At 61.9% G+C, this 56709-nt stretch carries 50 protein-coding genes, 5 tRNA genes and 2 pseudogenes (1 of these 57 only partly in view); 36 read left to right on the top strand and 21 right to left on the bottom strand.

Annotated elements, in window-relative coordinates; genetic code table 11:
* From cobO to DU490_RS04655, 3 genes are all read left to right on the top strand, one after another.
* Positions 1-558: the 3' portion of a cob(I)yrinic acid a,c-diamide adenosyltransferase gene (cobO, locus tag DU490_RS04665; protein WP_114573169.1), read on the top strand. It extends 54 nt beyond the left edge of the window; the window shows 558 of its 612 coding nt (coding positions 55-612); its start codon lies beyond the left edge, outside the window; it ends in the stop codon at positions 556-558.
* A gap of 207 nt (positions 559-765) precedes the next feature.
* Entirely contained in the window at positions 766-2232 is a 1467-nt protein-coding gene (locus DU490_RS04660; protein WP_114573168.1) for a cobyric acid synthase, read from the top strand.
* 384 nt (positions 2233-2616) lie between these two features.
* The gene (locus DU490_RS04655; RefSeq protein ID WP_114573167.1) at positions 2617-4038 is read left to right on the top strand and encodes a xanthine/uracil/vitamin C permease; all 1422 of its coding nucleotides are present in this window, start codon (positions 2617-2619) and stop codon (positions 4036-4038) included.
* Between the two features lie 69 nt (positions 4039-4107).
* On the opposite strand, the gene DU490_RS04650 is transcribed toward DU490_RS04655, so the two are convergent.
* Positions 4108-4875, bottom strand: a complete 768-nt coding sequence (locus tag DU490_RS04650; RefSeq protein ID WP_114573166.1) for a glycerophosphoryl diester phosphodiesterase — start codon at positions 4873-4875, stop codon at positions 4108-4110.
* Between the two features lie 138 nt (positions 4876-5013).
* Here DU490_RS04650 and DU490_RS04645 point away from each other — a divergent pair, with 138 nt between their 5' ends.
* Together DU490_RS04645 and DU490_RS04640 are read left to right on the top strand one after the other, a co-directional pair.
* Positions 5014-5574 carry a hypothetical protein gene (locus tag DU490_RS04645; protein WP_114573260.1) on the top strand — a complete coding sequence of 187 codons (561 nt, stop codon included), beginning with the start codon at positions 5014-5016 and terminating at the stop codon, positions 5572-5574.
* 119 nt (positions 5575-5693) lie between these two features.
* Positions 5694-6671 carry an NADPH:quinone reductase gene (locus tag DU490_RS04640; RefSeq protein ID WP_114573165.1) on the top strand — a complete coding sequence of 326 codons (978 nt, stop codon included), beginning with the start codon at positions 5694-5696 and terminating at the stop codon, positions 6669-6671.
* Between the two features lie 78 nt (positions 6672-6749).
* On the opposite strand, the gene DU490_RS04635 is transcribed toward DU490_RS04640, so the two are convergent.
* The gene (locus DU490_RS04635) at positions 6750-7676 is read right to left on the bottom strand and encodes a MurR/RpiR family transcriptional regulator (protein ID WP_114573164.1); all 927 of its coding nucleotides are present in this window, start codon (positions 7674-7676) and stop codon (positions 6750-6752) included.
* A gap of 293 nt (positions 7677-7969) precedes the next feature.
* On the opposite strand from DU490_RS04635, the gene DU490_RS04630 reads away from it, so the two are divergent.
* The 4 genes from DU490_RS04630 (at position 7970) to DU490_RS04615 (ending at position 13857) form a co-directional block, all read left to right on the top strand.
* The gene (locus tag DU490_RS04630) at positions 7970-8764 is read left to right on the top strand and encodes an enoyl-CoA hydratase/isomerase family protein (protein ID WP_114573163.1); all 795 of its coding nucleotides are present in this window, start codon (positions 7970-7972) and stop codon (positions 8762-8764) included.
* A 21-nt stretch (positions 8765-8785) separates the two neighbouring features.
* Positions 8786-10978, top strand: a complete 2193-nt coding sequence (locus DU490_RS04625) for an acetate--CoA ligase family protein (protein ID WP_114573162.1) — start codon at positions 8786-8788, stop codon at positions 10976-10978.
* Positions 10975-11793, top strand: coding sequence for an enoyl-CoA hydratase-related protein (locus DU490_RS04620; protein ID WP_114573161.1), 819 nt, complete (start codon positions 10975-10977; stop codon positions 11791-11793). Before DU490_RS04625 ends, DU490_RS04620 begins: the two co-directional genes overlap by 4 nt.
* A 138-nt stretch (positions 11794-11931) precedes the next feature.
* Entirely contained in the window at positions 11932-13857 is a 1926-nt protein-coding gene (locus DU490_RS04615) for an SLC13 family permease (RefSeq protein ID WP_114573160.1), read from the top strand.
* Positions 13858-13918: 61 nt separating this feature from the next.
* Here the strand turns inward: DU490_RS04615 and DU490_RS04610 are convergent, their stop codons facing one another.
* The 4 genes from DU490_RS04610 to betI all read right to left on the bottom strand — a co-directional run bounded on the left by DU490_RS04610 (position 13919) and on the right by betI (position 20654).
* A complete protein-coding gene (locus DU490_RS04610; RefSeq protein ID WP_114573159.1) occupies positions 13919-16366 on the bottom strand; it encodes an acyl-CoA dehydrogenase in 2448 nt (815 codons plus the stop codon).
* Positions 16367-16635: 269 nt separating this feature from the next.
* Complete coding sequence (betA, locus tag DU490_RS04605; RefSeq protein WP_114573158.1) at positions 16636-18327, bottom strand: choline dehydrogenase; 1692 nt, start codon at positions 18325-18327, stop codon at positions 16636-16638.
* A gap of 240 nt (positions 18328-18567) precedes the next feature.
* Positions 18568-20037: a betaine-aldehyde dehydrogenase gene (gene betB / locus DU490_RS04600; protein WP_114573157.1), complete on the bottom strand. Its 1470-nt coding sequence runs from the start codon at positions 20035-20037 to the stop codon at positions 18568-18570.
* Between the two features lie 11 nt (positions 20038-20048).
* Positions 20049-20654 (bottom strand): transcriptional regulator BetI, encoded by a 606-nt coding sequence (betI, locus tag DU490_RS04595; protein ID WP_181869963.1) that lies wholly within the window; start codon positions 20652-20654, stop codon positions 20049-20051.
* A 379-nt stretch (positions 20655-21033) separates the two neighbouring features.
* On the opposite strand from betI, the gene DU490_RS04590 reads away from it, so the two are divergent.
* The 4 genes from DU490_RS04590 (at position 21034) to DU490_RS04575 (ending at position 21560) form a co-directional block, all read left to right on the top strand.
* A tRNA-Met gene (locus tag DU490_RS04590) sits at positions 21034-21110 on the top strand.
* A 132-nt stretch (positions 21111-21242) separates the two neighbouring features.
* Positions 21243-21318: transfer RNA gene (locus DU490_RS04585), tRNA-Asn, on the top strand.
* A 28-nt stretch (positions 21319-21346) separates the two neighbouring features.
* Positions 21347-21422 (top strand) — tRNA-Asn (locus DU490_RS04580).
* Between the two features lie 62 nt (positions 21423-21484).
* Positions 21485-21560, top strand: a tRNA-Asn gene (locus DU490_RS04575).
* Between the two features lie 184 nt (positions 21561-21744).
* On the opposite strand, the gene DU490_RS04570 is transcribed toward DU490_RS04575, so the two are convergent.
* From DU490_RS04570 to DU490_RS04560, 3 genes are all read right to left on the bottom strand, one after another.
* Entirely contained in the window at positions 21745-22701 is a 957-nt protein-coding gene (locus tag DU490_RS04570; RefSeq protein WP_114573156.1) for a sulfurtransferase, read from the bottom strand.
* 178 nt (positions 22702-22879) lie between these two features.
* Positions 22880-23449 (bottom strand): carboxymuconolactone decarboxylase family protein, encoded by a 570-nt coding sequence (locus tag DU490_RS04565; protein ID WP_114573155.1) that lies wholly within the window; start codon positions 23447-23449, stop codon positions 22880-22882.
* A gap of 83 nt (positions 23450-23532) precedes the next feature.
* Complete coding sequence (locus tag DU490_RS04560; RefSeq protein ID WP_114573154.1) at positions 23533-24120, bottom strand: TetR/AcrR family transcriptional regulator; 588 nt, start codon at positions 24118-24120, stop codon at positions 23533-23535.
* Positions 24121-24339: 219 nt separating this feature from the next.
* On the opposite strand from DU490_RS04560, the gene DU490_RS04555 reads away from it, so the two are divergent.
* From DU490_RS04555 to DU490_RS04530, 6 genes are all read left to right on the top strand, one after another.
* Positions 24340-25068, top strand: coding sequence for a hypothetical protein (locus DU490_RS04555; RefSeq protein WP_114573153.1), 729 nt, complete (start codon positions 24340-24342; stop codon positions 25066-25068).
* Positions 25069-25260: 192 nt separating this feature from the next.
* Entirely contained in the window at positions 25261-27642 is a 2382-nt protein-coding gene (locus tag DU490_RS04550; RefSeq protein WP_181869962.1) for an amylase, read from the top strand.
* Positions 27643-27708: 66 nt separating this feature from the next.
* Entirely contained in the window at positions 27709-28020 is a 312-nt protein-coding gene (locus tag DU490_RS17135; protein ID WP_181869961.1) for a hypothetical protein, read from the top strand.
* An 89-nt stretch (positions 28021-28109) separates the two neighbouring features.
* Entirely contained in the window at positions 28110-28682 is a 573-nt protein-coding gene (locus tag DU490_RS04540; RefSeq protein WP_114573151.1) for a DinB family protein, read from the top strand.
* A gap of 107 nt (positions 28683-28789) precedes the next feature.
* On the top strand, positions 28790-28981 hold the full coding sequence (locus DU490_RS04535) for a hypothetical protein (RefSeq protein WP_181869960.1): 192 nt from the start codon (positions 28790-28792) through the stop codon (positions 28979-28981).
* Between the two features lie 446 nt (positions 28982-29427).
* Positions 29428-30036, top strand: coding sequence for a hypothetical protein (locus DU490_RS04530; protein WP_147270445.1), 609 nt, complete (start codon positions 29428-29430; stop codon positions 30034-30036).
* Between the two features lie 97 nt (positions 30037-30133).
* Here DU490_RS04530 and DU490_RS04525 read toward each other — a convergent pair whose 3' ends face one another.
* Both DU490_RS04525 and DU490_RS04520 read right to left on the bottom strand, forming a co-directional pair.
* Complete coding sequence (locus DU490_RS04525; protein ID WP_258801274.1) at positions 30134-30367, bottom strand: zf-HC2 domain-containing protein; 234 nt, start codon at positions 30365-30367, stop codon at positions 30134-30136.
* A complete protein-coding gene (locus DU490_RS04520; protein ID WP_181869959.1) occupies positions 30364-30954 on the bottom strand; it encodes a sigma-70 family RNA polymerase sigma factor in 591 nt (196 codons plus the stop codon). Before DU490_RS04520 ends, DU490_RS04525 begins: the two co-directional genes overlap by 4 nt.
* 268 nt (positions 30955-31222) lie before the next feature.
* Here DU490_RS04520 and DU490_RS04515 point away from each other — a divergent pair, with 268 nt between their 5' ends.
* The 6 genes from DU490_RS04515 (at position 31223) to DU490_RS04485 (ending at position 35366) form a co-directional block, all read left to right on the top strand.
* Positions 31223-31537 (top strand): EthD family reductase, encoded by a 315-nt coding sequence (locus DU490_RS04515; protein ID WP_181869958.1) that lies wholly within the window; start codon positions 31223-31225, stop codon positions 31535-31537.
* 42 nt (positions 31538-31579) lie between these two features.
* Positions 31580-32620 carry a DUF3179 domain-containing protein gene (locus DU490_RS04510; RefSeq protein ID WP_114573148.1) on the top strand — a complete coding sequence of 347 codons (1041 nt, stop codon included), beginning with the start codon at positions 31580-31582 and terminating at the stop codon, positions 32618-32620.
* Positions 32617-33174 (top strand): hypothetical protein, encoded by a 558-nt coding sequence (locus tag DU490_RS04505; RefSeq protein WP_114573147.1) that lies wholly within the window; start codon positions 32617-32619, stop codon positions 33172-33174. The genes DU490_RS04510 and DU490_RS04505 overlap by 4 nt, the downstream gene beginning before the upstream one ends.
* A gap of 76 nt (positions 33175-33250) precedes the next feature.
* Positions 33251-33715: a DUF302 domain-containing protein gene (locus DU490_RS04500; RefSeq protein ID WP_114573146.1), complete on the top strand. Its 465-nt coding sequence runs from the start codon at positions 33251-33253 to the stop codon at positions 33713-33715.
* 239 nt (positions 33716-33954) lie between these two features.
* A complete protein-coding gene (locus DU490_RS04495) occupies positions 33955-34368 on the top strand; it encodes a hypothetical protein (protein ID WP_114573145.1) in 414 nt (137 codons plus the stop codon).
* Positions 34369-34745: 377 nt separating this feature from the next.
* Positions 34746-35366, top strand: a complete 621-nt coding sequence (locus tag DU490_RS04485; RefSeq protein ID WP_114573143.1) for a class I SAM-dependent methyltransferase — start codon at positions 34746-34748, stop codon at positions 35364-35366.
* Here the strand turns inward: DU490_RS04485 and merR are convergent.
* The gene (gene merR / locus DU490_RS04480; RefSeq protein WP_114573142.1) at positions 35335-35766 is read right to left on the bottom strand and encodes an Hg(II)-responsive transcriptional regulator; all 432 of its coding nucleotides are present in this window, start codon (positions 35764-35766) and stop codon (positions 35335-35337) included. The genes DU490_RS04485 and merR overlap by 32 nt on opposite strands.
* A 171-nt stretch (positions 35767-35937) precedes the next feature.
* Between merR and merF the strand changes: the two are divergent.
* Both merF and merA read left to right on the top strand, forming a co-directional pair.
* Positions 35938-36123, top strand: a pseudogene (merF, locus tag DU490_RS04475) (mercury resistance system transport protein MerF); the annotation flags it as partial.
* Between the two features lie 76 nt (positions 36124-36199).
* Positions 36200-37609 carry a mercury(II) reductase gene (gene merA, locus DU490_RS04470; RefSeq protein WP_114573140.1) on the top strand — a complete coding sequence of 470 codons (1410 nt, stop codon included), beginning with the start codon at positions 36200-36202 and terminating at the stop codon, positions 37607-37609.
* 173 nt (positions 37610-37782) lie between these two features.
* On the opposite strand, the gene DU490_RS04465 is transcribed toward merA, so the two are convergent.
* Positions 37783-39837: a carboxy terminal-processing peptidase gene (locus DU490_RS04465; protein ID WP_114573139.1), complete on the bottom strand. Its 2055-nt coding sequence runs from the start codon at positions 39835-39837 to the stop codon at positions 37783-37785.
* A 129-nt stretch (positions 39838-39966) separates the two neighbouring features.
* Here DU490_RS04465 and DU490_RS04460 point away from each other — a divergent pair, with 129 nt between their 5' ends.
* On the top strand, positions 39967-41286 hold the full coding sequence (locus DU490_RS04460) for a M18 family aminopeptidase (protein ID WP_114573138.1): 1320 nt from the start codon (positions 39967-39969) through the stop codon (positions 41284-41286).
* A 75-nt stretch (positions 41287-41361) separates the two neighbouring features.
* On the opposite strand, the gene DU490_RS04455 is transcribed toward DU490_RS04460, so the two are convergent.
* The 8 genes from DU490_RS04455 to DU490_RS04420 form a co-directional block, all read right to left on the bottom strand.
* Positions 41362-41438, bottom strand: a tRNA-Met gene (locus DU490_RS04455).
* 53 nt (positions 41439-41491) lie between these two features.
* Positions 41492-42583 carry a redox-regulated ATPase YchF gene (gene ychF / locus DU490_RS04450; RefSeq protein WP_114573137.1) on the bottom strand — a complete coding sequence of 364 codons (1092 nt, stop codon included), beginning with the start codon at positions 42581-42583 and terminating at the stop codon, positions 41492-41494.
* Between the two features lie 39 nt (positions 42584-42622).
* Positions 42623-43207 carry an aminoacyl-tRNA hydrolase gene (pth, locus tag DU490_RS04445; protein ID WP_114573136.1) on the bottom strand — a complete coding sequence of 195 codons (585 nt, stop codon included), beginning with the start codon at positions 43205-43207 and terminating at the stop codon, positions 42623-42625.
* A gap of 83 nt (positions 43208-43290) precedes the next feature.
* Positions 43291-43935 (bottom strand): 50S ribosomal protein L25/general stress protein Ctc, encoded by a 645-nt coding sequence (locus DU490_RS04440; protein ID WP_114573135.1) that lies wholly within the window; start codon positions 43933-43935, stop codon positions 43291-43293.
* 119 nt (positions 43936-44054) lie between these two features.
* On the bottom strand, positions 44055-44996 hold the full coding sequence (locus tag DU490_RS04435) for a ribose-phosphate pyrophosphokinase (RefSeq protein WP_181869957.1): 942 nt from the start codon (positions 44994-44996) through the stop codon (positions 44055-44057).
* 100 nt (positions 44997-45096) lie between these two features.
* Positions 45097-45948, bottom strand: a complete 852-nt coding sequence (gene ispE, locus DU490_RS04430; protein WP_114573133.1) for a 4-(cytidine 5'-diphospho)-2-C-methyl-D-erythritol kinase — start codon at positions 45946-45948, stop codon at positions 45097-45099.
* A 3-nt stretch (positions 45949-45951) separates the two neighbouring features.
* Positions 45952-46572 (bottom strand): lipoprotein insertase outer membrane protein LolB, encoded by a 621-nt coding sequence (lolB, locus tag DU490_RS04425; RefSeq protein ID WP_258801312.1) that lies wholly within the window; start codon positions 46570-46572, stop codon positions 45952-45954.
* 53 nt (positions 46573-46625) lie between these two features.
* Positions 46626-48380, bottom strand: coding sequence for a tetratricopeptide repeat protein (locus DU490_RS04420; RefSeq protein WP_114573256.1), 1755 nt, complete (start codon positions 48378-48380; stop codon positions 46626-46628).
* Positions 48381-48616: 236 nt separating this feature from the next.
* On the opposite strand from DU490_RS04420, the gene hemA reads away from it, so the two are divergent.
* The 8 genes and pseudogenes from hemA to DU490_RS04380 all read left to right on the top strand — a co-directional run.
* Positions 48617-49882, top strand: coding sequence for a glutamyl-tRNA reductase (hemA, locus tag DU490_RS04415; protein WP_114573131.1), 1266 nt, complete (start codon positions 48617-48619; stop codon positions 49880-49882).
* Between the two features lie 11 nt (positions 49883-49893).
* Entirely contained in the window at positions 49894-50982 is a 1089-nt protein-coding gene (gene prfA, locus DU490_RS04410) for a peptide chain release factor 1 (protein WP_114573130.1), read from the top strand.
* A complete protein-coding gene (gene prmC / locus DU490_RS04405; protein ID WP_114573129.1) occupies positions 50982-51821 on the top strand; it encodes a peptide chain release factor N(5)-glutamine methyltransferase in 840 nt (279 codons plus the stop codon). The genes prfA and prmC overlap by 1 nt, the downstream gene beginning before the upstream one ends.
* Positions 51822-51935: 114 nt before the next feature.
* Entirely contained in the window at positions 51936-52436 is a 501-nt protein-coding gene (locus tag DU490_RS04400; protein ID WP_114573128.1) for an Lrp/AsnC ligand binding domain-containing protein, read from the top strand.
* 5 nt (positions 52437-52441) lie between these two features.
* On the top strand, positions 52442-53191 hold the full coding sequence (locus tag DU490_RS04395; RefSeq protein WP_114573255.1) for a molybdopterin-synthase adenylyltransferase MoeB: 750 nt from the start codon (positions 52442-52444) through the stop codon (positions 53189-53191).
* Positions 53192-53201: 10 nt separating this feature from the next.
* Positions 53202-54122 (top strand): LysR family transcriptional regulator, encoded by a 921-nt coding sequence (locus DU490_RS04390; RefSeq protein WP_114573127.1) that lies wholly within the window; start codon positions 53202-53204, stop codon positions 54120-54122.
* Between the two features lie 286 nt (positions 54123-54408).
* A pseudogene (locus tag DU490_RS04385) lies at positions 54409-55743 on the top strand (FAD-binding oxidoreductase).
* 35 nt (positions 55744-55778) lie between these two features.
* Positions 55779-56709 (top strand): glutamine synthetase family protein (locus DU490_RS04380; protein WP_147270444.1); only part of this gene is annotated, 931 nt, incomplete at its 3' end.

Here is a 56709-nt window from a genome sequence, read left to right as displayed (position 1 = left end):
CAGAAGATCATGCACGAGCGCATCGCCAGTGCCCAGAAGGAGCAGGGGCTGCTGCTGGTGCTCACCGGCCCGGGAAAGGGCAAGAGCAGCTCCGGTTTCGGCATGCTGGCACGCGCGCTTGGACACGATATGAAGGTGGGCGTGGTGCAATTCATCAAGGGGCGGCGAGAAACCGGCGAGGAGGCCTTCTTTCGCCGCCAGCCCGGCGTCGAGTACCACGTGATGGGCGAAGGCTTTACCTGGGATACCCAGGACCGCGAGCGCGATATTCAGGCTGCAGAAGCTGCCTGGGGGGTGGCCCGCGGCATGCTCACCGATACCAGCTTCGATCTGGTGCTGCTCGATGAGCTCAATATCGCCCTGCGCTACGAATACCTCGATCTCGATCGCGTGCTCGATGATCTGCAGGCTCGGCCGGAAATGCAGCACGCCGTGGTCACCGGCCGCTACGCCCCCGAGCAGCTCATCGAACTGGCTGATACCGTGACGGAAATGAAAGTGGTCAAGCACGCCTTCAAGGAGCAGGGGATCAAGGCGCAGAAAGGCATAGAGCTGTAGCAAATCCTGATTGAGAGCCGATTTCCAACCGCTGCCTTCGATGGGCGACTGGGCAGGTCGTAGCGAAGGTCATTTGCCAGGGATGGCAAATGTAGCGCCCAAGGATGGGTTCACAGCGTCTTCGCGAAGTGCCTGCCCTGGCGCACTCCGGATCGTGATGGTCACGTCGCCACCGCAAGCGATGGAGTCCTGAATAGAGAGCAACCCATGGCGACATTGATGATCCAGGGCACCACCTCGGACGCTGGCAAGAGCACGGTGGTTGCGGGGCTTTGTCGGATGCTGGCGCGGCGCGGGGTCTCGGTGGCGCCGTTCAAGCCTCAGAACATGGCACTCAACAGCGCGGTGACGGTGGATGGCGGTGAAATCGGCCGCTCTACGGCGCTTCAAGCGCTGGCGGCAGGCGTCGAGCCCCACAGCGACATGAACCCGGTGCTGCTGAAGCCCGAGAGCGAGCGCGGTGCCCAGGTGATCCTGCGCGGGCGGGTGCACGGCCACATGGACGCGCTGGATTATCACGCCTACAAGCGTACAGCACGCGAAAGCGTGCTGGCGGCCTGGCGGTCTCTCTCATCTCGATACGACGTGATCATTGCCGAGGGGGCGGGCAGCCCGGCGGAGATCAACCTGCGGGCCAACGATATCGCCAACATGGGCTTCGCCGAGATGGTGGATTGCCCCGTGCTGCTGGTGGGCGACATCGACCGCGGTGGGGTATTCGCCCAACTGGTGGGCACCCTGGAGCTGCTCAGCGAGGGCGAACGTGCACGCACCAAGGGCTTTATCGTCAACCGCTTTCGTGGCGATATCGCCCTGCTCGAGCCGGGCCTCGAGTGGCTTTCCGAACGCACCGACAAGCCGGTCCTGGGCACACTGCCCTACCTGCAGGGGCTCTTGCTCGACGCCGAGGACAGCATCGGCCGCAGCGGCCGAGTTGGGCAGGGGACCACGCTCAAGGTGGTGGTGCCGGCGCTGCCGCGCATCAGCAACCACAACGACTTCGACCCGCTGCGCTTGCACCCCGGCGTCGAGCTCAGCTTTATTGGGCCGAATCAGGTGGGGCCAGGCCAGGCAACCCCGCCGGCTGACCTGATTATCCTGCCCGGCAGCAAGAGCACCCGTAGCGACCTCGCCTGGCTGCGTGCCCAAGGCTGGGAGGCGGCGATCAAGCGTCATCTGCGCTACGGAGGCAGGCTGCTCGGCATCTGCGGCGGCTTTCAGATGCTGGGCCGCGCGGTGCACGACCCTGGCGGTCTGGAGGGGTCTGCCGGGTCGACGCCAGGGCTAGGCCTGCTCGACGTCGAGACGCGCATGGTCACGGGCAAGCAGTTGCGTAACGTGAGTGGGCGCTTGCTTGGCGAGGATGTGCCGATAAGCGGCTACGAGATCCATAACGGCGTGAGCGAGGGTCCTGCCTTGCAGCGGGCCTTGTGCGAGCTGGAGGGGATACCCGACGGTGCCGTCAGCGCGGATGGCCAGGTCATGGGTACCTATCTGCACGGCCTGTTCGACCGCCCCGAAGCGTGCGCGGCACTGCTGGCTCGCTGCGGGTTAGATTCCCAGGGTTCTGCGGTGGATTACCAGGCCCATCGCCAGAGCGAACTGGACCGGCTGGCGGACTGCCTGGAAACGCACCTGGACATGACCCCCATCGACCGTCTGCTTGGGCTCTGAATCGATCGCCGGCAGTATCGTTCTTTAGTTCTACACATACCCCGACCACTTTTGTTGGTGCCGCGTTGCCATTGCTTCGCAAGAGGTTTATTGACGCTGGTCCCACAGCTTTACGTTGACGTTAACTTCCTCAATTTGGTTGCGATCTTGTCGACAACAGCGCTCATATTTCCGGGTAGTTGCCTGCATTTTTGCCTCTGCTATTGAGTTTCTGCGTTCGCTTTTTGCAATGTTGTCGACAAGTTTCACCTATGAGCTGCTTGTCCACATGTCAGATGGTCGAATGTTGCGCCGCGTCAGACACGCGTACAACCGAGTTCGACCAAGAATAAAAACAACCGACTAAGAGGAACGCTCAAAAAACAGAACCGCTGAGGTGTCGACGTGCTGCTCAAACGCGAATATGGCCAGGAACATCCCTATTGGCCACTGGGACCCTTCAAGGTCCGACTTCCCTTCATCCACTTCAAGTGGGCGATTCCCGAAACCATCCAGGCCATGGTGATGTTCGTCATCTCCCTGGGCATGATTCCGCTGCTGGAGCAGTACCTGGGCGTGCCTTACGAGGTCGGCTTGGCCTTCGTGGTGGTATGCGGCATCGGCTTCATCCTGCCGCCTTTATTGGGGGTGCCGTTCATCGCCGGTTGGATCACCCCGGCAATACCCGTGGTGCTGCTGTTCATCGGCCAATTCGAGCCGGGGCCCGAGGCCCTTCGCGCCATGATCGCGCTGCAGTTGATGGTCACGGCCATCTTCCTGTTCATGGCGGTTACGCGCCTGGGTAGCAAGTTGGTCAACAACGTGCCGGCTTCGATCAAGGCGGGCATCTTGCTGGGAGCCGGTATCGCGGCCATCAGCGGCGAGATCGTCGAGGGCGGACGTCTTTACAATACGCCGATCTCGCTAGGCATCGGTGGGCTGATCACTCTCTACGTTCTGTTCTCACTCTCCTTCCGTGACCTGGCCGAGAAATACCGTTGGGCACGAAATATCGTTGCCTTCGGGATGGTGCCGGGCATGCTCATCACCATGGCCATCGGCTGGGGTGTCGGAGAGTACTCCTTGCCAACGGTGGAGTGGGGCATTGCCGTGCCTGATTTTGCCGGCATTTGGGCCTACCTGCCGTTCTCCATCGGCGCGCCGGGCATCGAACTGATGGTGGCGGCGATTCCCACAGCGATCATTGCCTACATCATCGCCTTCGGCGACATCGTGGTCGGCCAGACGCTGCTCAAACGTGTCGATCACCTGCGTCCTGACGAGAAGATCGAGGTCAATATCGACCGGGTACACCTGATTACCGGCATCCGCAATCTCATGCACTCGCTGCTGGCCCCCTATCCGGGTCTGGCCGGCCCGCTCTTCACCGGCGGCATGGCCACCGTGACCGAGCGCTACCGCTATGGGCGCAAGGCCATGGATACCATCTACTCCGGTACCGGTGTGTTCTGGATCGTTGGCTTCTTCGCCCTGTTCCTGCTGCCGTTGGTGACCTTCTTCCGCCCGGTGCTGCCCATCGCGCTATCGATCACCCTGTTGATCACCGGCTACCTGTGTATCGCCGTGGCGGTTGAGCAGATCAAGAACGCCACCGCCATGGGCGTGGCGGGCATCATGGGCGTGGTGCTGGCGACCCACGGCGCGGCCTGGGGGTTGGGTATCGGTCTGATCCTCTATTTCCTGATCGAACACCGGGCCCGTGGGGCGCGTGAAGCGGAAGAGCAGGAGCCGATTTCCGTTGAGGACGATATGGTGGTTGAGCGGGACGATGAAGACCCCATGCAGCCCGAGCCGACAATGCGCTGATTGTTACGGTGGCATGACCAGGCGGGCCGACATCCGGAATGTCGGCCCGCTTGGGCTATGGCTCTGGGTTCAATCCGGGGTAGGCGGTGGTGCAATGCCAGCGAAGCAGGCCGGGTCATCGCTGATGGCGCTGTCTACCCCCCAGAGCCAGTGGCGGGAGAAGGCGGCCGGATCGTTGGGGGTATAGCATAGCAGCCGGTAACCGGCCTCCTTGATCTCCCTGGCGCGACGGGCAGTGAGCCGTGTCCAGTCGGTATGCACGCTGAAGGCATCCAGGGCCTCGCAGCGAGGTTGCCACTTCTGGGGGATGCTCTCTGTGAGCACGCCGATCGGCAGACGTGATGCGTCGGCCAGCGACCTGGCGTAGTGCAGCGAGGCCATGTCGAAGGAGGAGAGAATGATGCGTTCAGGGGGGAGCGCCTCGAGCAGGCGTGGCACCACACTATCCGCCAGCTCGGTGCCACTGCGGTTGCGCCCGACCTTGAGTTCCAGATTGACACCCATATCCAGATTCACCAACAGGTCCAGCATGTCCGCAAGCGTGGCCATGCGCTCGCCGCGAAAACTGTCGCTGAACCAGGAGCCAACGTCGAGCTCGCGCGCCTTGGTCACACTGAGTCGGGAGAGCTGGCCATGGCCGTCCGAGCAACGCTTGAGGGTTGGGTCGTGCCAGATCACCGGGGTACCGTCACCCAGCAGTTGGACGTCAAGCTCTACCCAGTGGCAGCCGATGTCGAAGGCGGCACGCACGGCGCTCAAGGTGTTTTCGGGGGCGTGGGCGGAAAGTCCCCGGTGGGCGATCAGGCGGGGCAGGGCGATGTCGGGATGTGGCGGCATTCAGTGACTCCGTGAGCGGCCTGAACAGTCTATTGGTTACAGGTAACAGAATAGCGACTCTCGAGACCCATGGCACGGGCGGAGACGAGCCGGATTATGCTAGGCTTGCGGGCTTTGATCGATGCAGCGAGGCATGGCATGAAGGTGATGACCCCCGAGCGTGACGAGCAGCGCGATGCCTGGCTGGCCAGGCTTTGTGCCGACATCTATGGTCGAGAGGCGGGGCTGACGCCCCTGGTCACTTTCTCGGGTGCGCGACAGGTGCTTTTTGCTCAAGAAGCCGCTCGCTTGTGGGGGCTGGTGGACGATCAGGAACGCCCCGGTGCACTGGCACTGCTGGTGCTCGATGAATCGGGTGCCAGCATGGTTCTGGAGCTGAGCGCTTCGCCCAGCGGCGATCGTGAGAGTGAGCGACGGCTGATTCGTGAACTCGCTCTCAAGGCGCCGCTGCGCGTGGAAGCCGGTGACCAGGATGCCGAAGCTTTCTACCGGCGCTGTGGTATCTCACGCTGGTTCGCTGCTCCCGGTGGGCACCGCATCGGCCTGGCCCAGGGGCATCCGGCACAGACCATCGGCGATATGGAACCTGCGCTGGATTTCGACGAGGCGGCAATCCTGCGTCGATTCAAGCATGATCCACGTTTCTTCGAACAGGAGAAGGGCCTCTTCGTCGCTGCCCTGGCGGCATTTCCCGGCTGATAATGACTCGAGTGCGGGCAGTACGGTAGCCGCGATCCTTGACCGCTAACCCATTCGGCGTTTGGATGGGGCTCTATCCTGAGTACACTACCCATCAACCGAACAAGGAATATGGCGCCATGGCCAAGCGTATCCAGTTTGCTCGTACCGGAGGACCAGAGGTTCTTGAACTGCTGGAGGTAACCCCCGCCGAGCCGCGACTCGGCGAAGTTCGCATCCAGAACCATGCCATTGGCCTCAACTTCATCGATATCTACTTTCGTACCGGACTGTACCCAGCACCGTCGCTACCGTCCGGCCTGGGTACAGAAGGCGCTGGTGTGGTGGATGCGGTGGGCGACGGCGTGACGCATCTCAAACCGGGTGACCGGGTAGCCTATGCTCAGGGTCCTTTGGGGTCCTATGCAGACTATCATGTGCTGCCCGCCGCCAAGGTGGTGGTATTGCCTGACGGCGTTGATGTGGAAACCGCTGCCGCCTGCATGCTCAAGGGGCTGACCGTGCAGTACCTGCTGCGCCAGACCTGCCCCCTCAAGGGCGGCGAGACGATCCTGTGGCACGCCGCGGCCGGTGGCGTCGGCTCGATTGCCTGCCAGTGGGCGAAGGTGCTGGGAGTGAAGTTGATTGGAACAGTGAGTTCGCCCGAAAAAGCCGCCCTCGCTGAGAAGAACGGAGCATGGGCGACCATCGACTATACCAAGGAGGATGTGGTCGAGCGGGTACGCGAGCTGACCAATGGCGAGATGGTAGATGTGGTCTACGACTCGGTAGGCAAGGACACCTGGAACATTTCGCTCGATTGCCTCAAGCCTCGTTCGCTGATGGTCAGCTTCGGCAACGCTTCCGGTGCGGTCGAGGGTGTCAATATCGGCATCCTCAACCAGAAGGGCTCGCTCTTTGTGACCCGCCCCAGCCTCAATGGCTATGCCGATACCCGGGAACGGCTGGAAATGATGGCCAATGAGCTGTTCGACATGCTGAAGGGCGGCCAGTTGACGATAGATATCGGTCAGAAATACTCACTGGCCGATGCGGGCAAGGCCCAGGAGGACCTGGCAAGCCGCAGGACCACCGGCTCCACTATCCTGCTGCCCTGATCGGTACCGCCCACAACCCTTTTTGATTCGCCTTGCGCCGCCGGTTCCTGTTCCAGGGCCGGCGGCGTCTTGCGTGCGCTACTCATTGCTGACATAGGCACCCATCTCACGCATTCGCGACTCGAAGCTCGCCACGTTATCGACCAGGCCATCGGGGCCGTAGGCCACGCACTCGGCGAGCAGCACCTCGATCAGGGTGATGGCGGAAAGGATCGAAGGGAAGAAGTGTGGGGTGGCATTGGCGACGGTGAAGGTGATGGCGGCGCCAGGCACCAGTGGGGAGCGCAATGTGTCGGTCACCACGAGCGGGTGAACGCCATTCTGGCGAGCAATATCCAGTGCGCGCATCGTTTCGCTGCAATAGGGTTCGAAGCCGAAGGTGACCACCACGTCTTGCTCGCCGAAGGGTGCCAGTTCCGTCAACAATCCGCCTTCCTGCCCGCGTATCAACTGAATGTTGGGCATGGCGATACGGCCAACGTAGGCGAAATGGTAGGCGCAGGCGAAGGTGTCGCGAAACCCCACCACGGCAATCTTCTCGGCGCTAAGCAGCATCTTTGCCGCATCGCGGACTCGGGCCTGGGTATCGGCGGTGAAGAGCCGGCCGATATTGTCGAAGGCCGCGTCACCGACATCGAGAAAGACCTGGTCATCGGTTTGGCTGGCCAGGTTACGCAGATTGCTGGCCCGCCCGGAAAGCTCTACCGGCCCCGCCTGCACTGCCGACTGGAAGACCTCACGAAACTGCTCATAGCTGTCGAACCCCAACCGCTTGGCCAGACGCACCAGTGTCGAGGCCGTTACACGTGCCGCCGTCGCCGACTTGCGAATCGATTGGAAGGCAATTTCCACTGGATGCTCCAGCACATAGCCGGCGGCCAGCTTCAGCTGCGGGCTGAGCTCCGGATAGGCGGCGGCCAGTTGCTGATTCACGGTATCCAGACCCGATGGAAGGCTGGTCTCGACACTCTGCATTTCGGCGTTCTGCGGTTCCTGTTCCAGCATGTCGGTCTCCTGCAGGGGGCGTGTTACCCAGTGACATGATGCGGGCGGCCGGTAGCCGTGCCCCGCATTGTAACGCATGGGCTTCGTCAATAAGTGAAACATTTGTTTCTCATTCTGTTGTTTTTCAACACGTTCGTGTTGACGGCGCTTCGTGGCTTGGTTAGGATGCGCATAATACATCTGTGTCAGTATTTATTTGATAACGGCACGTTTGTTTCCGCTCGCAGCCACAGTGTCGGGCGTTGTGCAGCCATTCACAGTCATTGTTCGATCACGAGAGTGCCCGGTAGCCCATGATTCAACACAGTCCTGAAACCCTGAATATCGCCCAGGTGGGCGGCGTGATGGAGATACGCTTCAATCGTCCCCATCGCCTCAATGCGGTAGTGGAAGCCCTGTATACCGACCTGCTGGCGACGCTGGCCAGCGTCGAGGCGGATGACGACATTCGTGCCGTGATCTTGACCGGTGAGGGTCGTGCCTTCTGCGTCGGTGCCGATATGAAGGAGCATGGAGGCGCCAAGCGCACGCTGTTCCAGCGCCGCCAATACCTCCAACTCGGCAATGATGTCTGCGAAGCGATCTATCGCCTGCGCAAGCCCGTGATCGCCGCAGTCAACGGCTACGCCCTGGGTGCCGGCGCCGAGATGGCGGTTTCTTGCGACTTCATTGTCATGGCCGACGAAGCACAGATCGGTTTCCCGGAGACCAGCATCGGCACCTGCGTCGGCGGCGGTGTTTCCAAGATACTGCCCCAGTTGGTGGGGTTGAACATGGCGCGCCAGCTGCTCTTCACAGGTCGGCGTATCGATGGTGAGGAGGCCGCGAGGGTCGGGTTGGCCACTTCTAGCTGGCCAAAGGACTCACTGCTCCATGAAGCGCACCGCCTGGCAGGTGACTTGGCGAAGCAGGCGCCGGTCTCCATGGCCATGCTCAAGCGCCTGGTGAATCAGGGCGGACACACCGATCTGGAAGGGCAGTTGCAGCAGGAGTTGGATGCCGTGTTCACCTGCTCCACCACAGAGGATTGGCAGGAGGGCGTTGACGCCTTCGCTGAGAAACGCACCCCGAACTTCAAGGGCCTGTGACAGGCCAAGGTATACGAGAACATGAATCCCATCGAAGGACATCTGGCGACCCGTAGCCCGCTGCACGACATTCTGGCACCAACCGGTATCGCTGTAGTCGGCGCCTCCAGCGATCCTACCAAGCGTGGCTACAAGGCCATGGTCGGCCTGGTCAAGGATGGCTACAGAGGCGATATCTACCCGGTCAACCCCAAGGCTGACATGATCCTGGGAGTCAAGGCCTGGCCGTCTGTCACGGCTATTCCGGGCAACCCACAGCTCGCGTTGATCTGCACCCCGGCGGCTACCGTACCGGCACTGATCGCCGAATGTGGCCGCCGGGGTATCAACGGAGCAATCATCCTGGCCAGCGGCTTCGCTGAAGTCGGTGAGGACGGGGCCGCGCTCGAGCGCGAGATGATGGAGAAAGCCGTGGCACACGGGGTGCGGATTATCGGACCCAATACGTCGGGCGTCTTCAACCTGCACCATAGAATCAACCTGCTGGCACTCGACAACGTCAAGCCCGGCGGTGTGGGGATCATCTCTCAGTCCGGCAACATGCTGTTGTCGCTGGCGCTGGAGGCACAACACAATGGCCAGGTGGGTTTCAGCACCTACGTGGGCCCGGGCAACCAGAGCGACATCGGTTTCAACGACTACCTTCGCTACCTGGGCGAAGATGAAAATACGCGGGTCGCGGCCCTCTATGTGGAAGGCTTCCGTAACGGCCGCAAGTTTCTGGAAGTGGCCCGCGAGGTCACCGCCATGAAGCCGGTGGTCGTCTACAAGTCCGGCTCCACCGAACAGGGCCAGAAGGCCGCCAGTTCCCATACCGGGGCGCTGGCTGGTAGCTATGCCATGACCGTGGACCTGCTGAAGCAGTCCGGCGTCAGCGTGGTCCAGCACTCCGACGAGATCCTGCCGGTGGCCGAGGGGCTTGGCTTGTTGCAGAAGGCCCGTGGTAAACGCGTGGCGGTGATCTCGGACGGCGGCGGCCAGGCGACCATCGCTTCCGACCGCCTGGCCGAGGCGGGTCTCGAGCTTGCCGAGCTCTCCGATACTACGCGCCAGCGACTGCGTGACATCCTTATCCCTCAGGCTTCCACCGTGAATCCGGTGGACGTGGCCGGTTCGACCGACGCCAACCCCTCGCTGCTGGCTACCTGCATGGAGATCGTCGCCGCCGATGACAACGTCGACAGCGTCTTTCTGGTGGGCATGTTCGGCGGCTACAGCATTCGCTTTGCCGAATCACTGCTGGGCGACGAGATGCGCGGCGCCGAGGCGATGGTGGACCTCTCCAGGGCCACCACCAAGCCGCTGGTTGTCTACAGCCTCTATACACCGATCAAGCCGCCGGCGCTGCGTCGCCTGCATGAAGCGGGGCTGCCCATCTACGCCTCCATCGAGCATGCGGTGCGGGTGCTTTCGGCGCTGGGTGAGCGTGGCCAGTACCTGGCCCAGGCCGAGCGTCAGAGCCGCGAGCGCAGCGTCGAGCCGCTGCCCGAACTCACTGCCATGTTCCAGCAGGCCCAGGCCCAGGGCCGCGACCTCTTCGAGTACGAGGCCAAGCAGCTGTTGCGTGACCACGGTATCGAGGTGCCACTGGAATTGGTGGTCAGGAGCGAGGCTGAATTAGCCGAGGCGGCCAAGCAGTTCGGGGACACGCCGCTGGCCATGAAGGTGGTCTCCAAGGACATTCTACACAAGTCCGACGCCGGCGGTGTCAGGCTGAACGTTTCCGGTGAGGCGGCCCTGTGCGAAGCTCGCGAGGCGATCCTTGCCTCCTGCCGTGCCTATGACGCCACTGCCGAGATCGAGGGGGTTCTGGTGGCGCCCATGGCCAGGAAGGGCGTGGAGGTGATCCTCGGGGTGATCCGCGACCCGATCTTCGGCCCGGTGCTGATGTTCGGTCTGGGTGGCATTTTCGTGGAGATCCTCGAGGATGTGGCCTTTCGGGCCATCCCGCTGTCGCGGCACGACGCCGAGGCAATGGTCGAGCAGATCAAGGCCAAGAAGATTCTCGGTGGCGTGCGCGGGGAGCAGGCGGTGGACAAGGCCGCACTGGTCGATCTGCTGCTCAAGGTGTCGCGGATCGTCGAGGCCTACCCGGCGCTCTCCGAGCTGGACCTGAACCCGGTCATCGTCAATGCCGACGGCTATGCAGTGGTAGACGCCCGGGTTATCGTTGACCGCACTGCCGAGCCCACTGACAAGGAAGCCGACGCATGAGCCGCCCAACGACTCAACCTACTGTGCCTGATCTGATTGACGCTCGCCTGAGCCTGGAAGGGCGTGTGGCGACCTTGACCATGGATCGCCACGACGTGCGCAATGCCTTGACCGGTACCGCCCTGGTAGACGATATCGTCGCCACAGCGGAGTGGGTCAACCAGTGTGATGATGTTTCGGTTCTGGTGATCACCGGTGCCGGTTCGGCCTTCTCCGCCGGTGGTAACGTCAAGGACATGGCCAACCGCGGCGGCGACTTCGCCGGCGACGTGGCCGTGGTGGCTGATCGGTACCGGCGCGGTATTCAGCGCATCCCGCTGGCGCTGCAGGGTGTGGAGGTGCCGGTCATCGCCGCGGTCAACGGGCCGGCCATCGGAGCCGGCTTCGACCTGGCCAATATGGCGGATATCCGTATCGCTTCGACCCGTGCGAAATTTGGCGAGACCTTCCTCAACCTGGGGATCATCCCCGGTGATGGCGGAGCCTGGTTCATGCAGCGCCTGATTGGCTACCAGCGCGCCTTCGAGTTGACCCTCTCCGGCCGTGTGATCGATGCCGATGAAGCGAAGGAGTACGGCATCGTGCTGGAAGTCACCGAGCCGGAGGCCTTGATGGAACGTGTCGCAGAACTTGCTGGCCGGATGGCAGCCCAGCCACCCAAGGCGACCCGACTGACCAAGCGTTTGATGAAGATGGGTAGTCGCATGGATCTCAAGGATTTTCTCGATGTCTGCGCGGTGTTCCAGGGAATGTGCCACAACGAACCGGAGCATCTCGAGGCGGTGAATGCCATGCTGGAGAAGATGACAAAATAGCCGCTGACAGGCAGAAAACCCGGCGTATGCCGGGTTTTTTTGTCTCGAAGGCGAACGGGATCCTGCGGAAAACGCTGGATTTTTTCCCTCACTGCTGTTGTGCTGGAACGCATTGCAATCACAGGGAGGTGGCCGGCTATGGCCGACCATACGCTGGTCTTCTTCGTTCTCGGCCTGACCCTTGCAGCCTTCGTGTGGGGGCGCTTCCGCTATGATCTGGTGGCGTTGACAGCCCTGTTGGGGTCGGTCCTGCTGGGCCTGGTGCCGGGTGATGAGGCGTTTGTGGGCTTTGGCCATCCGGCGGTGATCACCGTTGCCGCGGTTTTGGTGCTGAGCCGCGGCTTCGAGCGTTCCGGGGTCGTGGACGTGATCGCCGAGCAGGTGCTCAAGGTGGGCGAGCGGCTCTTCCTGCAGCTCGCCGCCCTGACCGGCACCGTGGTGGTGCTCTCCGGCTTCATGAACAACGTCGGCGCCCTGGCGCTGCTGCTGCCGGTGGCCATGCGCCTGGCGCGAGAGCACGACACCTCGCCGTCGCTGCTGTTGATGCCGCTGGCCTTCGGCTCACTGCTGGGCGGCTTGACCACTCTTATCGGGACGCCACCCAATATCATCATCGCCAGTTACCGGGGCTCGGTCACTGGCGACGCCTTCGGCATGTTCTCCTTTTCTCCTGTCGGGGTATCGGTCGCCATGGCCGGCCTGGCCTTCATTTTGCTGTTGGGGTGGCGGCTGGTGCCACAGCGGGCCGGCAAGGCCTCCACCGAGGCGATGTTCGATACCGCCCATTACCTGGTCGAAGTGAGGGTGGAGGAAGAGTCAAAGGCAGTGGGCTGGACGCTGCGTGACCTGCACGATGCCCTGGAGGAGACAATCCCGGTGCTGTCAGTGGTGCGCGACGACAAGCGTCGGGCTGGCCATGCCTTCTACGGCAGCCTGCAGGAGGGCGACATCCTACTGGTCGAAGCCGGGCCGGAAGAGATGAAACTGCTCGAGGACAAGGCCGGATTACGCCTGGGTATCGACCCGAAAGAGGCGGAAGGGGAAGAGCGAGAAGAGGGCCGTGAGCCAGATGAAACGCACTGGAGTGTTGTGAATCAGACCGTTGTGAACGACACGCCCCCAGGCTCAGATAACAGCCAGCGCGAGAACAAGAAGAAAGAAAAGAAAGGGAAGCAGGAAAAGAAACAGAAGAAGGGTATCGATACCGAGGGACTCGAACTGGTCGAGGTGGTGGTCCGAACCGACTCCATGATGGTCAACCGGACCATCACCCAACTGAGGCTGCAGAACCAGTTCGGGCTGCACCTGGTGGCGGTAGCTCGGGACGGGGGGCGCCTTAAGCAGCGCCTTCGCGATATCCGCTTTCGTACTGGCGACGTCCTGCTGCTACAGGGTGGAGAGAGCGAGCTCTCCGAGAGCCTGGCGACCCTGGGTTGCCTGCCGCTGGCGAGCCGCAACCTGGCGCTGGGTCAGCCGCGTATGCTGCTGGTATCACTGGGCATCTTTGCGGTAGCAATCTTGACCATTCTGCTGGGGATCCTGTCCGCGTCGGTAGCGCTTTCGAGTGCGGCACTGGTCTCGCTGTTGGTAGGAGTGCTGCCGCTGCGTGATGGCTATCAGGCCATTGATGGGCCGGTGATCGTGCTGCTAGCTGCGATGATCCCGGTGGGCCAGGCATTGGAAACCAGCGGAGGGGCGGCATTGATTGCCGAGAATTTGCTGGTTCTCGGCGTCGACTGGCCCATCCTGGTGACGCTGGTGGTACTGTTCCTCATCGCCATGCTGCTTTCCAACGTGGTCAATAATGCCGCTGCTGCCGTCTTGATGGCGCCGATAGCGGCCAGCCTGGCCAGCGGCTTTGGGGCTTCTCCCGATCCCTTTCTGATGGTGGTGGCGGTTAGCGCATCATGTGCTTTCCTGACGCCCATCGGGCATCAGTCCAATACGCTGGTGATGGGCCCGGGCGGCTATCGCTTCGGCGATTACTGGAAGTTTGGCCTGCCGTTGTCACTGGTGGTGCTGGTGGTGGCAATACCCATGATCCTGCTGGTCTGGCCACCCTGAAACGAGAACGCCCCGGCACAGGTCACCGTGTTGGGGCGTTCTCGTGAAATACCGTGAATAATCAGGCGGCGTTGTGGCGCAGGATGTTTTCCTTGTCGGTGGCGAACTCGTCGTATTCGAAGTCGTCGACAGTGAGCATTTCAAGCACTTCAGCTTCGAAGGCGCGCATGAATAGCGCATCCTTTTCGGAAATGATGCCGGCCTCGAGACCCGCCTCTACACGCTGCTCGGGATGCAGCGCGTACATCGACAGCTCACCCTTGGCGAAGGCCTTGTTGAGGGTGCGATAGAGCGCTTCGGCGCGGTCGTACTCGTGCAGCAGGGCGTTGTAGTGGGCGAGGGGGTTGTCCTTGACGCCATCCTGGGCGTCCCAGGTGTTGCGCAGCAGCTTGGTACGCAGCGCGCTGTCACGGGATACCGCCTGGGCGATCTCGCGAGTCAGGTTGTCGTGCGGACGCTTCCAGCGACGCCCCAGCGGCATGACGACTGTACGCAGTGTCCCGGCCAGTATCCGGTTGGGCATGTTGTCGAACAATTCGTCGAGCGCCTGCTCGGCACGCTCCAGCAGGAAGGTGCAGCTGTAGTGCAGCAGGGCGGCTTCACCTTCCACCTTGTCGCCTTCCTGCCAGTTCTTGAGCACCATGGAGGCCAGGTAGAGGTTGGAGAGTACGTCGCCCAGCCGCGCCGACAGCAGCTCGCGCTGCTTCAGCGAGGAGCCGAGGCTGGCCATGGCAGCATCGGCACAGAGTCCGAAACCGGCGGAAATGCGGCTGATGTCCTTGGCATAGGGTGCAGCAACTGCCTCGAAGGGCACCGTGGTCTTGCCGATGCCGAAGGCCAGGGTGAGCGCTCGTGCCACGTTGCCGAAGATGAGCCCGGCATGGCCGAAGAAGGCGCGGTCGAAGGCCTTGAGGTCGTCGGCATTCATGGCAGCCAGCTCCTCCAGGACGAAGGGGTGACAGCGTATGGCGCCCTGGCCGAAGATCATCAGGTTGCGGGTCATGATGTTGGCGCCCTCCACCGTGATGGAGACCGGGTTGCTGCTGTAGCCGATGCCGATGTAGTTGCGTGGCCCCAGGGTCACAGCCTTGCCGCCATGGATGTCCATGGCGTGGGAGAGGGCGTCACGCTGGAATTCCGTAAGCTGGCTCTTGAGGATCGCCGAGGGCACCGAGGGCTTCTCGCCGCGATCGATTGTATTGGCGGTCTGGTAGACGGCGGCCTGGGCGATATAGCCCAGGGCTGCCATGCGGGCCAGGGGCTCCTGAACGCCTTCCATTTCGGCCACGGGGACATTGAACTGACGGCGAATTCGGGCGAATCCGCCGGTCCAGCCGATGGCGTAGCGAATGGTGCCGCTGGCGCCGGAGGGCAGGGTGATGCAGCGGCCGATGGAGAGGCACTCCACCAGCATGCGCCAGCCCTGGCCGATCATCTCGGTGCCGCCGATGATGGTGTCCAGCGGGACGAAGAGATCCTTGCCCTTGATGGGGCCATTGAGGAACGGGCTACCGATGGGGTGATGACGGCGACCGATTTCCATGCCCGCCGTGTCGCGGGGCACCAGTGCCAGGGTGATGCCGCGGTCTTCCTCCTCACCCAGCAGGTGGTCCGGGTCGAACAGCCGAAAGGCGAGTCCGACCACGGTGGCAATGGGTGCCAGGGTGATCCAGCGCTTGTCGAAGTTGAGGCGCAGGCCGAGCACCTCCTTGCCGTCGACGATCTCCTTGCACACGATGCCGGTGTCGGGCAGTGAGGTGGCGTCGCTGCCGGCCCGCGGCCCGGTGAGGCCGAAACAGGGAATCTCGCGACCGTCGGCCAGCCGGGGCAGGTAGTGATCCTTCTGCTGCTGGGTGCCGTACTTGAGCAGCAGTTCGCCTGGGCCCAGGGAATTGGGCACGCCGACGGTGATCATCAGCATCTCGTTGACGGTCAGCTTCTGCAGCACCATGGACTGGGCCTTGGCGGAGAAGCCCAGGCCGCCGTACTCCTTGGGAATGATCATCCCGAAGAAACCCTCTTTCTTCAGATACTGCCATAGCGCCTCAGGGAGGTCGGCGCGCTCCTTGGCGACCTCCCAGGCGTTACACATGCCTGCGGCGACCGAGCACTGTTTGTCGAGGAAGGCCTGTTCCTCGTCGCTCAGGCCATCGTCGCGATAACGCATCAGGCTGGTCCACTGGGGACGGCCCGAGAACAGCTCCCCGTCCCAGGCCACGGTGCCGGCTTCCAGGGCGGTCCGCTCGGTGTCGGAGACACGGGGAGCCACCTTCTTGAACATCGTGAACAGACGTGGCGACAGCCACCGGATACGCAGGGCCGGAAGGCCGGCAGCGGCAACGCCGGCGGCACCGATCAGCAGCAGCACACCAAGGATCGGTGAGCCCAGGAGCAGGCCGGCCAGGCCGAGTACGGCAAGTGCCGCGAGGGCGGGTACCACGCCAGCTTCGCGGCGCATGACCACCACGAGTCCGACGATCGTCAGCAGGAGCAGTATCAGGGTGAGCATGCCTCGTCTCCGTTGGGGATGGCGCTTCGAACAGTTGTTTGAATCTATTAGGCTAGCCGATCATTTCGTGTGTGACCAGCCCCCTACTTGTAGCAGCCAAGTCTTCCAGTAGCCATGTCTTCCAGTAGCCAAGTCTTCCAGTAGCCAAGTCTTCCAGTAGCCAAGTCTTCCAGTAGCCATTTCATGCGGCAGCGATGCTGGACAGACGCATGCAAGAGCGCCCCGTCGTGAGAAGCGGGGCGCTGTGAAAGGCAGGGCGCTTTACTGATTCAGTAGAGCCGGCGTTCGGGCTCCTTGCGAGCAGGAAGCCCTTGTGCGACGAAGAAGGGGGCATCCGATGGCGGCAGTGACTTTTTCCCTCGGATCTTGTCGGCCAGCTTTTCGGCCAGCATGATCGTCGGTGCGTTGAGGTTGCCGGTGGGGATCGACGGAAACAGCGAGGCATCGACGACGCGCAGTCCCACGAGGCCGTGCACTCGACCGCTACCATCGACCACTGCTTTCTCGTCGTCCCCCATGCGACAGCTGCCGCAGGGGTGATAGGCGGTCTCGGCATGTTTGCGAACGAAGGCGTCGAGCTCGGAGTCGGACTCAACGTCCGGACCCGGGGAGATCTCTTTTCCGCGATATGGGTCCATGGCGGGCTGGGCGATGATCTCCCGGGTCAGGCGGATGGCGTCGCGGAACTCCTGCCAGTCCTTCTCCTGCGACATGTAGTTGAACAGGATGCTGGGCGCGGCCTTGGGGTCCCGGGAGGTCAGCCGAATCCTGCCCCGGCTCTCCGAGCGCATGGACCCGACATGGGCCTGGAAGCCATGTGCCTGTACCGCGCTCTTGCCGTTGTAGCTGATGGCGATGGGCAGGAAGTGATACTGCAGGTTGGGCCACGCTTCGTCGTCGTTGCTGCGAATGAAGCCCGCTGTCTCGAACTGATTGCTGGCGCCGACCCCGGTGCCCTTGAACAGCCACTCGGCACCGATCTTCGGCTGGTTGTACCATTTCAGAGCGGGATACAGGGAGATCGGCTGCGTGCACTCGTACTGGATATACATCTCCAGGTGGTCCTGGAGGTTCTCGCCGACGCCGGGCAGGGCGTGGACCACCGGGATGTCGAGCTCACGCAGGTGATCGGGGTTGCCGACGCCGGAGCGCTGCAGGATCTGCGGCGAGGCGATGGCACCGGCACACAGCAGCACCTCGCGACGGGCATGAACCTGATGGACCTGGCCGCGGCGCAGGTAGCGCACGCCCACGGCGCGCTTGGCCTCGAACTCGATAACGTCCGTGGTGGCGTGGGTTTCGATGGTGAGATTCTCGCGGCCCCTGGCCTGGTCGAGATAGCCCCGGGCAGTGGAGGCGCGCCGCCCCTTGTGCGTGACGAAACGGTCCATGGGGCCGAAGCCCTCTTGCTGGTAGCCATTCACGTCGGGCGTTTCGGGGTAGCCGGCCTGAACGGCGGCATCGATAAAGGTTCGATAAAGTGGATTGTTGCCGGGCTTTGGAGTCGTGACAGCAATTGGCCCATCGCCACCATGGTAGTCGTCGGGTCCGATATCGCGGCACTCGGCCTTGCGAAAATAGGGCAGGCAGTTGGCATAGGTCCAGTCGGCCAGGCCGGGCAGGCTTGCCCAGTTGTCATAGTCCAGTGCATTGCCGCGGATATAGCACATGCCGTTGATCAGCGACGAGCCGCCGAGCCCCTTGCCACGGCCGCACTCCATGCGCCGGCCATTCATGTGCGGTTCCGGGTCCGTCTCGAATGCCCAGTTGTAGCGCTTGCCCTGTAGCGGGAAGGCTAGTGCCGCCGGCATCTGGGTGCGGAAGTCGAGCCGATGGTCGGGGCCACCGGCTTCCAGCAGCAGGACACTGACCTCGGGGTCTTCCGTAAGCCGGGCGGCAAGCACGTTGCCGGCCGAGCCGGCGCCGATGATGACGTAGTCGAATTCGTTAATCTGGGACATGACATTTCTCATTGATAGCGCCACGGAAGCGGGCCTGCTCGCATGCGCAAGAAGTGTCGGCCCAAGGCAGGTGCGGCTGGCTGTAGCGAGGGGCGCCGGGGACAAGCCGAAGAGGAGGTCCTACGCAGGGATGGCGTAGGTAGCGCCCAGGGAGGGGTTCACAGCGCCTCCTCGAAGGCTTGTCGACGGCTCAGCCCCGAGCGATCCGGTTAGCTGGAAAGCGGGTGTCTTCGCGGCCTCCTAGAACACCGACTCGAAGGGCCCCATCTCCACCTGGACCGACTTGGTCTGGGTATAGTGGGCCAGGGTCTCGATACCGTTCTCGCGGCCCACGCCGGACTGCTTATAGCCGCCCACCGGCATCTCGGCGGGTGATTCGCCCCAGGTATTGATCCAGCAGATACCGGCTTCAAGACGGTGGATGGTGCGGTGTGCCCGGCTCAGGCTCTCGGTGAAGACACCGGCTGCCAGCCCGTAGTGAGTGTCATTGGCGCGACGGATCAGCTCCTCGTCGTCGTCGAAGGCGAGTATCGCCATCACCGGGCCGAAGATCTCCTCTCGCACGATGCGCATCTCGTCGCTGCAATCGGTGAAGACGGTGGGAGCGGCCCAGGCACCCCTTGCAAAAGTGCCCTCTGTCATTGGCTCGCCGCCAACCAGTATCCGGGCACCTTCCTGCTTGCCCAGCTCGATGTAGGTGAGCACCTTCTCCTGGTGGCCATAGCTCACCAGGGGGCCGAAGTTGGTCTCGGGGTCGAGCGGGTCGCCAGCCCTGATACGCGCCACGCGCTCGGCAATCCTGGCCTCGAAGGCCTCCTTTACGGAGCGATGGACGAAGACGCGAGTGCCATTGGTGCAGATTTGGCCACTGGAGTAGAAATTGGCCATCATCGCCGCATCGGCAGCGCGGTCGAGGTCGGCATCGGCAAAGACGATCAGTGGCGACTTGCCGCCGAGCTCCATGGTCACGTCCTTGAGGCTCGAGCCTCCGGCCGCAGCCATCACCTTCTTGCCGGTGCCCACCTCGCCGGTAAAGGACACCTTGTCGATGCCGGGGTGCCCGGTCAGCATCTGTCCCACACGGCCATCGCCCTGGATGATATTGAAGACACCGTCAGGTAGCCCTGCCTCGGTGAATATCTCGGCCAGCTTCATGGCGGTCAGGGGGGTGACCTCGCTAGGCTTGAGCACCACGGCGTTGCCCGCGGCCAGCGCAGGGGCGGCCTTCCAGCAGGCGATCTGGATGGGGTAGTTCCAGGCCGCAATGGCACCAATCACACCCAACGGCTCGCGGCGCGTGTAGACGAAAGCATCCTCGCGGAGCGGTATCTGGCAGCCCTCGATGGCGGGTGCAAGGCCGGCATAGTACTCGATGACATCGGCACCGGTAACGATATCCACGGCAGCGGTTTCACTGATCGGCTTGCCGGTGTTGCGTGTCTCCAGCTCGGCGATCTCGTCGTTACTCTCGCGTAGCAAGGCTACTGCACGGTTCAGGATGCGCCCTCGCTCCATGCCGGTCATGGCCGTCCAGATGCGCTGACCTTTGCGAGCCGCGGTGACGGCCCTGTCCACATCGGCCTGTGAGGCTTGTTGCACCCTGGCGAGAAGGCTACCGTCGTAGGGGTTGTGAACGTCGAAGGTCTCGCCGGAAGTGGCTTCCACCCGGCGGCCGTCGATATAGAGTGTTTCGGTGTCGAGGCTTGCCATGGTTGCTCCTGTCAGGAAACGGGTGTGGATTCGTGGTTGGCCAATAGCTGATTCAGGTAGTCATGGGCCAGGCGTCGTGCACTCTCGGCATCCAGCCCTTCCGGTGTCAGGGCGCCACGCAGCCAGAGGCCGTCGATCGTAGCCGCCAGGCCCTGCGCGGCATGTCGGGCCTTTGCCCGGGGCATAAGGCGTCGAAACTGGCTACACAGGTTGGAGTAGAGGCGACGATCATTGACCTGCTGGAGGCGCTGAAGCTGGGGCTTGTGCATGCTGCTGGCCCAGAAGGCCAGCCAGGTCTTGGCCACCGGGCCTGAAACCTGGCTGCGGTCGAAGTTGCCATCGATGATGGCCCCGATATGGGCGCGAGGTGAAGCATCGCCCAGGGAGCGCCGCCGTGCGGCGACGGCATCGCCGAGATCGGTAAGGATCTGGCGCATGGTGGCCTCCAGCAGCCCGTCCTTTCCGCCGAAGTAATGGCTGATGATCCCGGCGGAGACGCCTGCATGACCGGCGATGCGGATGACCGTCGCATCGGCAAGGCCGACTTCGTCGATGGCTGCCATGGTGGCCTGAATCAACTGCTGACGCCGAATGGGTTCCATTCCAACCTTGGGCATCAGGCACTCCTTGTATCATGATGACGACTACCATCGGCGACGACGATGTCGTCGGTCGCTGGCGGCGTTAGGAGCCTGCCGGACTTAACGCTGATCTACTGCGAGATCCGGTCTTTCGGCCAATTTCATTCGATCCGATTCGTTAAATAGCGGGCTATTCGCCTCATCAGATCGATAAACTTGTCTCGAAATCCAAATCTCTCATGACGATCGGTCAAATCCGACAGGCTCCTGGTTGAGTATGCCTTGCAGCATGCCATTTTTTTATTGAACGTTCAATCAATAAAAAATGACGAGATCGCCAGCTTGCCACCGTGACATGCTTCGGGCATAATTTTGCCCCGTCAACCCGCCCTTGTGTATAGGTTCGGCAACGGAAGGCTACGTAGCTCAGCTGGTTAGAGCACATCACTCATAATGATGGGGTCCCCTGTTCGAATCAGGGCGTAGCCACCAGAATTCTCGAAGGCGCTCGTACGAAAGATCGTACGGGCGCCTTTTGTTATACGCGTGGCGGCCGGCAGGGGGGGAATCCGCCCTTGACCTGATCGAAGCGATCCGTATACTACGCACCGTGTTCAAGGCCATTCCCCGATAGCTCAGTTGGTAGAGCAAATGACTGTTAATCATTGGGTCGCAGGTTCGAGTCCTGCTCGGGGAGCCAATGAAACACGTGCTGATCGAAGCGCCATTCCTCGATAGCTCAGTTGGTAGAGCAAGTGACTGTTAATCACTGGGTCGCAGGTTCGAGTCCTGCTCGAGGAGCCATCAGCTTGTAATGAGCCATCAGCGCTTTCATTGCATCAGCATACCCTCAGTGTACAGGCCGATCCCGGATAGCTCAGTTGGTAGAGCAAGTGACTGTTAATCACTGGGTCGCAGGTTCGAGTCCTGCTCCGGGAGCCATTAGGCTCAACTCCGCTTTCTTGCCGTTTCTTCTTCCCCTCCATTTTTTGTTTGAGCCGCCTCGTTCCATCTTTCGATGGGGGCGGGAATGGATGTGCTTCCGAGTGGGTCGCGTCTCCTGACAGGAGCGCTGCTTGGGTCATGCGGACCCGGCGCCAAAGCAACCGGGCCAGCCTCGTGGCGCTCAGTCGAGCGCTTCCTGGAGGCGCTCCAGGCCGCGTCGAGCGAGTTGCACTGGGCGCGAGTCACTTATCGTCCATGCAGCCATGGAGCCGTCATACATCGAGACGTTGTCAAATCCGGCAACCTCGCTGAGCACGAACCAGTCCGTAGCCGCCCAGTGTCCAGTATTGCAGAAGGTGATAGTACGGGCATTACGATCCAGCTCGGCAGTGTTGATACGTGAAGCGAGACCTTCCTTGTCCAGGTAATACGCACCCGCACGGTCCCCGAAGTGGCTTTGATGAGGCAGGTTCCGGGCACCGGGTATTGTGCCGGCGGTTCTCACGGCCGGGGAGACCGTTTCGCCGGTGAAGTAGTCTGATGGACGGGCATCCACCAGCTGAGTCTGGGTCTGGCGCGCCTGCTCCACCTGTTCGGTGGTGGCTATCAGCTCCTCGCGCAGGCTGGCCTGGAAACGTTTCGGTTCCGCTGCGGAAACGGGGCCGCTGGCAGTGTCGAAGCCCTGTTGCTGCCAGCCGGCGAAACCGCCATCAAGAATGGCTACCTCATCGTGACCTAGAGTCTTGAAGGTCCAGTAGATGCGTGCCGCGCTGCCGAAGTCTGTAGGTCCGGTTCCGGCGGGGACGATCACGACCGTCGTATCGTTGTCGATACCCAGGCTCCCGATCAATTCCTGAAGAGGTTCGATCGCGGGAAGCAGGCCAGCTACGTCGTCACGTGCTTCACGCCAGCCATCCTCGATGTAGCTACTGTAGCGGCTGCCGGGGATGCGGGCGGCCTCGAAGCTGTCGCGATCGCCGCCATCATCAATGGAAGAGCGAACATCAAGAACGACCTGATTCTCGTCATTCAGGTGCTTGTCGAGCCACTTGGCCTCGACAAGAGGGGAAATATCTGCGGCCTGGACCTGCGCCGATAACCACAGTGCACTGACGGCCAGTACGAGAGTGCGTAGCATAAGCTTGACCTCGTTTGTCGGGTTTATCGTGAGCCTATGCCGTCGGCCAGGGAACGGCAATTGGTTCACCAGACGGAATGCTGACTAGAACAGCGCGCTTTGCAATAAGCGACAGTACCTGGCATGCACTTTCGCGAGTTCGGTGGATATCGCCCGACAAGGCATTCCGAGACGGGGCTTACCTCTTCCAGGCGTGGTCGGCGAAAGCCTCGTCGAGTTCCGGATGATTGAGGTGGTTGGAATAGTTGGATAGTGTCTTCACGGCCAGAGCCAACACGATCTGCAGCACATGTTGCTCTTCGAAGCCGGCCTCCAGGAATGCCTTGACGTCTTCACGTGTCGGCATGCCACGAGTGTCGAACATGACGCTAGTGAACTCGCTAAGCGCAGCCAGGCGAGAGTCGGGAATTTCCCGATCCTCACGGATCGCTTCGAGCACGTCGGCAGGCACCTGAGACATTTTCTCTGCCAGCATGCTGTGGGCGGACATGCAGTAGCTGCAGCCGTTGAGTTGACTGATGGTCAGGAATACCACCTCCTGCTCCGGGGGAGTGAACCCGGAATCCTGTCGGAACAGCTCATAGCCGTGCAGGTAGGTGTCAAGGACGCCGGGTGCCTTGGCCATGCCTTCGTACATGTTGGGCACGAACCCCAACTTGACATTGGCCTTCTCGAGCAGTGGCAGGGCCTTGGCATCAGCGTTCTCGAGTGTCTGCGGGGGAAGTTGTAGCTGGTAGTTGGCAGCCATGTTGGCTCTACTGTCGTCGTGGGACTGTTATATATGGACTAATCAGTCCATATGTGTCGTGAGAAATGCTCCTCTCACGTGCTTCAGCGCAATGTGTCGAGTAGTAGCTCGGCGGCGGCCCGGGTCTGCGTGGGGTCTGCGCCGGACTTGAGCAGGGTGCGCAGGCCGGCCATGCCCAGCGTGAGATAGGTGGCGAGCGCCAGGGCGTCCCGGTCTGGGGCGATATCGCCTTCGGCCTGTGACCGAACGACGGCCTCATGGAACAGGGCGGTGATGGCTTGGACACTGCGCCTGGTCTCGATGGCTGCGATGTCGCCACGTTGGCCGAGTTCACTGGCGGAATTGAAGATCAGGCATCCCAGTGCAGATCGCTCGCTGCCGGCCTCCATCGCTGTTTCCATGAACAGTTCCTGAAGAAAGCCAATGGCTGAAGGTGACATTTCCAGCCGGCGGTTGAGCCTATCGATCAGGTTGCCGCGATAGCGGCGCAGCGCCTCGAGAAACAGTTGTTCCTTGTTGCCGAAGGCCTGGTACAGGCTGCTGCGCGAGATTTTCATCGCCTTCAGCAGGTCGCGGGTCGAAGCACTGTCGTAGCCTCTGGCCCAGAAGACATGCATGGCGGCGTTCGCGGCCTCGTCGGGGCTGAATGCGATGGGGCGTCCACGTGTCATGCTGACAATTTAGTACCGATCGATCCACATCTCAAGCGATGTATTGAGAAAGGGGAGGCCGAAAAGGTGTAAGGATCCTGGTGCGGCGGTGACAAAACCAGTATGGCGCCGCCCACAAGAAATGATCTGGCCGCTAAGGACCGGTCTGCAATCACATGTGGCGTCATGACGCAACGACATACGCAGTCGTTGCTTAACCGTGATCGAGGAGGCGTAGAAATGACAATACAAGATGAGAAACGCCGCACTCTGCTGAGTCGGCTAAGCCGTCAGCTGGGCTATACCGCGCCGGCACTGGTGCTGGTGGCGAGTGGCTCGGCGTTTCAGGCGTCGGCCGGTCAGGCGGCTGACAGCCGCTCCTTCACCAGCGGCCAGGAGGCGCCGCTGATGCTGGCAGAAGCCCATGCTGAAGCCGAGGGAGAAGCTGAAGCGGAAGGGGAGGCTGAAGCGGAGGGGGAGGCTGAAGCGGAAGGAGAAGCTGAGGCGGAAGGAGAAGCTGAGGCGGAAGGAGAGGCTGAGGCGGAAGGAGAGGCGGAAGCAGGGGGCCATGACAGGTCCTCAGTCGAGCGCCCTGAGGGGTATACGCCTGGCTATGATGAATCGGGCGATAACGCCGCTGAGCTGATTGCCCAAGGCGAGGCGCTGTTCAACGACCCCTCACTCAGTACTAACGGGCTCTCCTGTGCCAGCTGCCACGGCGCGGATGGACTGACTGGGTACCAGAATACCTTCAACGATCCGTATCCCCATCAGGTCGCCATGGGCATGGACCTGTTCGATATGGACCTCGTCCATGCCGATGAAATGGTTCAGTTGTGCATGGTCGCCCCAATGGAGGCTGAACCGCTGGACTGGGCGTCGGACGAACTGGCGGCCCTATCGGCCTATGTCGTTGATGCCCAGCAGCGCTTCGCTGGCGCAAGCGCGGGACATAACTGCGATTCCTAGCACAGGCAGTATCGGGAACGCCGACCTTCGTCCGCATTCCCGTCTGTCGCTGCCTGACGTCGACGATGTGCCCCGTGGAGTGCGCCGCTGGTAATCACTGAAAGGTTTGGCTCACGGCACCGACCTAAAGGCTGGGATGGAAGCAGCGTCCTGTGAATAGACAACAACGCTGGCTGAATGAGGGATCTTGGGATGACAGAGCAGACTTCACCGCAACGGCGCTTCTGGCTGGGGGGTAAGCGAGCCGATGAGCAGGATCGCTTCTTTCGCGAGGCGCTGGAGCCGCTGGGGTGGCAGCAGGGTGACGAAGACGTCTGGGATGCGGCGTGGATCACCGGCATGCCGGAGATCAAGCAGTTTCGTCGTGTGACACCGCAGCGCAGCATGAATCACTTCCCCGGCAATGCCGCCTTGACGGTCAAGAGCCGCCTCCACGACAGCTTGGCCAGCCTGCGGGAGCGCATACATGCTAGCCATGGCGCCGAGAGTGAGCTGGCTCAGCGGCTGGCATTCTTTCCGCGGGCCTATGTGATGCCGCATGACTACCACGCCCTCCAGGCCGCCGCTCTGGCAGCCCCGGAGCAGCGCTGGATTCTCAAGCCGACCAATGCCTCCAAGGGCAAGGGGGTGCGGGTACTGCAGGATGTAGCTCAAGCGCCGTTGGCCGCTAACTGGCTGGTCCAGGAATACCTGGCTAACCCGCACACCATCCGCGGCCACAAGTATGTGCTGCGTCTGTATGTACTGATCTCGAGCATCGAGCCGCTGCGTGTTTATCTCTATCGTCAGGGGTTTGCCAAGCTGGCCTCCGAGCCTTGGGACCCCGACGATGTCGACAACCCCTACAGCCAGCTGACCAATCCCGATATCAATGCGCTCAACACCGATGCCGAGGTGCCGGTGGAGTTCATCGATCTCGAGCGCTACCGGCACTGGCTGCGCGAGCAGGGCCATGATGACGAACAGCTGTTCGCCAAGATCGAGGACCTGGTAACGCTGACGGTGATCTCGGCACTGGACGCCATCAAGCAGCGCACGGCTCAGGTCGGCGCCGACCCGCGCGGCTGCTACGAGCTGCTGGGCCTTGACTGCCTGGTGGACGATACCCTCAAACCGTGGATTCTCGAGTGCAATCTCAGCCCTTCGCTGGGCATCTGTGCTGCACCCGAGAGTGGGGGCTTGATCGAGGAGCGCGTCAAGGGTGGGCTGGTCCACGACATGGTCGCACTACTGGGCATCGGCGTGGCCACCGTCAGCGATAGCTCGCTGCTGGCCGAGGCACAGGCGGAGCAGGACCGTGCCGGTGATTTCCAGTGCTTGCTGCCCTCGTTCGAGACGGAACAGTATCAGCCCTATTTTTCGCTGCCGGGCTTGGCTGATATTCAGCTGGCCGATGCCATGGCTGGTCAGGCTGTGCCGCGCCCGCAACTAGCGCGCCGGCATGTCGCAGAACTGCTTGATGACGACCAACTGGCGCTCTATGCCACCCACACTCACCGCTACTATCGGCCTAACGACACCGCAGCGTTGATCTGGCTGCTGGCCACCGAGGGCCTCGATCCCGATGCCATTGCCGATGAGTTGGCCCGCTCGGCGAGTATCGTCGGTGACGAGCCGCTCGATCACCAAGTGCTGCACCAGCAAGTCTGGAGCACTCTGGCGCAGTGGTGTCGCGATGGCCTGCTGTGCCAGCGTGGCACGCAAGATGCCTCGCGGCATGCCAGCGAAGCGCCGTCCGTCAAGGCGAACGCCACGCCACAGGCCATGCAACTGGTCTTTGATAGCAAGCGCTGGGCGCTGTATTTACCCAGCGGGCCGGTGATGAACCGGCTGACGGCACTGTTCGCCGGCGCGCTGGTGCCGCTCAGCGATGAGGCAGCGATACATCTGCCGCGCCTCGAGGTACTGATGGAGACCGCGGGCTACAGCCTGGCGGCGGATGGCAAGGTGTTTGCCGGGCGACTCACGCTGGCTCAGCTTGGCCCTGCGCTGCAGGGCTATCTGTTGCGTCAGGCGCGGACGGCGGATTGTCTGGTGCTGGATGCAGGCCTGCTGATTACCCCGCAAGGCACCGGCGCACTCTGTCTCTTCCCGATCAGCGAGCGCGTCGATGTTGCTCAGCGGCTGGTGTCGGCGGCGAACGGCGTGTTGACGCGTGGCGTGCGGCTGTCGCTTGCTTCCGCCCCGACCATCGAGCCACTTGGCCTGCCTATCCCTGAGATCATTGCCAGCGAGGTGCCTGGTCTGCCCGAGCGCATCATCCTGCAGGGCGTGCTAGGTGATGGGGGCCAGGACGTTGCAGCTGAATGGCTAAGCAAGGTGCCCCCTCTCGATATGCTCGGCATGCTGCTGGCCTGTGGCGTATTCGACGACGAGGTGCCGGCAGCGCCCGACAGTGTCATTGCCGTCGGCGAGAGCTTGGGAGGGTTATCGTGTCGTTTGCTGGGGCGGGAGGCGCCAACGCATACGGCGCTATCGAACTGGCTTGCTGATCTGGAGGAGGCACGGTGTATTACCGAGCAGAAGACGCTATCGCCGCGCGGCGCTGGCGCCACTCGAACGTCAACCCTTTAGGTTGACGTCACTGCATGACGGCATGCGATCGCATGCCGCCTATTCATCATCACGGAGGTCATCAACATGACACTGCAAGATGAGAAACGAAGAAGCCTGCTGGGGCGTCTCAGCAAACAGCTGGGTTATGCAGCCCCTGCACTGGTGCTGGTAGCCAGTGGTGCCGCCTTTCAGGCCGTGGCCAGCGAGTCATCGGCAGAGCCGAGCTACACCAGCGGCCAGGAAGCACCACTAATGCTGGCAGAAGCGCATTCCGAAGGCCAAGGCGAAGCAGAGGCAGAAGCGGAAGCAGAGGCAGAAGCCGAAGCCGAGGGGGAAGCGGAAGGTGAAGCCGAAGCCGAGGGGGAAGCGGAAGGTGAAGCCGAAGCCGAGGGTTAAAGGAGCGTTAAACCCCTGAACGGGTGGTCGGGCCGGCCGTCCGCATGCCGGCCCCGGCTATCTCACTTGCGATCAACAGGTAAACTGCCATGTCATCCATAATAAATCAGGCATTCCCTCCTCAGGAGGGACTCATTGAAGAGAATCTCCTGGCATTGACACAGCTGGAGGCGTTCGTTGACGCGCTGACGCCGGAGCAGTTCCGGCAGGACTTCGGACACGATGGTCGCCATACGCTGGGCAAGCACATACGACATATCATCGATCATTACGCTGCCTTGCTGAGTGGTTTGGAGAACAATAAGGACGTCATAGACTACGAGCATCGTCGTCGTGATGAACGCTTGGAGCAGTGGCCGCAACAGGCTGCTCATCGTCTGACTGAAACCAAGGTTGCACTGACCGCGCTGTTGGGACGATGCCCGACTGACCGTTTGAGCCTGAACTATCCCGTTGGCGATGGCATGCAGGTACTGGACACCAGCCTGGCACGCGAACTGGCTTTCCTGACCAGCCACACCATTCATCACATGGCGATAGTGGGCCTGCTTGCCGACCAGCTCGGCATCACCTTACCCGAAGCCTTCGGCGTTCATCCTTCCACATTGAGGCATTGGCAACGTGAAAGATCCGCCTCTGTCGCAACAGCATGGTCTGCGTGATGGACCGGATGTGGCCAACGGCGTGGGTGCTGATGCTTCTGCTGGCCTTCCCGGCTTCGGCAGATGCCCGTTGGCCTGAGCAGGGATGGGAGGTGGAGGGTACGGCCATGATCGAGGCTCCGATCCGTTTCTGCGTGACAGAGAACGAGGACGATACCGCCACGCTCGCTTGGAAGCGACCAAGCCATGTCCTCGCCCCCTATGTTGGGGAGGGAGGCGAAGCGTTGGAGGAAATCGGCCGCGAACTCGATGCCGTGTTCGCCGCCATCGCCAGGCTAGCGGTAACGACGCCGGAATAATTCGCCACTACTGCTGAGACATCCCGATTGTAAGAATGCGGGGAACCCTCCCGACCAAGGCAAAGCCTGCCACCGGTGTGGCGCGAGCAGGCCGTTGAAATGCTGCCTTTGTCCGATACCGGACAGGTCCTGATCGGCCTGTTGGCGATCATTGGGTTAGCCAGACGCTGAATTATCCATTGTAAATCTTGCTCAATGGCGCCTCGTTACTGGCGGTCAGTGCTTCGGTGATCGATCCCTTGGGGTGGTTCCTCGATGGCACCAATGCTCTGTTCTACCCCTCTCTGATCACCTTTGCCGGTTGCCTCGTGGTCATGGCGTTTCGCACCTACTCCCACGTCCTAATAGTCAAGCGGGATGTGGGGGGTGGTCACGGTAGTTGTCAAGGAATCTGTTGCCTCTGAGTTCATTCACGCCGCCTGTTTTTCTGGTTCCACTACGGTGACATGGAGTTCACGCTCTGGGTTGAGCGAGACGGTACCGATGTGTGTCCAGTTGCGGATCTCACCACCCGCTATCAATGGAGTGGTGACAATGCAGGGATAGAAACCGCGGCAGTGGTTCGCAGGCTCAAGGTGGATGAGGGGGCGGCCAACGACTCTGCGACAGGCTACGGCTTGATGCTGGCCGGCAATATCGGCGTGGGGCCGGATACCACCTTGATGGCTGGCGCCATTTATGGTGACGGGGTGGGGCGGTACCTGTACACGGCCAGCGGCACCGACGATGGTGATGCCGGGATCGGGGCGGCCTTCGTGGATGCCGATGGCAATCTCGAGACCATCGAAGCCTATGGTTTCAACGTGGCCGTGGCACAGCAGTGGACCGACAAGTTCAGCTCCAGCCTGTCCTACGGACAGGTGAGAGGGGATCGCCCTGGGGATCTATTCCCGGACTCGACCCGGAAGTTGGAGAGTGTCCACTTCAGTCATTTCTATCGGGTGACGGAGCCGGTTACGCTTGGCTTCGAAGTCTCTCATGGCAGGAAGGAGTTGCAGAGTCGGGAATCTGAGGACGATACGCGCTTGCAGTTCTCGGCGCAGTACAATTTCTGACCTTCAGCACTTCATGACACTGCAGTATCGCAGGTTGTAAGTCGGTACCTCATGGGCAAAGGGATTTGCCCATGAGGTACCGGGAAATCGATATTTTTCAATAGTTGTCGCCGCCGCTGCCAGGCGGCGTACCGGCATCCAATTCAATCAGCCTTTCGTAATACTTTCCGGTCTGATGCAGGAGATGGAACTGTTGGTTGCATTGAGTGCAGGCAGAGCACATGGCGAGGTGAAGCTTGAGTGACAGCTTTTCCTGGAATGTGAGAGGGACCTCGAGTTGCCTGGACATCAAGTGGGTTGCCTCTTTACACATCATCATCTTGAACATCATGTTTTCTCCGTGAGCCAGTCCCGCTCGATGCAGGCGCGCAGGCGTAACCTGGCACGGTGTAGAATTACCCAACAATTATTCTGTTTCAGGCCCGTTTCGCGACAGATATCCTCTGCCGATAATCCCATCAATTCTCGTAGAGAGAAGACGCGCGCCGCGGTGTCGGTTAGGGCGGTCATGCAAAGATCGAAAATTTGCCAGAACCGCTCGCTGTGCAGTGTCGACTCGGGGTTTCCCCAGTTAGAGGGCCTGGCTTCCTGTTCCCAGCGGCCATTCTTCTGGAACTGACGATCTATGGCTGCCTCGTCCAGTTCATCCTCCAGCGGTTGCCACCCGCCTTCGCGGCGCTGAGCCCTCAGGGCATCAAGGATCTTGTATTTGAGAGTACCGAAGACCCAGGTCTCGTAACCCGAACGACCGGCAAAGGTGTCGTCTTTCTCGATGGCCGCCTCAATGGCTTCCTGCACGGCGTCCTCGGCTCGCGCCAGGTCGCGAAGCTGCAGGCGAGCGAAGGAGACGAGGCGAGGCCGGACCGCCACCAGACGTTGCATGCGGTCCTGAGTACCCTCCGCAGTGACCTGGTGCATAGCGTTGTACCTGTTGGGGCCGGCGCCAGATAGAGTGAGCCGGCGTTGTGAGAGCATTTCATTGATAGTGTCCATTCCATCAGGGTTTGGTCGTCCGAGATGAGCCCCCCCTTACATCGGTCCTGCAACGTCTTGAGCCATAGGCAACCGGCCATGAAAGAGACCCATCTGTAATGAAAGCCGGCGTATTTCTACCAAGTAGAGAGAGGACAGGATGGTCCTCTGTCTCTTGCGGCAGGGATAGGAAATGGAAAAAAGGATCACAGCAATGATTGAAGTACTGGTGATGTATGCAAACCGCGATGGCATGCATTTCGATGATGCCTATTACCTCAAGGAACATGCTGAGCTGATTAAGGAATTACTACAGTCGTATGGACTGAATTACATGCGCTTCGCCAGAGGCAGTGATTCCATGTCTCCCTACCATGCCGTGACCTACCTTGGGATCGATTCTCTTGACAGCTTCAAGGCTGCCATTGATGCGATAGGCAATCGTCTTTTCGAAGACATTCCCCGCTTTACCGATGTGGAGCCGTTGATTCAGGTCAGCCAGGTGGTGTGGGAGCAAAAGATAGGCTGAGGAGCATGCCTGGCACCCGTTATCCCTTTACAGGAGGTCGCCATGACACCGTATATACTGCGCTATTCTTCGCTGAGTATCGTCTTGAGCCTGGTATCGATGCCGTTGGCCACTGCGTCACCACCTGGCCAACACCCACCCGAGGTACCGGTTGCGCACGCCATGGCGTCTTTCCGGGATGCGGTACGCTCGGGAGGGCCCGGGAAAGACGGTATCCCTTCCATAGACCGCCCCCGTTTTCAATCCGCTGACCAGGCGACGCTTAACGATGGCGACAAGGTCATCGGTGTCTACCACCGTGGCCAGGCCAGAGCCTATCCACAGCGTATTCTGGTCTGGCATGAGATCGTCAATGACGAGTTGGGCGGAGATGCGCTCAGCATTACCTACTGCCCCCTCACGGGGACTGCGCTGGGCTTCAAGCGTGGTGAAACCGAGTTTGGCGTCTCCGGTAAGTTGGTCAACAGCAACTTGATCATGTATGACCGTGCTACCGACAGTGAGTGGCCTCAGATTCTGGGTGTGGCTATCGATGGTCCTTTGGCCAATCAAGGGCTCGAGGAGTTTCGGGTGTTTTGGACTACCTGGGGCGCCTGGAAGACACGACATCCCGAAACGGAGGTATTGACCGAAGAGACCGGCTTCGTGCGCAACTACCGTCGCGATCCCTATGGAAGCTACAACCCGGTCACTGGCTACTATGCACCCGACAGTCGACGGCTCTTCCCGGTGATGCAAAGCGATGATCGCTTTCCCCCCAAGACCGTCATTTTCGGCGTGCGTGGCCCAGAGGGTGCTCTCGCCATCACGCGGAAGGCATTACGAAATGAGGGTGTCGTCGACGTTACGTTGGGCGAGCGTCGCTACACCATCATCCATGACTCACAGCTGGATACCGGTTGGGCCTTCCATAATCCCGAGGAAGTGCATATCCGGTCGGCAGAGCTTGAGTTCACTGCCGACGGCGTTACCGGGCCGGGCATCGCCTCGCTCGAGGCAGTAAATGGCTTCGAGGCGATGTGGTTTGCCTGGGCGGCCTTCTATCCTGATACCTATCTCTATGAGGGGCAGGAGGTTCCATGAGACCGCTTGCTCGTATCATCCTGAAGATGCTGTCTCGTCCAACCATGGTCCTGGCGATGAGCGGGGTCATGCTCCTCTATACGCTGCTTTACCTGTGGCTGACCGGCGATATTGCCGGAGGCGGGGCGGGTGGCTGGCATACAACGTTTCCCGCCTGGGAAAGAGTCTTTCAGTCACGGGGGCCGTTTCAATTCGAGCCAGTGGGGCTGATCTCTCTGGGGGCGCTGGTCTGGACTTTCAGTCCGATCAATACCTTGATGGCCGCTGGCATGGGACTGCTGGTTGGCTTGAACGTCGTGGCTGGCTGGTGGCTCTGGCGAAGCCCGCGGCAGTGCGGCCTGGGTGGGTCGAGCACCGGTTTGCTGGCGCTGGTTCCGGCATTTCTTGCTGGTGGGGCCTGCTGTGCGCCATTGATCCTCATCTGGCTGGGATTGCCGATTGCCGGTGCCCTGGCAGGCGTGACGCCTCTCCTGGTCCCCGTTGCACTGCTTCTGCTGGTGGTGGGGCTGTGGTTCAGCCTGCAACGTCTGGCAAGAGAGTCAGGGCTGTCCTGACTTGCGGTGGGAGGAAACGTTGACGAGGCTGAAGGCTCCCACTGCAGGATTTTCCCGCTCAAGGAGAGCATCGGCCATGTACAAGATTTCCCCCTTTATCGGCGCAACCGCCCTCATGATCGCCCTTGCCAGTGCTCAGGCGGATGACGTTGGCAAGGGTATCGAGCAGGTCAGAAGTGATGACAGCATCGACCGCGTCGAAGTGCGTCTGCGTGCGGCCCTGGACGAGCGTGGCATGGTGTTGGTAACCATGGTGGATCATTCCGCCAATGCGGAGCGAGTTTCGCTGTCTTTACCCGCTACCCGCATGTTCTTGTTCGGCAACCCCGACGTGGGAACGCCTATGATGCAATGCAAGGGCGGTCTCGCGCTGGACCTGCCCCAGAAGATGTTGCTGCGTGAGGACGAAGGGACGACCTTGATCGAGTGGAACGATCCCCACTACCTGGCTTGGCGCCATGACCTCGATGACTGCGACCTTCCGTTGGAGCAGGTGGCCGAGGCCTTGTCGGGCATCGCCAACCAGGCCGCGGGTAACTGAGTGGCGCAGTAGCGATTCACCTCTCTCGAGCGCGCCTTGAAGCCATTTTAGTCTCCGAAGGCGCGCGTTCATTACACTAGTCTGAAGATTTATTTGGAAATGTGATAGCGCTAAAATTAATTCAATATAGTTTTGTCTTAGCGTAAGAATAAGCCGTCTTTCCTCTACCAAGTATCAAGAACTCACATCGAGTACATCGAGAGAGTTCTAACCAACGACTTGTATAAAGGAGAGATATCATGAAACGCACAACCACAATCTCGGCAGCCCTTATAACAGCCATGCTGGCACTGGGCATGACCGGTCAGGCTTCTGCCATGCCCAACCATGGCCCCTTTAGCCTGGCGGAAGGCAACACCCCGTCTCGGCTGTTCTCTGGTGTCGATCATTATCGGCTTCAGGTGAATGGTACCTCCAATGTCACCATCAAGAGTCGCGTGATGAATACCGGAGGCAGTACTCATGGCGGACTGACGGCGGTGCTGCGTGATGGAAGCGGTAATGTCGTTACCCAGACCCGGAGAAACGGCGGGGACTTTACGATTAGCAGGCAACTGAGCCAGGGAGACTATACCCTTGAAGTCCAGCCCAGTATGTTATCTGGAGGTTCAGCTTCCACGAACTATTACCAGTTAGTTACACACACTCAGTGACTATCGACACAAGTGGCCTTCGCCAGCCTTGAGGGCTGGCGGGGCTCGTTGAATTGAAATCGCAGGACATTGCTGGCAGGGAAGGGGAGACTGAAGCGATACATGGGGGGCTATGGGGGATGCTGTCATGTCGGATATGCTGGAAAAGTGCGGCTACAGCCTGAGCTGTTGGCTAACCAGGCCTCGGCCATGGCACCAGGCCGAAGTTCGAATCGAGCATGACGTGCTGGCCAACTTGCAGCCAGGAGATGTACTGCTGGTCGAGCGATCATCGCGGCTGAGTACCACAGGCTATTGAACTTGACCATCCCCCCGGAAACGGGTCCGCCGGCCAAGTGAGATTTCCGCTATGTTACCCTGATAGCTGGAGATATCTAATGACGCTTTACGATCAACATGTTCTGCCACACCTTCTTCACTTGGCTTGCGGCATCAAGGTGGTCGATCATCAGCGGGCGGCTGTGGTGCCGGAAGCGCAGGGCCGAGTCCTGGAGGTGGGCATGGGCTCCGGGCTCAACCTTCCCCACTATGACCCGAACAAGGTCGAGCTGGTGTGGGGGCTCGAGCCCTCCGAGGGCATGCGTCGCAAGGCGCGCCACAACGTTGCCCACGCACCCTTCGAGGTGCGCTGGCTGGATTTGCCCGGAGAGGAGATCCCCCTGGAGAACGCCAGCGTGGATACCGTGGTGCTTACCTATACCCTATGCACGATTCCTGACTGGCACCGTGCGCTGGAGCAGATGCGTCGGGTGCTCAAGCCGGGCGGCCAGCTGCTGTTCTGTGAACACGGCACGGCGCCCGACGAGGCCGTGCGGCAGTGGCAGGATCGCCTCAATCCACTGTGGCGCAAGGTGGCGGGTGGCTGCCATCTCAACCGTGCCATACCCGAACTCATCGAGCAAGCCGGCTTCGATATCCAGCGGATGGAGACGGGCTATCTACCGAAAGTTCCGAGGTTTGCGGGTTTCAATTTCTGGGGGTGCGCTGTTCCCCGTTGATCAAGCCCTCGTGTAATGATGCGATCAACGGGCAGGAGATACTTCCCTCCCGCTCATGACACGCCTGTACCAGTTCGGCCAGTGTCCGCTCGATACGCTGGAGGCCGGCGATTTTCTCACGCACATCCCGCAGTTTATGCTCGGCCAGGGTGCTGGCCTCCTGGCAATGAGTGCCATCCTCCAATCGCAACAGCTCAGCAATCTCGTCCAGGCTGAAGCCTAGCCGCTGTCCGGTTTTGACGAAGGTCAGCCGTGCCACGTCGGCTGTGCCATAACGGCGGATACCACCATGAGGGCGTTCCGGCTCCGCGAGTAGCCCGCGGCGCTGATAATAGCGGATGGTCTCGACATTGACGCCAACCGTCTTGGCCAGGCCGCCAATGGTCATGGTGTTCGCCATTCTGTCTACCGGTCTCTTCACGCCGCTTGACTCCGTATCCAACTACGGAAGTAACCTTATCGTAGTACTCCCTGTCCTCAAAGGGGAACGTCAGGGTGGAAATCGAAGACGGGGCGACGAAAACGCCGGCTATCCCTACACCGCGTCCTCGGAAGTGGATTGGGAGTGACCATGAAGAAACCTAAAACCCTGCTGCGCGTGAGCGTGATAGGTACCATCGTGGTGGCGCTGTGCTGCGTTACGCCGATCCTGGTGATTCTGTTGGGCACCCTCGGCTTTGCGGCACTGACCGGCTATCTGGACTATGTGCTGTTTCCTGCCCTGACCTTCTTCATCGGCCTGACCTTCTATGCACTGTGACATGAAAAGCGGCGCAAGATGCAATACGACGACTGTTGTGACCGCGGCTCACCCCATTCAAGGAATCCCCCTCATGAGTGATGACAAGACTCTGCATATCGCCGTGATCGGCAGCGGTGGCGCGGCCATGGCGGCCGCACTGAAGGCAGCCGAGCGCGGTGCCCGCATCACCCTGATCGAGCGCGGCACCATCGGCGGTACCTGCGTGAATGTCGGCTGCGTACCTTCGAAGATCCTGATTCGCGCCGCGCATATCGTGCATCTGCGCCGGGAAAGCCCTTTCGACGAGGGGGTGAGCGCCCAGCAGGCTCCAAAGATCGACCGGGCGAAACTGCTCCATCAACAGCAGTCGCGTGTGGAGGAGCTGCGTGACGCCAAGTACGAAGGTATTCTACGCGACCATGCGGCCATCACGGTCCTCAGCGGGGAAGCCCGGTTTGTCGATGCCAATAACGTGGTGGTCAAGCTGACGGCAGGCGGTGAGCAGACCGTCCGCTTCGATCGTGCCTTTATTGGCACCGGTGCTCGCCCTGCCGAGCTGCCGCTACCGGGACTGGCTGAAACGCCCTATCTCACCTCCACCAATGCGCTGGCACTGGATACCGTGCCCGAGCGCCTGATCGTCATCGGCGCCTCGGTGGTGGCCCTGGAGCTGGCCCAGGCCTTCGCTCGGCTGGGCAGTCGGGTCACCGTGCTGGCCCGCAGCCGACTGCTGTCCCAGGAAGACCCGGCGGTGGGGGAGACGGTGGAAGCGGCGTTTCACCGCGAGGGTATCGAGGTGCTCACGCAGACCCAGGCCAGTCGTGTAGACCACACCGGCCATGAATTCATTGTCGACACCAACGCTGGCACCCTGCGGGCGGATCAACTGCTGGTGGCCACCGGACGGACACCCAACACCGAGGCGCTGAACCTGGCGAGCATCGGCGTGGAAACCGCGCGTGGCGCAATTCTGGTGGATGAGCAGCTGCAAACCACCGTACCGGGCATCTATGCTGCCGGTGACTGTACCGATCAGCCGCAGTTCGTCTATGTCGCCGCCGCCGGGGGCAGCCGGGCCGCCGTCAATATGACGGGCGGCTCGGCTTCCCTGGATCTCAGCGCGATGCCGGCGGTGATCTTCACCGACCCCCAGGTGGCCACCGTCGGCCTGACGCAAGCCGAGGCGCTCAAGCAAGGCTTCAGCGTGGAGACACGCGTGCTCGATCTGGAGAACGTGCCGCGTGCGCTGGTCAATTTCGACACTCTTGGTTTCATCAAGCTGGTAGCCGAACGCGACTCGGGGCGGCTGTTGGGGGTGCAGGTTGTGGCGGGGGAGGCCGGCGAGTTGATCCAGACCGCAGTGATGGCGCTACGCGCCCACCTGACGGTACAGGAGATCGGCGATGAGCTGTTTCCCTACCTGACCATGGTGGAAGGACTCAAGCTTTGCGCTCAGACCTTCACCAAGGACGTGACGCAACTGTCCTGCTGTGCAGGATGAGCACCAGTGTAGGCGGTAAATATCTGGCTATCGCTGGAGGCATGACCGACCGGCGCCTCTCCTTCCTCGAGTCAGGGCAATCACTGAACGCGGTCGAGGGCATCGCTCTGGGTCCGAGAGAGAAAAGATGAAACGGCAGGACTCCCTCCGGCACCGGCCGGAGGGAGAGGACATCAAAAGCGAGCGGCCATGCGGCGCTGGGTGAGTTCGGCGTAGTCGGCGAGAATGGCGGCGGCCTCGGTCACCTGAACGCGCTCCACCGGTTCTTCGTCGTCGCCTTCAATGCGGGCATCGATGAGTTCATCGAGCAGGCCTAGACCCAAGGCTTTGCGGCGCTGGTTTTCCAGCGATAGCTGTTCGGCGTCTCGTGCTTCGACTTCCAGCTGGCGCTGTTCGCGGTCGAGGCTCACGCTGGTGTGCTCTTCGCGCAGACGACGGGCCAGGTCGGCGCGTTGCTCCAGGAAAACGAAGTTGGGGTGGGTATCGGCCCGCTCCCGGTGCCTGGAGCGCAGGGTTTCCAGATACTCCCAAGGCTCGCCGTAGTGACGATACTGGACCTCCTGAACGGTGTCCCACGCAAGGGCGTTGTCCAGGCTGCTTTCGCCGATCCGCTCGGGGTCCACCAGGTTGGGGAACAGAATATCCGGCTCGACTCCACGGTGCTGGGTGCTATCCCCGGAAATGCGGTAGAACTTGGCACGGGTAAGCTTGATCTGGCCATGGCTCAGGTCGCTGAGGGTTTGTACGGTACCCTTGCCGAAGGTAGCGTTGCCCAGCACCAGGCCGCGGCCGTAATCCTGGATGGCGCCGGCGAATATCTCCGAGGCCGATGCCGACAGCCGGTTGACCAGTACCGCCAACGGACCGTCGTAGAGCGTGCCGGTCTCGGTGTCGCCATAGAGGCTGATGCGCCCACGTGCATCGCGCACCTGTACGGTGGGTCCGCGGTCGATGAACAGGCCGATTAACGAGTTGGCCTCCTGCAAGGCGCCGCCGCCGTTATTGCGCAGGTCGAGCATGATGCCATCGATACCTTCTTCCTTGAGTCGCTTGACTTCACGAGCGACGTCGCGGGTGGTGCTGCGGAACTCCTCCTCGCCGGCCTGCCAGGCATCGAAGTCGACATAGAAGGTGGGTATCTTGATCACGCCGATACGCTTTACACCGTCGTCACGCTCGACTTCTATGATTTCTCCCCGAGCGGCCTGGTCCTCAAGATCGACGGTGTCGCGGGTGATTGCGACTTCGTGAGAGCGGGTCATGTCCATGGCTTCCGCCGGGACCACCTCCAGGCGCACCACCGTGCCCTTGGGGCCGCGGATCAGATCCACGACCTCGTCCAGGCGCATGCCCACCACGTTGACGACCTCTTCACCTTCCTCCTGGCCGACACCAATAATGCGGTCTGCCGGCTCAAGTACGCCGGCGCGGTCCGCTGGTCCGCCGGGCACCAGGCTGGTGACCTTCACGTATTCGCCGTCGGACTGCAGCATGGCGCCGATGCCCTCCAGGGACAGACGCATCTGGATATCGAAAGACTCACCCTGGCGGGGGGAAAGGTACTCGGTGTGAGGGTCGATGCTGCTGGTCACCGCCGCCATGAACAGGCCGAAAACGTCCTCGCCGTTGGTCTGGCGAAGGCGAGAGAGTTGCCCCTCATAGCGCTGGCGAAGGTTGGTCTCGACTTGCTCTTCATCCTGGCCGGTGATGTCGAGGGTGAGGGCGGCGTTCTTGAGCCGCTTACGCCACAGCTCGTCCAGTTCGTCCTCACTCTCGGCCCACGGGGCCTCGCGGCGGTCGAGTTCGAGGCGCATATCGGTGTTGTAGCTGTAGCCGAGCCCCTCGTCGATCTTGTCCAGCAGCCACTCGAAGCGTGACTCGGCACGATCGTGATAGCGCTGATAGAGCGCATAGGCGGGGGCCAGTTCTCCTTCGAAGAGCATGTCGTCGATGCGTTCCTCGAGGTGACGAAACTCCTCGAGATCGCTGCCGAGCAGGAACGCCCGCTGTCCGTCGAGCACATCGAGGTAGCGCTCGAAGGCCAGCCGCGACCATTCATCGTCAAGCTGGGCATCGGCATAGTGGCCATAGCGCAGCGATTCAGCCACCTCTACCGCTACCTGGCGCTGAACGTCGCTGGGCTGAATCTGCGCCAGCGCTGCATTGCCAGTCAGCAATACAAGCGCCAACAGTGTGGCTGAGTGCCGAATAACGACTAGCAGGCTCATCAATGAAGCACTCCCGGTTTCGTGTAAACTTCCTTCCCTAGACACGCGCAAGACTTGCGAGTTGCAAAGGACGACACGGTATTGTAGCAGCTGTCTCATCAACCACAGACCCCCCTGAAGAGGATTCTCATGTCAAAGGAAGCCCGTCTTGAGCGGCTGCTGGACTTTCTGCAGTGCTCACCCTCTCCCTGGCACGCCGTATCGGTCATGGCCGAGCGTCTCGAGGCCGCTGGCTTTCGTCGACTGGATGAGTCACACCCGTGGCAGTTGACGGCCGGAGAGCGAATTTATGTCACCCGCAACGACTCATCGATCATTGCCATGCAACTGCCCCGAGAGGGCCTATACGCCCTGCGCATGATCGGGGCCCATACCGATAGCCCCGGGCTGCGACTCAAGCCCAATGCCGCCCAGACAACATCGGCGGGCTGGCTGCAGCTTGGTGTCGAACTCTACGGTGGGGCGCTGCTGGCCCCCTGGTTCGACCGTGACCTGGGCCTGGCGGGACGTGTCCATCTGCGCCAGGCCGATGGCCGGCTGGAGGGCCTGCTGCTAAATGTCGACCGCCCTGTGGCGACCATTCCCAGCCTGGCGATCCACCTGGATCGTGAGGCCAATAACGGACGTGCGCTCAACGCCCAGACCCAGATGGCGCCGGTCTTTCTCCAGGGAGGCGAGGCGGCGGACTTTACCAGGCTGCTGGTGGAGTGGCTCGATGCCCAGCACGACATCGGGGACGCCGAGATTCTCGACTTCGAGCTGGGGCTCTTCGATACTCAACCTCCGGCGCGGGTGGGAGTGAGGGGTGAGCTGATCGCTAGTGCCCGGCTGGACAATCTGCTTTCCTGCTTCATCGGTCTGGAGGCGTTGCTCGAATCGGATGGGACCCAGGGTGTCGTGCTGGTTGCCAACGATCACGAAGAAGTCGGTAGCGCCAGCGCTTGTGGGGCTCAGGGTCCCTTCCTGGGCGACGTTCTGCGGCGCGTCAATGCCCAGCTCGGCGAGGTGGGCGGGGCGGGGGAAGCGAAAGACGAGAGCTTCATCCGCTTGATCCAGGCCTCGCGCATGATCTCCTGCGACAACGCCCACGCCCTGCACCCCAACTTCCCCGACAAGCACGATGCGGCCCATGGGCCGGCCCTGAACGGTGGCCCGGTGATCAAGGTCAATGCCAACCAGCGCTATGCCACCACCAGCGCCACCGCAGCGCTGTTCCGCGACCTGTGCCGCGAGGCCGGGGTGCCGGTCCAGGCTTTTGTGACCCGCGCCGACATGGGCTGTGGCAGCACCGTCGGGCCGATTATCGCCACCGAGCTGGGGGTGCCGACGATGGATGTCGGCGTGCCCCAGTGGGCCATGCATTCGATTCGCGAGACCGCCGGCGCCGAGGACGTGGAATACCTGACGCGGGCGCTCGTTGCCTTCTGCAATCGCGCGGAGCTGGCCTGAGCCCGAAGCTCAAATAGTGAGGATACTTGTCATACAAAAACCCGGCGCCAATGGCGCCGGGTTTTTTTGAATGCTTGGTGGCTACGCCCTGATTCGAACAGGGGACCCCATCATTATGAGTGATGTGCTCTAACCAGCTGAGCTACGTAGCCATTCAACGGAGGCGAAGTTTACGGATTCGCCCCCGGCAGGTCAAGGTTTGTGGTTACACATTAAAGCGGAAGTGAATCACATCGCCATCCTTGACCACATACTCCTTGCCTTCCAGGCGCCATTTGCCGGCATCCTTGGCGGCCTGCTCGCCGCCGAGGGTGACGAAGTCGTCATAGGCGATGACCTCGGCGCGGATAAAGCCCTTCTGAAAGTCGGTATGAATCACGCCGGCGGCCTCGGGGGCGGTGGCCCCCACCTTGACCGTCCAGGCACGGACTTCCTTCACCCCGGCGGTGAAGTAGGTCTGCAACCCGAGCAGCCCGTAGCCGGCGCGGATCACCCGGTCGAGCCCCGGCTCCTCCATGCCCATCTCGTCGAGGAACATGGCGCGTTCTTCGTCGTCGAGTTCGGCGATCTCCGCCTCCAGCTGGTTGCACACCGGGACCACCACGGCGTCTTCCTCGGCGGCGATCTCACGAACGATGTCGAGGTAGGAATTGGCCTCGAAGCCGTCCTCGTTGACGTTGGCGATGTACATGGTCGGCTTCAGCGTGAGGAAGCCGAAGCTCTTGAGCTGGCGCTGCTCGTCATCGTCGAGGCCGAAACTCCGCAGCGGCTGGCCTTCCGCCAGGTGGGGCTGAATGCGCTCCAGGATGGCCTTGGTGGCGATGGCTTCCTTGTCGCCGCCCTTGGCGACACGCACCAGGCGCTGAATGGCGCGCTCGACGGTGTCGAGGTCGGCCAGGGCCAGCTCCATGTTGATGATCTCGATATCGGCCCGCGGGTCGACCTGGTTGGCCACGTGGATGACGTTGTCGTTGTCGAAGCAGCGCACCACATGGGCGATGGCCTGGGTCTCGCGGATATTGGCCAGGAACTTGTTGCCCAGGCCCTCGCCCTTGGAAGCGCCCGCCACCAGGCCGGCGATATCCACGAACTCCATGGTGGTGGGCAGGACCTTCTGTGGTTTGACGATGTCGGCCAGCGCATCGAGGCGCGGGTCCGGCATCGGCACGATGCCGACATTGGGCTCGATGGTGCAGAAGGGAAAGTTCTCGGCATCGATGCCGGACTTGGTCAGGGCGTTGAAGAGGGTGGACTTGCCGACATTGGGCAGACCGACGATACCGCAGTTGAAACCCATGGTAATGTCCTGAAAGTGTTGGCGAAAATGGCGTCGGGGTCAGCCCTTGAAGCTGTGCAGCCGGCTCATGGCGCGGGCCCACTCGCCGGTAACGGCCAGTGGCAGGGTGGTCAGGCATTCGCCGATGACTTCGCCCATGGCGCCGAGCTCGGCCTTGCCGGGACGGCCCAGAACGTAATGGGTGACTTGACGTGAATCCCCGGGATGACCGATGCCGATGCGCAGGCGATGGAAGCCCTTGTCGTTACCCAGGGCGCTGATGATATCGCGCAGACCGTTGTGCCCGCCATGGCCGCCACCCTGCTTGTAGCGGGCCGTGCCGGGTGGAAGGTCCAACTCGTCATGGGCTATCAGCAGTTCCTCGGGGGCGATCTTGTAGAACTGGCACAGGGCCGCCACGGCGGCACCGCTGCGGTTCATGAAGGTCGTGGGTTCGAGCAGATGCAGCTCCTGACCATCGAGACTCACCTTGGCATAGAGGCCCAGAAACTTTTTTTCTGGACGCAGCTCGGTACCGGCCTGGCGTGCCAGGATTTCAACCAGCCAGGCGCCGGCATTGTGACGGGTCCCTACATAGTCGTCACCGGGATTGCCCAGCCCGATGATCGCTTTCACCTGGGGCATGCGGGGTCTCCAAAAAAAACAAGCGCCGCAGCGCTTGGTCGGGTCGGGAAGGGGCCGCCGCATGGCGACCCCGACAAGGCCGATTACTCGGCCGCGCCTTCGCCTTCCTCGCCTTCACCATCCTCGCCTTCGGCATTTTCACCGCGCACCTTGGGCTTGCTGATGGTCAGCACGGCGTTGTCATGGTCAGCGCCGTAGGAGAGCTCGACCAGGGTCACGCCGGCCGGCACCTTGAGATCCGAGAGGTGCAGGGTGGTGCCCAGCTCGATCTCGGTGATGTCGACTTCCAGGAAGTCTGGCAGGTCCTTGGGTAGGCAACTGATCTCGATCTCGTTGGAGAGCACGTGCAACTCGCCACCGTCATCCTTGATACCCTTGGATTTTTCTTCGCCCAGGACATGCAACGGCACGCGAATGGTGATTTCGTGGGTGGCGTCCACGCGCAGGAAGTCGGCATGGGTGACCAGCGGCTTGTACGGGTGACGCTGCAGGTCACGCACGACGACCTGCTGCTGGTTGCCGTCGACGATCAGGTTGAGCACCGAGGAGAAGAAGGACTCGTCTTCGATGGCCTTGTAGAAGGCGGCCTTCTCGACGGAGATCGGCTGCGGAGCCTGCTCACCACCATAGATGATGGCCGGCACCTGAAGGTTCTCACGACGTAGGCGGCGGCTCGCACCTTTCCCCAGGTCGTTGCGAACGCTGGCATTGAGAGTGAAATCGGACATGATGTTGCCTCTTGCTTGAGATAAGGAAATCACGGCAGCCCGCGACCTGACTGCCGTGTTCCCGAAAGCCCCTTGGGGCACTTTTCCGACGCCCTGTTCTTGCTGAAAGTTGCTGAGAGTCAGTGGAACATGGCGCTGACGGATTCTTCATTGCTGACGCGACGAATCGCCTCGGCGATCAGCCCGGCGACGCTGAGCTGACGGATCTTGCCGCTGCGCCGAGCCACGTCGGACAGCGGAATGGTATCGGTGACGACCACTTCGTCGAGTACCGAGCCAGCGATGTTTTCCACCGCGGGGCCGGATAGGATCGGGTGGGTGGCGTAGGCCACCACGCGGCGAGCGCCATGGGCCTTCAGCGCATCGCCGGCCTTGCACAGGGTGCCGGCGGTATCGATCATGTCGTCGACCACGACGCAGGTACGGTTCTCGATCTCGCCGATGATGTGCATGACCTGGGCCTGATTGGCCTGGGGGCGGCGCTTGTCGATAATGGCGAGATCGGCATGGAGCTGCTTGGCGATGGCACGGGCACGGACTACGCCGCCCACGTCGGGAGAGACCACTACCAGGTCGTCGTAGTTCTGACGCTCGATGTCGTCGAGCAGAATCGGCGAGCCGTAGACGTTATCCACTGGCACGTCGAAGAAACCCTGAATCTGGTCGGCATGCAGGTCCATGGTCATCACTCGGTCGACGCCGGCCTTTACCATCATGTCGGCGACCACCTTGGCAGAGATCGGCACACGGGCTGAGCGGACACGGCGATCCTGGCGGGCATAACCGAAGTAGGGCACCACGGCCGTGATCCGTGTGGCGGATGCCCGGCGCAGGGCATCCACCATGAGAATCAGCTCGAGCAAGTTGTCGTTGGTCGGCGCGCAGGTGGATTGCAGGATGAAGACGTCCTTGCCACGAACGTTCTCGTTGATCTCGACCGCGATCTCGCCGTCGCTGAACTGCCCGACCGTGGCGTTACCCATGCGGGTGTCCAGGCTCTCGGCGATCTTCTGGGCGAGTTCGGGATTGGCATTCCCGGCAAAAACCATCAATTTTGACACGCGCATCCACCTATGCAGTGTTGGGGGGCTCTCGGGACTCATCGGGTCGGCACCTCGTCCGCAGCGGCCGGTAGTTCGTGGCCTGGGTCAGGCCCTACTGTCAGCGGCCCAGAGCAGCATGTAGCGGGGAGAGGTTGAGGCCGCGTGCTGTGAATGCCACGAAGCGGCTGGGCAGGTCGGCCACAATGCGCTTTGCCTCTGCGTCGGTCTCTACCCTAGCGAAGACGCAGGCACCAGTTCCCGTCAGCATGGTCGGTGCGCGCCTGCCCAGCCAGTCAAGGGCTTCCGCCACTGGCGGGTAGAGTGACCGCACCGTCGGCTCGCAGTCATTGTGCCAACTGGACGCTCCCCCCTGCAGTGCGCGCGCCATGGTAATCGGGGGGGTATCACGTGTCAATTGCCCGGCACCGAACACCGTTGCCGTGGCGACGGCGACGCCCGGGTGGATCACCACGAACCAGGGGGTGTCCAGGGTAACCGCCGTCAGTCGTTCACCAACTCCCTCGGCCCAGGCAGAGTGGCCGCGCACGAAGACCGGTACATCGGCACCCAGCGACAGGCCCAAAGCGGCCAGTCGATCCTCGCCGAGACCCAGGCCCCAAAGCCGGTCGAGTCCCAGCAAGGTAGTGGCGGCGTCGGAGCTGCCGCCGCCCAGGCCGCCTCCCATGGGCAAGCGCTTGGTCAGGTGGATGTCGGCGCCGAGGAGGCAGCCGGTCTCAGCCTGCAATAGCCGAGCCGCGCGGACGATGAGGTTCTCTTCGGTGCCGATGCCGTGCATGGACGGCGCCAGGGTGATCTGGCCATCGTCACGCCGGTTCAACTGCAGCGTGTCGCCATAATCGAGAAACTGGAACAGCGTCTGCAGTTCATGGTAGCCGTCGGGTCGTCGACCGACAATGTGCAGCATCCGGTTGAGCTTGGCCGGAGCCGGCAGGTTCAGTGTCGCTATCATGGGTCAGTCGTCGAGGACGGGGCGCCATTCGGTGACCACCAGGGTCACGCGCAAATCGCCATGCTCCATGACCATGCGACGCGGCAGCCACAGCGCCTCGATCAGTATCCAGTCGCGGTAGTCGATCTTCCAGCCGTCCTGCTCCAGGCGCTGGGGGAAGCCGAGCTCATCGTGATCGAGGCGGTATTGGCTGTGCTCTGCGGGCAGGCCGCGAATCCAGTCGGAGAGCGAGCTGACCGGCAGGGTCCAGCCTAGCTGCTGGTGTAGCAGCGCCTCGGGAGTCTCGGCTTCGAAACGTCCCTCGGAAGTCGTCAGGGAAAAACGGCCTTCGCGCCCCTCTAGCGTATTGCGGCCGCTGCCGAAGGGACCGCTGATGAGGATACGATAGTAGTGGGGGTGCTGGCTCCAGTCGAGGTTGGCGCTGGTGTTTTCCTGGGGGGTGCGCAGCCCGGCCTTGCCAGCCAGCATCCAGGTGTTGAGAGTCCCGAGGCGCTCCTGCTGGGCCTCCCACTGGCCTGTTGTGCGCTCAGAGTCAGGGGTTGGCATGGGGGTGGCGCAGCCGGCCAGCAGCATCAAGGCCAGGCTCGATAGCAGCAGTTGCAGGGCATTGGCCTGGAGCGTCATGGCAGTGTCTCGCCAGCGGGTGCGTGGCAGGGAAATCAGCATCGTGGTGACCTTTAAGGCATCAATTCTGGAATGTATTCGAGCAGGTCGTCTATCACGGGGTGCTCGTCGAAACGTCGCAGTGCTTCTTCGATCAGGGCGCGCGCATCGTCTTGCCGATCAAGCACCCATAGCACTTCGGCGAGATGGGCGGCGATCTCCTGGTCGGGCATCGCGGCATAGGCTCGCTCCAGCCAGGGCAGGGCACGTTCCGGGTCGCCGAGGCGGTAGTACACCCAGCCCAGGCTGTCCATGATGGCACCACTGGACGGCTCGATTTCATGGGCGCGTTCGATCAGCTCCCGCGCTTCCTCCAACCGACCCTCGAGATTCAGGTCGGCCAGGGTGTAGCCCAGTGCATTGAGGGCCGTGGCGTTGTATGGGTTGCGTTTGATGATACGCCCCAGGTCGCGCTCCATTGCCTCGATGTTTCCATCGGCCCAAGCCCGCATGGCACGCAGGTAGAGCAGTTGCTCATCATTGGGGGTTCGGGCGAGTTCCCGGTTGAGCAGGGTGTCGGCTTCCGCCGTCATCCCGGCCTCGTCCAGCAGCTCGACCTCCAGCATGACCAGGTCGTTGAAGTGGTCGTCATGGCGCAGTCGCTCGATGCGCAGGAAGGCTCGGGCGTCCAGCAGACGGTCATCCTCGATCAACATCCGGGCTGCGCGCAGGCGAGCCCTGAGGAAGTCTTCCCCTGGTACCACCTGGCGGTAATAGAGCAGGGCGTTATCGATTTCACCCTCTTGCTCGGCAATGGCGCCGAGCAGGTAGAACGCTGTTGGCGGCGGCTGGTCACCGCTCACCATGGGGAGCAACAGGCGGCGGGCGGCTTCGAAGTGGCGATCCTCCAGGAACAGGCTGGCTAGTGTCGTGCGCAGCTGCTGGTTGCCTTCATGTTCTTCGAGCAGTGTCTCGGTGTATGCCTCGGCGGCAGCGATATTGCCAAGCTGCAGTTCGGTCTGGGCCAGCAGCAGCAGGAATCGGGTATCGCCAGGCGAGACGTCGAGGCCGCGACGGGCAGCGTCCCGAGCCTGAGTGGTCTTGCTGTCGTGCAGCGCCAGGCGGGCACGTGTCATCCATAGTGCCGGCAGTTCGGCGTGATCTTGGGCCAGAGTGTCCAGGCGGGTCTCGGCGAGGCGCACTTGCCCTGTGGCGGCTTCGAGTCTCGCCATGGCCAGTACGGCATCGTAGTAGTATGGATGTTCTCTGGCGCCGGGGAGAGCAAGGTGCTCTGCCATTCGCTCGCGCAGCGGGTGGGGAGGTACCCCGGTATCCAGTGCCAGCTCCATGAATAGGGTGAGCTCGGCGTGAGCGCCCTGTTCAACCAGCAACAGGCGTTTTTCGAGTGCGCCTGTCCAGTCCCCCCGCTGCAGGGCCAGCCCCGCCAACAGCCGAAGCGGCGCTTCGGCGTCGGGCGAGAGTTGGTGCCAGCGTTCTACCGCTTCTTCGAGCAGCAGGGGGTCGTTGCTGAAGCGGGCCGCCAGGGTGGCGCGCTCGGCCAGCGCCGCGACCTGGTAGCGCTCGGCCATCGTCAGGTAGCCGCGAGTGGCGCGGCGATAGTCGCCACGCTGGCCCGAGAGCTCTGCCACCAACAACGTGGTGAGGCCTTCGGCATCCAGCCCCCGCTCGATGGGAGCGGCTGATTCTAGCGGATCGTCATGGGCCGGCATCAGATGGGCCGTTGGCATACCTTGACAGCCGGTCAGCAGGGCGGCGAGGCCAAGGGGCGCCAATCCATGGCGTATATAGCGTGTCAGGGTCGGGGGCATGCGTGTCTCGTCCAGGATGCCAGCTGCCAGCATACCGACTCGGGCACGGTGGGCAAAGCGATCGACTCCATTGTTGGGCCAAGGAGGACGAAACGCCCCCGCCTTGTCGTGCGTCAATTGTCGCCAGGGTGTACATGGCGCTGAGGATGGAAGGCTGTGGTAGAATGCAGCGCCACCAGCGGTGGATTTTCTTGTTTCGGTACCGCTTGACGACACCACGCGAAGACGCTTAACGCATGACGCTTCTTGCCCTTGGAATCAACCATAAGACAGCCACCGTCGCGGTCCGCGAGCGGGTTGCTTTTACGCCTACCCAACTGGAATCGGCACTTGGCGAGCTGCGCCATGTTCCGCAGGTGCGTGAAGCCGCCGTTTTGTCGACGTGCAACCGCACCGAACTTTATTGCGTCACCGAGTCCAGCGGCGAGCGGCTGATCCTCGACTGGCTGAGCGGTTTTCACGGGCTTCCGGTGGATGACCTGACCTCTTGTGCCTATCACTATCACGACAACGATGCCGCCCGTCATTTGATGCGGGTGGCCGTGGGACTGGATTCGATGGTGCTGGGCGAACCGCAGATTCTCGGTCAGCTCAAGGAGGCCTACCAGTCGGCGCGTCTGGCCAGTGGTCTGGGCGGGGAGCTGGAGTTGCTCTTCCAGCACACCTTTTCGGTGGCCAAGCAGGTTCGCACGCGTACCGGTATCGGCCAGAACCCGGTATCGGTTGCCTATGCGGCGGTGAGCCTGGCCAGTCGGATATTCGACGATTTCGGTCGCTCCCGAGCGCTGCTGATCGGCGCCGGTGAAACCATCGAGCTGGTGGCGCGCCATCTGCGTGAGGCGGGTGTGCGCAACATGATCGTCGCCAACCGTACCCGTGAGCGTGCCGAGGTGCTGGCCAGGGAGTTCAATGCCGAGGCGATCTCCCTCAACGAGATTCCCGATGCGCTGGTGCGTTCGGATATCGTCATTTCGTCCACCGCGGCTCCACTGCCGATCCTCGGCAAGGGCATGGCCGAGCGGGCGCTCAAGAAGCGCCGTCACCGGCCGATCTTCATGGTCGATATCGCGGTGCCACGGGATATCGAGCCGGAAGTCGGTGACCTGGACGATGTCTTCCTTTATACCGTGGATGACCTCAACGAGGTCATCCAGGAGAATCGACGCCATCGACAGGCTGCGGCAGACCAGGCTGAGTCGTTGATCGAGCATGGCGTCAGCGTTTGGCTGCACGAGCGTCGTATTCGTGGCGGTGGCGAGTTGATTCGACGCTATCGCGATCAGGCCTCCGAGCTGCGCCAGCGCTCGGAACATCAGGCAATGGCTCGGCTGGCTCGTGGCGAGGATCCGGAAGAGGTGATACGCATTCTCGCGCATCAGCTCACCAATCGCCTGCTGCATCAGCCGACGGTCGCCCTGCGCGAAGCCTCGGGCAGTGAACGTCGCGACCTCCTGACGGCGGCCGAAGCGCTGTTGCTCGACTCCTCATCAACAAAACCCTGACAGGAAACGCCATGAAAGCGACCCTGCGCCAGCGGCTCGACTCTTTCGTCGAGCGCTTCGAGGAGCTCGCCGCCTTGCTGGCGGAGCCCGATGTGATTGCTGACCAGCCACGGTTTCGCGACTACTCCCGGGAATACGCTGAGCTCGCAGCCCTCGTTGATGCCTGGCGCGACTATCGGCTCGTCGAGGGTGAGTTGGAAGATGCCGAGCACCTGACCGACGACAGCGATGCCGAGATGCGTGAGTTGGCCGAGTTGGAACTGGTGGAAGGGCAGGAGCGTCTGGAGGCACTGGAAGTCCAGCTCAAGCAACTGCTGGTGCCCCGGGACCCGGACGACAGCCGCAATGTCTTCCTCGAGGTGCGTGCCGGTACCGGCGGCGACGAGGCGGCGCTGTTCGCCGGCGACCTGTTTCGCATGTACTCCCGCTATGCCGAGAAACGTGGCTGGAAAGTCGAGGTGGTCAGTGCCAGCCACGGCGAGCAGGGCGGCTACAAGGAGATCATCTCGCGTGTCAGGGGCGAGGGGGTCTACGCCTGCCTCAAGTTTGAGTCCGGCGCCCATCGCGTGCAGCGTGTGCCGGCCACGGAGTCCCAGGGCCGTATCCACACCTCGGCGTGCACGGTGGCCGTGATGCCCGAAGCCGATACGGTGGGGGATGTGGATATCAATCCAGCCGACCTTCGCGTAGACACCTTCCGTTCCAGCGGAGCCGGAGGACAGCACGTCAATACCACGGACTCGGCGATTCGCCTGACGCACCTGCCAAGCGGCGTGGTGGTCGAATGTCAGGAAGAGCGCAGCCAGCACAAGAATCGCGCCAAGGCGATGTCGTTGCTGGCCGCCAGACTAAAGCAGAGCGCCCAGGACAGTCAGCGCCGCGAGCAGGCCGATACTCGCCGCTCGCTGGTAGGGTCGGGCGACCGCAGCGAGCGAATCCGCACCTACAACTTTCCCCAGGGGCGGCTGACCGATCACCGTATCAATCTCACCCTCTACAAGCTCGGTGAAGTGATGACCGGCGAGCTCGACGAAGTCATCGAGCCGCTGGTTCACGAACACCAGGCCGAGCAGCTTGCGGCGTTGCAGCAGGAGGCCTGATGGATATCGACAGGCTCCTTGGTCGCGCTGCTGCGCGACTGTCGGAATCGGGTTCGACCAGCCCGCGGTTGGATGCCGAGGTGCTGCTGGGCCATGTGCTGGGCGTCGACCGGGCATGGCTCTATGCCTGGGGCGACAGGGCTGCTCCGGTTTATGAGCGAGCCCGGTTCGAAGCTCTGGTGGCGGCCCGGGCCGAGGGGCACCCCGTCGCCTACCTGATCGGCGAGCGCGAGTTCTGGGGCTTGGCCCTTGCCACTTCGCCGCACACCCTGATCCCGCGCCCCGATACTGAGAAGCTGGTGGAGGTGGCGCTGGAACTGGCCCCCGCTGCCAAGGGGCGGCTGCTGGACATGGGTACCGGCACCGGTGCCATTGCGTTGGCCTTCGCCAGTGAGCGGCCCGGCTGGGAGGTGATCGGCATCGATCGGATTGAGGCGGCGGTGGCGCTTGCCACAACCAATGCCGAGAGATTGGGCATCGCCAATGTCCGCTTCCTGGTCAGCGATTGGTTTTCCGCCCTCACCGCTGAATGCTTCGACGTGATAGTCGCCAACCCGCCCTATATCGCCGAGGGCGATCCTCACCTCATGCTCGGCGATGTCCGCTTCGAACCCATCAGCGCGCTGGTGGCGGGTAAAGATGGATTGGACGATTTGCGTTGCCTGATCGGCTCGGCCTTGTCGTATCTGCGGCCGGGTGGCGGGTTGGCCATGGAGCATGGTCATGACCAGGCCGAGCAAGTTCGACAGCTGCTACGGGCGGCCGGGTATCTCGACGTTGCCAGTCATTCCGACCTGTCGGGCCAGCAGCGGGTGACGCTTGGTCGTATGACCGACTAACGTTGAGGGCTCTCCGCTGGAGGGGGGGGGCGTGCTGTGGTACACCTGTTCTGGAAATATTTTCGATTGGCGACATCATCCATTCATCCTGATCCGGTTTGCCAAAATACGATAATGAAAGCTAAAACCCGTTCGCTCGACCGTATCGACCTCAACATCCTGCGCTGCCTGCAGGACAACGCCCGAATCTCCTATGTCGACCTGGCTGCCCAGGTAGGGCTCTCTACCACCCCGTGTCTGGAACGTGTCAAGCGGCTCGAGAAGGCTGGCATCATCCGTGGCTACAAGGCCGTTCTCGACCCCGGAGCCCTCAAGGCCAATCTGCTGGTATTCGTCGAGATCAGCCTGGAGACCCAGTCCCCTGCGGTATTCGACGAGTTTCGTCGGGCCGTGGCGAGATTGCCCCAGATCCAAGAGTGTCACCTGGTATCGGGGCAGTTTGACTATATCCTCAAGTGCCGGATCCCGGAGATGGCGGCCTATCGGCAACTGCTCGGCGACGTGGTGCTGACCCTGCCGGGGGTCAAGGAGTCCAAGAGTTACGTGGTAATGGAAGAGGTCAAGGAGGAGTTCTCCCTCTACGTGCCCGACATCGAGGAGCTCGAAGGCAAGTGATGGCGATGAACGATGGCCAATTGCTTCGATACAGCCGCCAGATCATGCTGGAGGCGATCGATATCAAAGGCCAAGAGCGGCTGCTGGCATCCCGGGTGCTGGTGGTGGGTGCCGGGGGTCTGGGCTCGCCGGTTGCGCTCTATCTTGCCGCTGCGGGAGTGGGGCATCTCACCCTGGCCGATGCCGACAGTGTCGAGCTCTCCAACCTGCAGCGCCAGATCGCTCACGGCATGAGCGCTCTAGAAAGAAACAAGGCCGAGTCGGCCCGTGAGTCGGCACTAGGGCTCAATCCCGATTGCGATATCGCGGTGGTGACGCAACACCTGGCGGGCGCAGCCCTGGAAGAGGCCGTGGCCGCGGTGGATCTAGTGCTCGATTGCACCGACCGTTTTTCCAGCCGCTATGCCATCAACGCCGCTAGCCGCAAGGCGGGGAAACCGCTGGTATCCGGTGCGGCAATCCGCTTCTCGGGGCAGTTGGCGGTGTTCGATCCCCGCGACCCGGCAAGCCCCTGCTATGCCTGTGTCTACCCCCCCGGAGAGGGTGACGACGAGGCACTGCGCTGCTCCGAGAATGGTGTCGTCGCCCCCCTGGTAGGGCTGATCGGCTGCTTCCAGGCACTGGAAGCGATCAAGCTGCTTAGCGGTGCCGGCACCCCGCATCGCGGGCTCTCCACCTTCGATGGCATGAGCGGCCAATGGCGCCATTTCCAGGTGCCACGGGACCCCGCCTGTCCGATTTGCGCCTCGTGTTGAGGGTCCGCTCATGGTCGACCGCTTGGGGCTGAAGCTGGGGCAGGTCAGTGATTTTGACATTCGCCTGATTCGCGTCTTCAAGGCCGTGGTGGAGTGCGGTGGCTTTTCTGCCGCGGAGTCGGCACTTGGCATCAGCCGGCCGGCGATCAGTCAGCACATGAGCGACCTCGAGAAGCGCTTGGGGTTGAAGCTGTGCCAGCGGGGGCGAGGGGGCTTTTCTCTCACCGAGGAGGGGCGCCAGGTCTTCGAGGCGATCTTGACGCTGTTGTCGGCGTTGGAGACCTTTCGTACCGAGGTCAATGGTCTGCATCATAACTTGCGTGGCGAGCTCAATATCGGCCTGACCGACAATCTGGTCAGCATGCCGCGAATGCATGTGACCGATGCCCTGGCCGACCTCAAGGCGCAGGGGCCGGACGTGCGCATCAACATCCACATGGAGGCGCCGGACAGTATCGCCCAGGGGGTGCTGGACGCTCGTCTGCATGTGGGCGTCGTTCCCGAGGTCAACCTGCCGGCCAGCGTCGATGCTCGGCCGCTCTATGACGAAACGTTGCGTCTCTACTGTGCCGACCGTCATCCGCTCTTTCATCTTCCTGACGAGGCATTAGACGAAGCGGCACTGGCCACTCATGAAGCGGTGCTCCCCGCCTACCCGCTGCCCGAGGCGGCTCGTCATGCGCATGCCAGGCTGTGGGGTACCGCGACAGCCTCGGATCGCGAGGGCGCGGTTTTTCTCATCTTGACGGGTTGCTATATCGGCTACCTGCCCGATCACCTGGCTGAACCCTGGGTCGCGGCGGGGCGCTTGCGTGCGCTTTGCCCCGAGATCTGCACCTACCCCATTCCCCTGGTCACGATTACCCGTCGGGACCGTCGACCGCACCGGGTGCTCGACGTCTTTCTGGCCTCCGTGGGTCGTCATGGCTAGCGGGTCGTCACCGCACCGGAGCCACGCCTGGTCGCTAGTCCCAGCGTGCGGTTTGATGGTGATTTCTTGACACGCGATCCTCTTCAGTACCTCGTGTTATCACGGCACTTGGTGCTTTGTCTGCTCTATAAAACGCAATTATTATGCCGCACAAGCAGGTGCAGGTGATTGCGTGTTGACGTTGCTCGTTATTGAATACTTGACAGGGTCTGCGGGTTTGATGCCAGACTAGACGCATGTCCTGTCCGCCGAAGCGGCTCGACAACAAGCCTGATCATCGCTCGTCATGCCGGTTGACCCCGGCGACATCATTGCAAGGACCGGTTTCATGGCAGCTGCCACTACGCTCGACATCCCGGCATCCTATTACCGCGATACGGTGGCGGTTGGCCTGGATGCCTGTCCGCCGCTGGAGGGCGATCAGCGAGCCGATGTCTGTGTGATCGGCGGTGGCGTGACAGGCTGCTCGGCAGCGCTGCATCTGGCCGAACGGGGCTACTCGGTACGCTTGCTGGAAGCACGGGAGGTCGGCTTTGGAGCCTCCGGGCGTAGCGGCGGCCAGATCCTGCCGGGCCTGGGCACCGACATTGCCACCGTGGAGCATGCGCTGGGGCGCGAAAGGGCCCGTGCGATCTGGGAGATGAGTCGAGAAGCGGTTCGGCTCACGGCCGGGCTCGTGGAACGTCATGCTATTCCCTGTGACTTGGCCTGGGGCTTCCTGCACGCCGCCGTCAAGCCGCGCCATGTGCGTGAGCTGCAAGCGTTTCAGGAGCGCATGGCCCGGGATTACGAGTATACGGATATGGCCTGGCTCGAGGGCCCGGCATTGCGTGAGCGGGTGGTGACCGATATCTATCCCGGCGCTCTGTACGAGGGGGAGGGCGGCCACCTGCACCCGCTGAACTATACGCTGGGGTTGGCGCGTGCCGCGCAGCGTGCCGGTGTGACGATTTGCGAAGAGAGTGCCGTGCAGACGATTCGCCGGGGTCAGCCGGCACGGGTGGAAACTGATGGTGGTAGCGTCACTGCAGACTTCGTGGTGGTAGCGGCCAATGCCTATCTGGGCGGGCTGGTACCGGAGCTGGAGGGGCGGACAATGCGTGCCGCCAACTAAATGGTGGCGACCGCCCCACTGAGCGAAGCGCAGGCCGCCTCGGTTCTGCCGTGCAATGACGCGCTGGCTGATTCCAACTTCGTGCTCGATTACTACCGGCTCTCTGCCGATCGGCGGCTGATCTATGGCGGTGAGGTGAGCTACGATGGCCGTGAGCCGAGCGGCCTGCGCGAGCGAATGGACGCCAAGATCGCACGGTTGTTTCCCGTGCTGAAGAGCGTGGCGATCGACTATCGCTGGGGTGGCGATGTGGCCATTACCCTCAACCGGGCACCGGATTTCGGTCGCATTGGAAATAACCTTTACTATGCCCACGGCTATTCCGGGCACGGTATGGCCTTGGCGGGCCTCGCCGGGCGGCTGATGAGCGATGCCATTGCCGATCAGAACGAGCGGTTCGACCTCTTTGCCGCCATGCCGCATCGGCGTTTTCCCGGTGGCGACCGGCTGCGCACGCCGCTGCTGGTGCTGGCGACCAGCTTCTACAAACTGCGCGATCGACTATAACCATCAGCCCGAAACGGGGCGAAAATGAGGTTTTCATGAAAGATCTAGAGAGCTGGCTCAAGGAACGGCGCATCACCGAGGTGGAGTGCCTGGTCAGCGATATCACCGGGATTGCCCGAGGCAAGATCACCCCCGTTTCGAAGTTCATGGCAGAGAAGGGTATGCGCTTGCCCGAAAGCGTACTGCTCCAGACCGTGACCGGCGACTATGTCGAAGACGACCTCTACTACTCTCTGCTCGATCCCGCCGACATCGACATGGTGTGCAAGCCCGATATCTCGGCCGTCTATCCGGTGCCCTGGGCGTTGGAGCCCACGGCCCAGGTGATCCACGACTGCTACGACAAGATGGGCAACCCCATCGAACTCTCTTGCCGCAACCAGCTCAAGCGTGTGCTCGCGCTCTACGCCGAGAAGGGCTGGAAGCCAGTGGTGGCACCGGAGATGGAGTTCTATCTCACCAAGCGTTGCGAAGACCCGGACCTCCCGCTGCAGCCGCCGATCGGCCGCAGTGGTCGCCAGGAGACCGGGCGCCAGTCCTTCTCCATCGATGCCGCCAACGAATTCGATCCGTTGTTCGAGGACATGTATGACTGGTGCGAGGCTCAGGGGCTGGATATCGATACCCTGATCCATGAAGAGGGCACCGCCCAGATGGAGATCAATTTCCGTCACGGCGACCCGTTGATGCTGGCCGACCAGATATTCCTCTTCAAGCGGACACTGCGGGAAGCGGCGCTCAAGCATGATGTGGCGGCCACCTTCATGGCCAAGCCGATCACCAATGAGCCCGGCAGCGCCATGCACATCCATCAGAGCGTGCTCGACGCCACCACGGGCCGCAGTATCTTTGCCAACGACGACGGCTCCATGAGCGAGCTGTTCCTGCACCATATCGGCGGGCTGCAGCGCTATATCCCCGAGGCGCTGCCGCTGATGGCCCCGAACGTGAACTCCTTCCGCCGTT

It is taken from the genome of Halomonas sp. DQ26W (assembly GCF_003339685.1).
In the GTDB taxonomy this organism is placed as follows: Bacteria; Pseudomonadota; Gammaproteobacteria; order Pseudomonadales; family Halomonadaceae; genus Halomonas.
The sequence above is the reverse complement of the archived record's forward strand: the minus strand, read 5'-3'. Positions and strand labels throughout refer to the sequence as shown.

Bases quoted from the DNA above. Each gene is read 5' to 3' on its own strand.
- DU490_RS04510 (WP_114573148.1), top strand. From the start codon at position 31,580: ATGACACCGTATATACTGCGCTATTCTTCGCTGAGTATCGTCTTGAGC.
- DU490_RS04460 (WP_114573138.1), top strand. From the start codon at position 39,967: ATGTCAAAGGAAGCCCGTCTTGAGCGGCTGCTGGACTTTCTGCAGTGC.
- betB (WP_114573157.1), bottom strand. From the start codon at position 20,037: ATGGCAAGCCTCGACACCGAAACACTCTATATCGACGGCCGCCGGGTG.
- DU490_RS04570 (WP_114573156.1), bottom strand. From the start codon at position 22,701: ATGCTACGCACTCTCGTACTGGCCGTCAGTGCACTGTGGTTATCGGCG.
- DU490_RS04530 (WP_147270445.1), top strand. From the start codon at position 29,428: ATGGAGTTCACGCTCTGGGTTGAGCGAGACGGTACCGATGTGTGTCCA.
- DU490_RS17135 (WP_181869961.1), top strand. From the start codon at position 27,709: ATGACACTGCAAGATGAGAAACGAAGAAGCCTGCTGGGGCGTCTCAGC.
- betI (WP_181869963.1), bottom strand. From the start codon at position 20,654: ATGCCCAAGGTTGGAATGGAACCCATTCGGCGTCAGCAGTTGATTCAG.
- DU490_RS04620 (WP_114573161.1), top strand. From the start codon at position 10,975: ATGAGCCGCCCAACGACTCAACCTACTGTGCCTGATCTGATTGACGCT.
- DU490_RS04660 (WP_114573168.1), top strand. From the start codon at position 766: ATGGCGACATTGATGATCCAGGGCACCACCTCGGACGCTGGCAAGAGC.
- merA (WP_114573140.1), top strand. From the start codon at position 36,200: ATGAGTGATGACAAGACTCTGCATATCGCCGTGATCGGCAGCGGTGGC.
- DU490_RS04520 (WP_181869959.1), bottom strand. From the start codon at position 30,954: ATGCACCAGGTCACTGCGGAGGGTACTCAGGACCGCATGCAACGTCTG.
- DU490_RS04565 (WP_114573155.1), bottom strand. From the start codon at position 23,449: ATGGCTGCCAACTACCAGCTACAACTTCCCCCGCAGACACTCGAGAAC.
- DU490_RS04515 (WP_181869958.1), top strand. From the start codon at position 31,223: ATGATTGAAGTACTGGTGATGTATGCAAACCGCGATGGCATGCATTTC.
- prmC (WP_114573129.1), top strand. From the start codon at position 50,982: ATGGATATCGACAGGCTCCTTGGTCGCGCTGCTGCGCGACTGTCGGAA.
- lolB (WP_258801312.1), bottom strand. From the start codon at position 46,572: ATGACGCTCCAGGCCAATGCCCTGCAACTGCTGCTATCGAGCCTGGCC.
- DU490_RS04615 (WP_114573160.1), top strand. From the start codon at position 11,932: ATGGCCGACCATACGCTGGTCTTCTTCGTTCTCGGCCTGACCCTTGCA.
- DU490_RS04630 (WP_114573163.1), top strand. From the start codon at position 7,970: ATGATTCAACACAGTCCTGAAACCCTGAATATCGCCCAGGTGGGCGGC.
- DU490_RS04650 (WP_114573166.1), bottom strand. From the start codon at position 4,875: ATGCCGCCACATCCCGACATCGCCCTGCCCCGCCTGATCGCCCACCGG.
- DU490_RS04550 (WP_181869962.1), top strand. From the start codon at position 25,261: ATGACAGAGCAGACTTCACCGCAACGGCGCTTCTGGCTGGGGGGTAAG.
- DU490_RS04420 (WP_114573256.1), bottom strand. From the start codon at position 48,380: ATGCCCCCGACCCTGACACGCTATATACGCCATGGATTGGCGCCCCTT.
- DU490_RS04540 (WP_114573151.1), top strand. From the start codon at position 28,110: ATGTCATCCATAATAAATCAGGCATTCCCTCCTCAGGAGGGACTCATT.
- ychF (WP_114573137.1), bottom strand. From the start codon at position 42,583: ATGGGTTTCAACTGCGGTATCGTCGGTCTGCCCAATGTCGGCAAGTCC.
- DU490_RS04560 (WP_114573154.1), bottom strand. From the start codon at position 24,120: ATGACACGTGGACGCCCCATCGCATTCAGCCCCGACGAGGCCGCGAAC.
- betA (WP_114573158.1), bottom strand. From the start codon at position 18,327: ATGTCCCAGATTAACGAATTCGACTACGTCATCATCGGCGCCGGCTCG.
- DU490_RS04400 (WP_114573128.1), top strand. From the start codon at position 51,936: ATGAAAGCTAAAACCCGTTCGCTCGACCGTATCGACCTCAACATCCTG.
- DU490_RS04440 (WP_114573135.1), bottom strand. From the start codon at position 43,935: ATGTCCGATTTCACTCTCAATGCCAGCGTTCGCAACGACCTGGGGAAA.
- DU490_RS04645 (WP_114573260.1), top strand. From the start codon at position 5,014: ATGAAGGTGATGACCCCCGAGCGTGACGAGCAGCGCGATGCCTGGCTG.
- ispE (WP_114573133.1), bottom strand. From the start codon at position 45,948: ATGATAGCGACACTGAACCTGCCGGCTCCGGCCAAGCTCAACCGGATG.
- hemA (WP_114573131.1), top strand. From the start codon at position 48,617: ATGACGCTTCTTGCCCTTGGAATCAACCATAAGACAGCCACCGTCGCG.
- DU490_RS04535 (WP_181869960.1), top strand. From the start codon at position 28,790: ATGATCGAGGCTCCGATCCGTTTCTGCGTGACAGAGAACGAGGACGAT.
- DU490_RS04635 (WP_114573164.1), bottom strand. From the start codon at position 7,676: ATGCTGGAACAGGAACCGCAGAACGCCGAAATGCAGAGTGTCGAGACC.
- DU490_RS04610 (WP_114573159.1), bottom strand. From the start codon at position 16,366: ATGCTCACCCTGATACTGCTCCTGCTGACGATCGTCGGACTCGTGGTG.
- DU490_RS04505 (WP_114573147.1), top strand. From the start codon at position 32,617: ATGAGACCGCTTGCTCGTATCATCCTGAAGATGCTGTCTCGTCCAACC.
- DU490_RS04640 (WP_114573165.1), top strand. From the start codon at position 5,694: ATGGCCAAGCGTATCCAGTTTGCTCGTACCGGAGGACCAGAGGTTCTT.
- pth (WP_114573136.1), bottom strand. From the start codon at position 43,207: ATGCCCCAGGTGAAAGCGATCATCGGGCTGGGCAATCCCGGTGACGAC.
- DU490_RS04500 (WP_114573146.1), top strand. From the start codon at position 33,251: ATGTACAAGATTTCCCCCTTTATCGGCGCAACCGCCCTCATGATCGCC.
- DU490_RS04555 (WP_114573153.1), top strand. From the start codon at position 24,340: ATGACAATACAAGATGAGAAACGCCGCACTCTGCTGAGTCGGCTAAGC.
- DU490_RS04625 (WP_114573162.1), top strand. From the start codon at position 8,786: ATGAATCCCATCGAAGGACATCTGGCGACCCGTAGCCCGCTGCACGAC.
- prfA (WP_114573130.1), top strand. From the start codon at position 49,894: ATGAAAGCGACCCTGCGCCAGCGGCTCGACTCTTTCGTCGAGCGCTTC.
- DU490_RS04485 (WP_114573143.1), top strand. From the start codon at position 34,746: ATGACGCTTTACGATCAACATGTTCTGCCACACCTTCTTCACTTGGCT.
- DU490_RS04465 (WP_114573139.1), bottom strand. From the start codon at position 39,837: ATGAGCCTGCTAGTCGTTATTCGGCACTCAGCCACACTGTTGGCGCTT.
- DU490_RS04390 (WP_114573127.1), top strand. From the start codon at position 53,202: ATGGTCGACCGCTTGGGGCTGAAGCTGGGGCAGGTCAGTGATTTTGAC.
- merR (WP_114573142.1), bottom strand. From the start codon at position 35,766: ATGGCGAACACCATGACCATTGGCGGCCTGGCCAAGACGGTTGGCGTC.
- DU490_RS04495 (WP_114573145.1), top strand. From the start codon at position 33,955: ATGAAACGCACAACCACAATCTCGGCAGCCCTTATAACAGCCATGCTG.
- DU490_RS04525 (WP_258801274.1), bottom strand. From the start codon at position 30,367: ATGATGTTCAAGATGATGATGTGTAAAGAGGCAACCCACTTGATGTCC.
- DU490_RS04395 (WP_114573255.1), top strand. From the start codon at position 52,442: ATGAACGATGGCCAATTGCTTCGATACAGCCGCCAGATCATGCTGGAG.